The organism is Christiangramia sp. (assembly GCF_029937855.1).
Classification (GTDB): domain Bacteria; phylum Bacteroidota; class Bacteroidia; order Flavobacteriales; family Flavobacteriaceae; genus Christiangramia.
This window is the reverse complement of sequence record NZ_JAPYPC010000009.1, coordinates 57,672-98,432: the sequence shown is the minus strand read 5'-3', so window position 1 is coordinate 98,432 and position 40,761 is coordinate 57,672. Positions and strand designations below refer to the sequence as shown.

26 protein-coding genes (1 of these 26 cut by a window edge) are annotated in these 40,761 nt (G+C 37.0%); 8 read left to right on the top strand and 18 right to left on the bottom strand.

Annotated features, from left to right (window positions below):
• The 4 genes from Q1K34_RS07155 to Q1K34_RS07140 form a co-directional block, all read left to right on the top strand.
• Window positions 1-3,203 (top strand): HYR domain-containing protein (locus tag Q1K34_RS07155; RefSeq protein ID WP_300436448.1); only part of this gene is annotated, 3,203 nt, incomplete at its 5' end.
• A 13-nt stretch (window positions 3,204-3,216) separates the two neighbouring features.
• Window positions 3,217-4,113, top strand: coding sequence for a type IX secretion system membrane protein PorP/SprF (locus Q1K34_RS07150; protein WP_300436445.1), 897 nt, complete (start codon window positions 3,217-3,219; stop codon window positions 4,111-4,113).
• Between the two features lie 16 nt (window positions 4,114-4,129).
• A complete protein-coding gene (locus Q1K34_RS07145; RefSeq protein WP_300436443.1) occupies window positions 4,130-5,989 on the top strand; it encodes an OmpA family protein in 1,860 nt (619 codons plus the stop codon).
• A 374-nt stretch (window positions 5,990-6,363) separates the two neighbouring features.
• Window positions 6,364-7,833, top strand: coding sequence for a S41 family peptidase (locus Q1K34_RS07140; RefSeq protein WP_300436440.1), 1,470 nt, complete (start codon window positions 6,364-6,366; stop codon window positions 7,831-7,833).
• 444 nt (window positions 7,834-8,277) lie between these two features.
• On the opposite strand, the gene Q1K34_RS07135 is transcribed toward Q1K34_RS07140, so the two are convergent.
• The 5 genes from Q1K34_RS07135 to pyrR all read right to left on the bottom strand — a co-directional run bounded on the left by Q1K34_RS07135 (window position 8,278) and on the right by pyrR (window position 11,771).
• Complete coding sequence (locus Q1K34_RS07135) at window positions 8,278-8,784, bottom strand: CAP domain-containing protein (RefSeq protein ID WP_300436437.1); 507 nt, start codon at window positions 8,782-8,784, stop codon at window positions 8,278-8,280.
• 175 nt (window positions 8,785-8,959) lie between these two features.
• Window positions 8,960-9,868: a ribonuclease Z gene (locus Q1K34_RS07130; RefSeq protein ID WP_300436433.1), complete on the bottom strand. Its 909-nt coding sequence runs from the start codon at window positions 9,866-9,868 to the stop codon at window positions 8,960-8,962.
• A 35-nt stretch (window positions 9,869-9,903) separates the two neighbouring features.
• A complete protein-coding gene (locus tag Q1K34_RS07125) occupies window positions 9,904-10,236 on the bottom strand; it encodes a ribonuclease Z (RefSeq protein ID WP_300436429.1) in 333 nt (110 codons plus the stop codon).
• Window positions 10,237-10,291: 55 nt separating this feature from the next.
• The gene (locus Q1K34_RS07120; protein ID WP_300436426.1) at window positions 10,292-11,224 is read right to left on the bottom strand and encodes an aspartate carbamoyltransferase catalytic subunit; all 933 of its coding nucleotides are present in this window, start codon (window positions 11,222-11,224) and stop codon (window positions 10,292-10,294) included.
• Window positions 11,225-11,231: 7 nt separating this feature from the next.
• Window positions 11,232-11,771, bottom strand: coding sequence for a bifunctional pyr operon transcriptional regulator/uracil phosphoribosyltransferase PyrR (pyrR, locus tag Q1K34_RS07115; protein ID WP_300436423.1), 540 nt, complete (start codon window positions 11,769-11,771; stop codon window positions 11,232-11,234).
• 165 nt (window positions 11,772-11,936) lie between these two features.
• Between pyrR and Q1K34_RS07110 the strand changes: the two genes are divergently transcribed.
• On the top strand, window positions 11,937-12,530 hold the full coding sequence (locus tag Q1K34_RS07110) for a hypothetical protein (RefSeq protein WP_300436420.1): 594 nt from the start codon (window positions 11,937-11,939) through the stop codon (window positions 12,528-12,530).
• A 215-nt stretch (window positions 12,531-12,745) separates the two neighbouring features.
• Here Q1K34_RS07110 and Q1K34_RS07105 read toward each other — a convergent pair whose 3' ends face one another.
• Window positions 12,746-13,738, bottom strand: coding sequence for an alpha/beta fold hydrolase (locus tag Q1K34_RS07105; protein WP_300436417.1), 993 nt, complete (start codon window positions 13,736-13,738; stop codon window positions 12,746-12,748).
• A gap of 151 nt (window positions 13,739-13,889) precedes the next feature.
• Here Q1K34_RS07105 and Q1K34_RS07100 point away from each other — a divergent pair, with 151 nt between their 5' ends.
• Window positions 13,890-16,262 (top strand): glycogen debranching protein, encoded by a 2,373-nt coding sequence (locus Q1K34_RS07100; protein WP_300436414.1) that lies wholly within the window; start codon window positions 13,890-13,892, stop codon window positions 16,260-16,262.
• Between the two features lie 51 nt (window positions 16,263-16,313).
• On the opposite strand, the gene Q1K34_RS07095 is transcribed toward Q1K34_RS07100, so the two are convergent.
• The 3 genes from Q1K34_RS07095 to Q1K34_RS07085 all read right to left on the bottom strand — a co-directional run bounded on the left by Q1K34_RS07095 (window position 16,314) and on the right by Q1K34_RS07085 (window position 19,573).
• Window positions 16,314-17,117, bottom strand: a complete 804-nt coding sequence (locus tag Q1K34_RS07095; protein ID WP_300436412.1) for a ferritin-like domain-containing protein — start codon at window positions 17,115-17,117, stop codon at window positions 16,314-16,316.
• A 30-nt stretch (window positions 17,118-17,147) separates the two neighbouring features.
• Window positions 17,148-17,939, bottom strand: coding sequence for a ferritin-like domain-containing protein (locus Q1K34_RS07090; protein ID WP_300436409.1), 792 nt, complete (start codon window positions 17,937-17,939; stop codon window positions 17,148-17,150).
• 668 nt (window positions 17,940-18,607) lie between these two features.
• A complete protein-coding gene (locus Q1K34_RS07085; RefSeq protein ID WP_300436406.1) occupies window positions 18,608-19,573 on the bottom strand; it encodes an App1 family protein in 966 nt (321 codons plus the stop codon).
• Between the two features lie 71 nt (window positions 19,574-19,644).
• On the opposite strand from Q1K34_RS07085, the gene Q1K34_RS07080 reads away from it, so the two are divergent.
• On the top strand, window positions 19,645-20,520 hold the full coding sequence (locus Q1K34_RS07080; RefSeq protein ID WP_300436403.1) for a YegS/Rv2252/BmrU family lipid kinase: 876 nt from the start codon (window positions 19,645-19,647) through the stop codon (window positions 20,518-20,520).
• A 15-nt stretch (window positions 20,521-20,535) separates the two neighbouring features.
• Here the strand turns inward: Q1K34_RS07080 and Q1K34_RS07075 are convergent, their stop codons facing one another.
• The 9 genes from Q1K34_RS07075 to Q1K34_RS07035 all read right to left on the bottom strand — a co-directional run bounded on the left by Q1K34_RS07075 (window position 20,536) and on the right by Q1K34_RS07035 (window position 40,351).
• Window positions 20,536-21,456, bottom strand: a complete 921-nt coding sequence (locus Q1K34_RS07075) for a GyrI-like domain-containing protein (protein WP_300436400.1) — start codon at window positions 21,454-21,456, stop codon at window positions 20,536-20,538.
• Window positions 21,457-21,460: 4 nt separating this feature from the next.
• Window positions 21,461-22,807, bottom strand: coding sequence for a vanadium-dependent haloperoxidase (locus tag Q1K34_RS07070; RefSeq protein WP_300436397.1), 1,347 nt, complete (start codon window positions 22,805-22,807; stop codon window positions 21,461-21,463).
• A 1-nt stretch (window position 22,808) separates the two neighbouring features.
• Window positions 22,809-26,087 (bottom strand): VCBS repeat-containing protein, encoded by a 3,279-nt coding sequence (locus Q1K34_RS07065; RefSeq protein ID WP_367183308.1) that lies wholly within the window; start codon window positions 26,085-26,087, stop codon window positions 22,809-22,811.
• Entirely contained in the window at window positions 26,068-29,424 is a 3,357-nt protein-coding gene (locus Q1K34_RS07060; RefSeq protein WP_300436394.1) for a VCBS repeat-containing protein, read from the bottom strand. The genes Q1K34_RS07065 and Q1K34_RS07060 overlap by 20 nt, the downstream gene beginning before the upstream one ends.
• A gap of 4 nt (window positions 29,425-29,428) precedes the next feature.
• Window positions 29,429-32,689, bottom strand: a complete 3,261-nt coding sequence (locus tag Q1K34_RS07055; protein WP_300436392.1) for a VCBS repeat-containing protein — start codon at window positions 32,687-32,689, stop codon at window positions 29,429-29,431.
• A 155-nt stretch (window positions 32,690-32,844) separates the two neighbouring features.
• On the bottom strand, window positions 32,845-34,503 hold the full coding sequence (locus Q1K34_RS07050; RefSeq protein ID WP_300436389.1) for a RagB/SusD family nutrient uptake outer membrane protein: 1,659 nt from the start codon (window positions 34,501-34,503) through the stop codon (window positions 32,845-32,847).
• 16 nt (window positions 34,504-34,519) lie between these two features.
• Window positions 34,520-37,645: a SusC/RagA family TonB-linked outer membrane protein gene (locus tag Q1K34_RS07045; protein ID WP_300436386.1), complete on the bottom strand. Its 3,126-nt coding sequence runs from the start codon at window positions 37,643-37,645 to the stop codon at window positions 34,520-34,522.
• Window positions 37,646-37,991: 346 nt separating this feature from the next.
• Entirely contained in the window at window positions 37,992-38,636 is a 645-nt protein-coding gene (locus tag Q1K34_RS07040) for a gluconate 2-dehydrogenase subunit 3 family protein (protein ID WP_300436383.1), read from the bottom strand.
• 11 nt (window positions 38,637-38,647) lie between these two features.
• On the bottom strand, window positions 38,648-40,351 hold the full coding sequence (locus Q1K34_RS07035; protein WP_300436380.1) for a GMC family oxidoreductase: 1,704 nt from the start codon (window positions 40,349-40,351) through the stop codon (window positions 38,648-38,650).
• Between the two features lie 147 nt (window positions 40,352-40,498).
• Between Q1K34_RS07035 and Q1K34_RS07030 the strand changes: the two genes are divergently transcribed.
• A protein-coding gene (locus Q1K34_RS07030; protein ID WP_300436376.1) for a sugar phosphate isomerase/epimerase family protein crosses the window boundary here: on the top strand, window positions 40,499-40,761 show its start. It continues 736 nt past the right edge of the window; 263 of the gene's 999 nt are visible here — the first part of the coding sequence; the start codon lies at window positions 40,499-40,501; its stop codon lies off the right edge, out of view.

Here is a 40,761-nt window from a genome sequence, read left to right as displayed (position 1 = left end):
ATTCTTTCGATTATACCATCGAAGATGAAAATGGATTGACCGATACTGCTACAGTTACTGTAAATATTGCTTCAGAAAATGATGCACCAATAGCCGTGGATGATGTGGTAAACACTCCTGAAGATACCGAGGTTACTGTTTCCGTACTTGACAATGATTCAGATCCTGATGGGGATGAGCTATCGGTGATTTCTACTTCCAATGGCCCAGCCAACGGACAGGTTGTGATCAATAGCGATGGAACCATTACTTATACGCCGAACGAAAACTTTAACGGTACCGATTCTTTCGATTATACCATCGAAGATGAAAATGGATTGACCGATACTGCTACAGTTACTGTAAATATTGCTTCAGAAAATGATGCACCAATAGCCGTGGATGATGTGGTAAACACTCCTGAAGATACCGAGGTTACTGTTTCCGTACTTGACAATGATTCAGATCCTGATGGGGATGAGCTATCGGTGATTTCTACTTCCAATGGCCCAGCCAACGGACAGGTTGTGATCAATAGCGATGGAACCATTACTTATACGCCGAACGAAAACTTTAACGGTACCGATTCTTTCGATTATACCATCGAAGATGAAAATGGATTGACCGATACTGCTACAGTTACTGTAAATGTTACTTCAGAAAATGATGCGCCAATAGCTGTAGATGATGCAGCAACTACAGATCAGGATGTTCCTGTAAATATCGCTGTTCTAAACAATGACAGTGATATTGACGGTGATGAATTAATAGTTACTGAAACTATCGATCCTGAAAATGGAACTGTAGTAATAAATGAAAATGGAACGATTACTTACACTCCAAATGATAGTTTTACCGGTATAGATTCTTTTGAATATACTATTTCTGATGGAAATGGTGGAACCGATACGGCTACGGTAACTATCAATATTAATGATACCGAAGGTCCTGAAATAGTTTGTCCAGAAAATATAAATCTGGAAAATGATCCCGGAATTTGTGGTGCTGTGGTTGATTTTACCATTCCTGAATTTTCAGATAATTCAGGTTCTGCAACAATTGAACAAACCAGCGGTTTAGAACCCGGTGAGATTTTCCCTGTGGGAACAACCACGGTAAGCTTTACTGTAACCGATGACTCTGGAAACTCAAGCTCATGTAGTTTTGATGTAATTGTGACCGATTCCGAAACTCCGGTTATTGAAGAAATTAATGATATCACCCAAAATAGTAATGAAGGTATTTGTGGAGCTGTGGTTGATTTCGCCGAAGTTAACGCAACTGATAATTGCGGAATTGAAACTGTTGAAATCACCGAAGGACTGGCATCGGGATCTGAATTCCCGGTTGGAACTACTACAGTGACTTATACAGTAACCGATATAAATGGAAATGTTTCAACTGAAACTTTTACCGTAACAGTAATCGATAATGAAGCACCTGAAGTTACCTGTCCAACGAATATCACTGCGAGCACTGAAACTGGAGAGGCTTATGCTATTGTGAATTTTGAAAATGCAACTGCTACAGATAATTGTGAGGTAAGTGTTGAACAAACTGCCGGACCGGTTTCCGGTTCTCAGTTCCCAATAGGGACTACTACTGTAGAATTTACAGCTACAGATGCAGCTGGTAACTCTACAACTTGCAGCTTTACAATTACTGTTGAAGATAATGAGGATCCTAGCCTGGAATGCCCTTCAAATTATACTGGAGGAGTTGAAACAGGAGTATGTGGTGGCATTGTTGAATTTGAGACTCCTACTGGATTTGATAATTCCGGAGAGGTGAGCATAACCCAAACTGCAGGTCCCGCCAGTGGTGAACAATTCCCTGTAGGAACTACTACTGTTGAATTTACAGCTACAGATACAGCTGGTAACTCTACTACCTGTAGCTTTACGGTAACTATTACTGATGATGAAGCTCCACAAATAAGTGAGATGGATGATATCACCGTTAATACAGATACCGGTGTTTGTGGTGCTGTTGTAAACTTTGAAGATGCTACAGCTACAGATAATTGTGGAATTGAAAGTATGGTATTAACAGAAGGACTAGCTTCAGGATCTGAATTCCCGGTTGGAGAAACTACTGTAACCTATACTGCTACAGATACAGCAGGACAAACTGCAAGCACTAGCTTTACAGTAACTGTTGTAGACAATGAAGCGCCATCTATCACCTGTCCTGAAAGCTTTACGGTAAATGTGGAATTTGGAACCACATCAACTATAGTTACGTATGATGCGATCACTGCAACAGATAATTGCGGTGAAACAACCACCACAATGACTAGCGGTATTGCATCAGGTGAAGAATTTCCTCTAGGAGAAACAACTATTACCTATACAGTGACAGATAATAATGGAAATGAAGCAACTTGTAAATTCACAATCACTGTGGAGGAAGATCCTGCTCCTGCTCCTCCAGCTGGGCCATCTGTTTCAATAACACAACCCACCTGTGCTGAGCCAACAGGAACTATAACTGTTGAAACACAAACTGGGCTAACTTACAGTATTGATGGTGAAAACTTTATAGAAAGCGGTGTATTTACAGATCTGGCTCCAGGACTATATGATGTAGTTGCTCAGGATCAATTTGGACAAATTTCAGAATTTACAACTGTAGAGGTCAATGAACCGGTAGCTGAGGAAATAAACCTCGTAAATAACGGTGTGATAGATCTATGTATTGAAGACTCTACTTTTGATCTTTTCGAATTGTTCAGCGGAGATTTTGATGATACAGGTGTATGGATAGATACTAATAATACTGGTGCTATTGATAATGAATTTGTAGATCCTTCATTATTAGAAGTTGGTGAATATACTTTTGAATATCAGGTAAGTGGTATTTGTCCTTCCACTACTGAAGTAACATTATTGATAAATGATGACTGTATAGTATTAGATTGTAGTGTTGAAGATCTTAGAGACGGTATTTCAAAAGCAGTGACTCCAAACGGAGATAATATCAATGATTTCTTTGAGGTAGATCTGGATACAGAATGTGGCTTTACCTATGATCTGAAAATATTCAACAGATGGGGAGCCAAAGTATTTGATGCTAACAATTATCAGAATAACTGGGATGGTTACTCAGATAGCTCGTTTACAAGCTCGAATCAACTGCCTTCAGGAACTTATTTCTATGTTCTGGAAATCAGAAATAGTCAATTTGAACCAATACAAGGTTACATCTACTTAGGAACTAAATAAAAAAAGGGAAACCATGAAAAAAGTTTTTATAATCATATTGATTTTGTTTGTTGCTGCCCCAGGATTTTCGCAACAGCTCCCTCAGTTTACTCAATATATGTATAATACGATATCCATTAACCCTGCCTATGCAGGAAGTAGGGACGGATTTTCAATAACAGCTCTAAACCGTAACCAATGGGTAGGTGTAGATGGAGCGCCGGTAACACAGACTCTATCTATCAATTCGCCATTAAGAAATGATAAGATTGGTTTAGGATTATCAGTTATCAACGATAAGATTGGTGATGAGAATACCACTTTTGTTTATGGGGATTTCTCTTACCGGGTAGATCTTAGTGCAGAGGTAAGCTTAAGGTTAGGTCTTAAGGCGGGTGCCTATTATTACGGATTAGATGATCCTACCGGTGGTAACGATCCTTTCTTTTCAGATGAATTTAATAGATGGACACCAAATTTTGGAGCCGGCGCCTATCTTTCAGCTCAAAATTGGTATGTTGGTTTCTCAGCTCCTAAGCTTATTAATAAAGATAATAATCGTCTGGAAGAATTTAAAGCTTTGGAACAGGTACATTACTACCTTACTTCCGGTTACGTATTCGATTTAAATGAAAATTTTAAGCTAAGGCCTTCTGCCCTGGTAAAAGCTACCAGTGGCGCACCACTTTCAGTAGATATGACTGCAACAGCAATTTTCAACGAGAAATTTTATTTAGGAGCCAACTATCGTATCGATGACGCTATTGGAGCTTTTTTGGATATACAGTTATTCCCGGGCTTCCGTGCAGGATATGCGTATGAATATTCAATTTCTGATATTCAGCCTTATACTTCAGGATCACATGAATTCTTACTGATCTATGAATTCAGATTTAAGAACACCAGGTATAAATCACCCCGTTTCTTCTAACCTATAGTCTTTTATTATGAAAAATTTTTACTCTTTATTCCTGATACTTCTCTCCTGCTCTATTGGTGTGCAGGCACAGAGTGGTAAGCAAAAAAAGGCAGATAGACTTTATAAAGACTTTGCCTATTTGGAAGCAACCGATGTCTACAAAGAGCTTATCGAAAATGAATACAACATCACCTATAATTCGAAAAAATTAGGAGATGCTTATATGATGCTTCGTAGTCCTGAGAATGCGGTTTTTTATTATGGAGACATCATCGAAGACACTACTATTTCTCCTGAATATTATTATAAATATGCCCAGGCACTTCGCGGTGTAAAAAGATATGACGAATCCAGACAATGGCTTAAAAAATATCTTGAAAGCGGAAAGGAATCTACTGAAATTCAGAAGATGCTGAATAAAGACGAGTATAAAAGCAAAGCTACTTATAAACTGGAAAGTTCAGATTTTAATTCTGAAGTGAGTGATTTTGGAGTTTTTGTAAAAGACGATCAGATTTATTTCGTTTCGGCCAGGGCGAAGGATGTAAATGTAAAAGACAAAACCTATAGCTGGAATGGTGAACCTTTCCTGGATATGTATGTATTGGATAAAGCTTCTGGAAATGCCTCTCCTATTAGCGGAGACATAAATACAAAATTACATGATGGCCCTGCTGTGATTAGTCCTGATGGGCAAACCATGTTTTTCACCCGGAATAATTATTTAGACAATAAAGAAGGTAAAAGAGATAAAGAGAAAACAAACCACCTTAAGCTATATTCAGCTACAAATTCTGGAAAAGAATGGGTGAATATAAAGGAGCTTAGCTTTAATAGCAACGAATATTCCGTGGGACATCCTTCCCTATCCCCAGACGGTAAAACCCTTTATTTTACTTCAGACATGCCAAATGGTTTCGGCGGAACTGATATATATAAAGTAGCCATAGATGAAAATGGAAACTTCGGAACACCTGAAAATTTAGGTGATTCAGTAAATACAGAGTTTGATGAAACCTTTCCATTTATGGATACCGACGGGACTTTATACTTCTCCTCTAATGGCCATGCAGGCTTAGGTCTATTTGATATTTTTAAAATGACCGATGATGATGGAATTGAAAATCTAGGCGAACCTATCAACAGCAATTTGGATGATTTTGCATATTTCCAGGTAGCAGATTCTCGTGAAGGCTATATCTCTACCAATCGCGACGGTGGAAGTGACGATATTTATGTTTTCAACAAATTAAATCCGCTAATTCTTAAAGGTACGGTGAACGATGCCATAAATGGAAATCCCATTCCGGAAGCTACAGTGCGATTGATGGATGAAAATGGGGAGCAAATGGCTTTCCTTGAAACTGATAAAGATGGAAATTATGAAACCGAGATTCCCAGAGATAAGACAATTCCCGTAGAAGCTAAGGAAATAGAGTATCAAACCTTTGAGGGAGAAATAAGTTCGGAAGATTCAGATGATAAAGATGAAATGCGTTATGACATTCAACTAAATCCGGTTAAGGACGTAGAATATCTTGCTGAAATTGACAATATCTATTTTGACTTTGATAAATCGAATATAAGGCCAGATGCAGCTCAGGAACTTGCTAAACTGGTAGATCTTATGCAAAATGAATATCCAGAACTTGTTATAGAAATAAGCTCTCATACAGATCGCAGGGGAAGCAATGCCTATAACGAGAAGCTTGCAGAAAGAAGGGCAAAATCAACTTATGACTATCTAATTTCAGAAGGAATTTCAGAAGACAGACTGGAATATAAAAGTTTTGGAGAAACCAAACCGGCTATAAACTGTGATCGTTGTTCAGAAAAAGACCATCAATTAAATAGAAGATCAATGTTTAGCGTTGTTAAAATGAAATAAATAGCTAACTAACCTGAAGGAAAGAGGCATTTTGAATTATTGCTGACTCCCCCCTACCATTCCGTATACTACGGAAGTAGACAGCAAAATTCAGGTAGCCTCTTTCTATTTATTTTTAAAATTACTAAAATCGATCACGGGGTTCTTAATACCAATATGGATTATTAAAATAATGTAAATCGACCCCAACAAATCGATTGAAAAGAAAAAGGTTCAGCCTCTAGCCTGAACCTTTTTCGATTTATTTCCGTAAGTATTACCAGTATTCAAATCTATATTAGCTCCATAGGGTTTTAACATTTTTTGGCATAATTCCTGAACTATATAGAAAAAATTGTAAAAATCAGCGGTTAAATCTGCTTAAAATAATACTTATGAAACTGAGAAATTTATTAATACTCCATTGTCTTTTCTTCCTGGTTTTTACTTCCTGTACCAAGGATGAGGAGGTTATGGAAAATACTGAAAACAGAACGGAAAATGTTGTTAATCCTCCTGAAAATGAAGAATTAGAAGTTGAGAATTTCGTGTACAACGGGCTTAATGAAATTTACCTTTATAAAGCTGATGTCCCCGAATTGGCTGATAACTTTTTTTCTACCTCCAATGAAAAGCAGGAATTTTTAGCCGGGACTTCTTCCCCTGAAGCACTATTTGATGACCTTACCGCTCCTTTTGATCGTTTTAGTTTTATAACAGACGATTACAACAGCCTGGAAGAACGTTTTCAGGGAATGAGTGGTGCAACCGGGATTAAATTCGGGATAGGCCAGATTTCAGGAACAGGAAATGTTTTCGGCATTATTAGATATGTATTGCCAAATACTTCTGCTGCTGAAGCCGGTCTTAAAAGAGGAAATATCTTTACTGAAATTAATGGACAAAAGCTTACTTCTTCTAATTTCCAAAGGCTTATAGCGATGGAAACCATCACCATTAATGTTGGTTATGTAGAGGACAATCAAATTGTACTCACTAATAATGAGGTAACCTTAACCGATGATGCTTATACCGAAAACCCTATTTATATCTCCAAAACCTTTTATATTTCAGGAAAGAAAATTGGCTATATCATGTATAATAGCTTTATAGCAAACTTTGATGATGAACTAAATAACGCTTTCGGAGACTTTAAAGCAGAGGGAATTACAGACTTAATACTTGACCTTAGGTATAATGGCGGCGGTTCGGTAGAATCAGCTAAAGACCTTTCGAGTATGATCACAGGGCAATTCAATGAAAAAGTTTTTATAAAAGAAAGATGGAATGACAAATACCAGAATCATTTTGAAAATCAAAATCCTGAAGCTTTAATTAATAGATTTGATGATAAACTAAGAAATGGCACTGCTATTAACAGTTTAAACCTTTCAGAAGTTTATGTACTTACTTCAGGCTCCAGTGCTTCAGCAAGTGAACTTGTTATAAATGCCTTGAATCCTTATATAAATGTTATTCAGGTAGGTGATAGAACCGTAGGTAAATTTCAGGCATCAGTAACTTTATATGACAGTGAAGATTTTGGTAAGGCGGGTGCAAGCAGCAATCATACCTATGCAATGCAACCCCTGGTGTATAAATCCATTAATTCGGTTGGGGTATCAGATTATGTGGATGGCCTTGAACCCGATATTAGCTATGTAGAGAATTTAAATGATTTTGGAGTTCTGGGTGAATCAAATGAACCCTTGCTTGAAAAAGCTATCAATGATATTTTGGGACGTTCTCAAACCAATAAATCAGCTATTCAAAGATTAGATTTTAATCAGCTTGGAGAAAGTGGAATGAATAATATTGAATATCAGAGAATGTACATTAATGAGCTGCCGAAGCTTGATAAATAAATAGCTCTATACAAGACTGCTTAGAATGTCCGGAAATTGTCCTAGCGAAGATCCATAATAATAGGATCTCAAACCTAATTATCCTACTACGATACTTTCATCTATGGCTTTTTTAAGCAGTCTTTTCCTTGTCATTTTTAAAAGTATTATCATATTTCAAAATGAAATGGGTATACTTAAAGAAGTAGATACCTCCTTCCACACATCCGGAACTGCTTTTTCTGGCATACATTCCTATCTGTACGGGTTTCGGCCACTAAAGGCGAAATAAACCGGAAGAAGACCAAGACGCAGGGTAAACCTAATATTTGTGCATTTAAATTACTTAGTGTTAATCAACATTTAAAATACCGATTCCTTTTCGCAAAGCCTAAGCATAAAAAAAGGTTCAGCCTCTAGCCTGAACCTTTTTTACAATTTGGGGGGAAAACAAAACTTACTTTTTTATCTTTTTATAAAAATATTGGTGAAATAATTTTTTCCATCTGCATCCTGCCTTACTGAAATTCCAAAATGAGTATAATCTCCTTCAATATTTTCTTTGTGTCCTTTACTCTTCAACCAGGCATTTACAACTGCCTGTGAGGTCCTATACCCATAACCTACATTCTCTCCAACCTTATCGGCTCCAACCTCCTGTATTAAAAATGAGGAACGCTGGGAAAAATTATCATGGCTAACTACACCCTGGGATATCATATACTGGTTATGCTTTTCAGATTCTATGGAAAGGTTTACCATTGGCTTTAATTCAATTAAATTCAATGCCCTTCTATATAAGTTTATCTCTTCAAGGATTTCTACCTCAATAGAATTATAATTATATTCTAATCTTTCTGTTACTACCTGATCATAGGAAGAAACTTCTTCAGATAAATTATCTTTCGAACAAGATGTAAGAAAAAGTGTACATAATATGAATGTTAATCCTGGTAAAGTAATTTTTCTCATAGGTCAATATGTTAGATTCAGGGAAGATAAATCTACATATTTTACCGATTAAAGACACATCGTAATTAATAAAATATTAAAATTTGGCTTATTTTAACATTTTATGTAGGAATTTACGGCATTTTTACTCTGTTTCAGTCGTTTAAAAACTTAATTTGAATGATCTAAGAATTGGTTATTCAACGATTATTTCCTTTCCATCATCGGCTAAAATGATATTGGGAAATATTTCAGAAGCCTCTTCGCGGAACAATTCAATATTTTCATAGCGGGTAGAATAATGGCCAAGGATAAGTTTCTCTACTTCAGCAGCTTTGGCTATTGTGGCAGCTTGTTTTGCGGTGGTATGCTTTGTAGGAAACGCAAGCTCCAATTGATCTTCCAGGAAGGTGGATTCATGGTATAATGCCGTGGTATGCTTTATTAAGGGTACCAAATCCATATCAAAGACAGTATCACTACAAAAAGCATAGGAATTTGGTGCAGGTGGATCTGCGGTTACCAGGTGATTCGGAATAAGTTTTCCATCTTCAGAAACCACATCCTTCCCTTTTTTTAGACTTCTGAATAAAGTATAATCAATATTATATTCCTCGGCTTTATCTATAAGCAATTTTCTATCTCCTGCTTTTTCCTTAAAAAGAAATCCATTCGTGTAGACCCTATGCTTTAGTGGCAAGGTGCTAATAACCACTTTAGAATCTTCAAATAAAATTTCAGGTTCCCTGGAGGTTAATTCGTGGAAGATTAATGGGAAATTAGTCCAGGAATTGGCTAATTTCAGCTGTAAGCTTATAATTTCCTTAATGCCTTTTGGTCCGTAAATATGGAGTTCGTTTTCCCGGTTGAGCAATCTAAAGGTAGATACCAAACCCACCAGCCCATAAAAATGATCACCGTGTAGGTGCGATATAAAGATGTGCTTGATTTTTGAAAATTTGATCTTGTTGCGCCTTAACTGTACCTGAGTTCCCTCTCCACAATCAATCAAAAATAAATGATTTTTAATTTCGAGAACCTGTGATGTAGGGTTAGTAAAACTACGAGGGGTGGCTGCATAACAACCAAGAATGCTTATTTTCATTCAACTTTAATTTTCAATTCGGGGCCAAAGGATTTTTAAAATCCAAGATCTCTCTGGATCTCATCCATTTGTATCATATCTTCTGCCTCCTGAAGTGTAGGCACTATCACTAGCTCTTCCGGAAGTTCATCAATTCCCAGAGAATCATTTATTAGAATAAAACTTCTATTCTCAGCTCTGTGAACATTAGAAATTTCAAGAAATGCCAACAATTGATCTGCAGAAATATTTGGATGCTGAGTAAGATTTACCACCACATTTTCCTTCTGGATCTCGATATGCTGCTTTGTAAGCTTTGAAGAAAACTCGGTTAAAGAATCATTTTCATTTTCAACAAGCAGGAAATTTTCTTTTTTGGTGATTTTCATATAAGTTTTTTATTTCAAAGATAAAGTAAAACAAAAATCCAAATAAAAAGTGTCTCTATTGCTTGATTTTCGAAGCTAAAAGATAAATCACAGCCATCCTAACAGCGACTCCGTTTTGGACCTGGTCCAGGATAATAGCATGATCTGAATCTGCAACGTCACTGGTAATTTCTACTCCGCGGTTTATAGGGCCGGGATGCATCACCACAATTTCTTTATTTAAATTATCCAAAAGCTTTTTGTTCAGGCCAAACTGCTTTACATATTCACGAGTGCTGGGAAAATAGCTAATATCCATACGCTCATTCTGTACCCTTAGCATATTTGCCACGTCGCACCATTCCAAAGCAGCCTTCAAATCCATCTCCACTCCTACTCCAAGTGATTCAATATGTTTGGGCAATAAAGTTTTGGGGCCACATACTTTTACTTCAGCTCCCTGAAGTTTTAAAGCAAAAATATTGGATAGCGCGACCCTGCTATGCAAAATATCACCTACAATAACTACTTTTTTACCTTTTACATCCCCAAGTTTTTCCCTGATGGAATACGAATCCAATAAAGCCTGGGTTGGATGTTCATGTGCACCATCTCCGGCATTTATAATACTGGCCTTAACATGTTTGGAAAGAAATATACCTGCCCCGGGATTGGGATGTCTCATCACCACCATATCCACTTTCATAGACAGAATGTTATTTACGGTATCAATGAGGGTTTCGCCTTTCTTAACCGAAGAGGACGCTGCTGAAAAATTAATAACATCTGCACTTAATCTTTTCTCGGCAAGTTCAAAAGACAACCTCGTTCTGGTGCTGTTTTCAAAAAATAGATTGGCGATGGTAATATCCCTGAGTGAGGGTACTTTTTTAATAGGCCGGTTGATTACTTCTTTAAAATGATCGGCTGTTTTGAAAATTAGATCTATATCGTCGGGCTTCAGGTATTTAATTCCCAATAAGTGATCTACACTTAATTCGCTACTCATTTTTTATCTATTTTGAAATAAGATAAACCGCATCTTCCCCATCATTTTCTTTCCAGCTCACCTTTACTTTTTCCTCATTAATTGCATCTACCTGCCTGCCGTTATAATCTGGCTGAATGGGCAAATGCCTGCTAAACCTTCTGTCTATCAGGCTCAAAAGTTCAATCTCATCGGGTCTGCCAAATGATTGGATCGCCGTTAATGCTGCACGTATGCTTCGGCCTGTATAAAGCACATCATCAATAAAGACCACACACTTATCTTCTACTACAAAATCAATTTTGGTTTTATTGGCTTCGAGGGGTTTCTCTCCCCTTCTAAAATCGTCTCTATAAAAAGTGATATCCAGCTGACCGGTTTTGATATTTTCGAGACCGTATTCCTCCTTCAGAATTTTATGTATCCTATTGGCCACATGCACTCCCCTGGGCTGAATACCTACAAGAACCGTATTTTTAAAATCTGTATGTTTTTCTACTAATTGACAAGCCAAACGATGTAGAATAATATTGAGTTGGGTAGCGTCTAATAGTACTTTCCGGCTCATAAGTCTAATTGTAGATTGGCACAAAAGTAATGTTTTTTTTGGATTGAATTATATGTTTTAGGTGATCTTATAATTTCCTAAACACAATGTAACATTTGTATTTAGTAAATTTAAAAGGCTGAAAAGCTAATCCGAAAAAGTTGAAAAAGGAAAAAAATTTAAAGGATGTTCAAAAGCGAAGAAATAAGATGGTTTTTTGAAACTGAAAATTCTTCTATCAGCAAATGGTTTGAAGAAAACAGTTATACTTTCGAAAATACCAATCCCAGGAAGGACTATTATCTTCCATTACAAAAAGAAGATATCGGGATAAAATTGAGGGAAGGCAATGTTGAAATTAAAAACAGAATAAATAGATCTGAAAAAGAGAAATTCTGCAAAGCCGAGGGCTATTTCGAAAGTTATATCAAATGGAGTTTCTCTTCTACTGAAAAAGACTCTTTGTATGAAGAAATCGTTGAAGAAGAAAAATACAATTGGATTGGAGTATCTAAAGAAAGGCTGTCTTTTAAACTTAATAAAGATGCTGATAAAGGATTTGTAAAGATTAAATCTGACGAATTTATCTCTTCTGGCTGTCAAATAGAATATACCAGGGTCAAATTAAAGGACGACATCTGGTATACTTTTGGAATTGAATGCTTTGGGGATAAAGAGCTAAAATGCGGGCTTTCACTCATTGAGGAAATCATAGAAAATGCTGAACTTAAAGCTGAAAACTCTATGGGCTATGCAGAGTTTTTAAACCGATGTTTATAATAAAATAAAAAACTTCTCAAAACCGATGATAACCGAGGCAAGCTGAAGGGGTACTTCGCCGTACCAATAGTTATCGGTATTATTTCGACCTCCCCAGCCAAAACCGGGATATCTTATTTCCCCATACCCCGAACTACAAAAAAGCGGTTCCGATCTATACCAAAGGAGATATAAAACGGAAACCCTGAGACAGAGTCATCGGGGAATTTTTAAAGTTAAATTTCCACGCCTATGGATATAAGAAAATCTACAATTTCTTTTTCTACAATATTTGTATCCTGAGACTTGATACCACTCCCAATAAAATGCGTTTCCGGGGTTTCCAAAGACTTTAAAACTTTTTGAGAATCTGGAGTTGAAAATAATTTATATACTTCCTTATATATGTCTACTTCCACATGTTCGTCTTCTTCCATAAAATTCTTGTGGTAGTATAAAGTAAGTACCGGGGATTTTACTTTTTTAAAAGTACTGTGAAGCATGGTTGTTTCCACAAGTACCTGCAAATCTACCAAAGCTTTTGAAGGATATATCGTATCCCAATATTGAGTTGCTATTTCCTGTTCATGCTCAATTTTCTTATTTTTTCCGAAAGATATGAGACTGGCAATCTCATAACCCCAGGGAGTATTCAGCACAAAAGTTCCTGGCTGATCATCTTCAAGATTGGGAGATAAATTAATAATACAATAAACCTGGTCTGGATATTCAGCGGCAAGTTTAATTGCTAAAGTACCTCCCGTAGAGGTACTCATAATAATCACCTTATCTCCTATCCTCTTTCCAATAGCCAAAGCTTCTTTTGCAGATTTCCATGCATTTTCCGCTGAAAAATTGTTCAGGGAAGCAGGTGATTTAAGCCCGTGACCTGCCCATCTAGCCATAAAAATATTTGCATTAAGCGTATCAGCTATATTTTTATTTACCGGATATCCATCCCTGTAACTTCCTGCGAAACCATGTAGGTAAACAATACTATACGATGTTTTTTTCGGAATGGAATCCTGCCATAAAATCCTTGCCTGATTATCCTGCCGAACCGGCATGGAATCTTCTTTAATCCTAATATACTCCTGAAGATTTTCCAGGCGAGATGGCAATGCTGGTAATTTTTGAGAGTACTCGGGGGTTTCGGGAACCGGGCCAGAAATATAGGCTATGCCAAGAGCTATGAGAAGAAATAAAATAGCCCAGTATCTTTTTTTCATATCCAATGATAAGAATAATATCTAATTTTAAAACACTTACTCTTGAAATAACTCATGTTGAGTAAGCTTCAGTCTTAAATAAGCTTCTGGAATATTGAGCAGGAGACTCTAAATTTTACAGTAAATTTACTGCTAATCATAAAGTGATCCCATGAGAAATCTCCTTTATCTGTTCGTATTTTTAGTTTCTATCACTCTATATTCTCAGCAAATGCCAGTGATTTCTGAAATGCTAAAAGAATCTCCCGCTATCCCTGGCAAATCTAATTATTTAAACTCTCCCTTCGTAAATGCTGGAAACAGATTATATCTTGTGGGACATCAGGATGGTAGTTTTCCGGAATTGGGTTGGCATATCAAAGATGAAATGGGCGGAATATGGAATCATCCCATTAAGCTATTTGACGGATTTGAAGCAGTACTCTCTCATGCCGGTGATTCCTTAATCCTGAATAATGCAGGTACTTTTATAAATTATCCCGTAGCCAGTTCTCATCATTTTAGATGGGAAGCCCTGGGAATTGAAATAGAAAGATGGCAATTTGTTCCAGATGAAAAGGAAAGTATTGCTATACAATTTATAATTAAAAATAATTCTGAAACAGCCAGGGAACTGGATTTTACATTTAAAGCTTTTTCTGACTTAAGGCCAACCTGGCTGGGCGAAAGAACAAATATGACCGATGGAAAAGATAAAGCTCTTTATAACCGGAATGCCGACTACTGGTTTATTAGAGATAGCCTGAATTCCTGGAGTGCTGTGTACCGTGCAGATAGGGATTCAGATTTTCAACAAAGTCTATCTTCAAAATATAAAGGATTGGGAACGGGAACATTACTGGGTTACAATCTATCAATTCCTGCCGGAAGTTCAGAATTAATTACCTTTTATCTGGCAGGATCGTATAATTCTGTTTCTCAAACTTTAAAAAATTTTCGGGATATTCAGGAGAATCTCAGTAAAGAGATAATAGCAAAGAGAGATCGCTACAAGAATTTGGCGGAAAGATCCCGGCTCACTATTCCAGATAAAAACTTACAGGAAACTTTTGAATGGCTCAAATACAATTCGGCATGGCTGGTTCAGGAAGTGCCTAAAATTGGAAAAGGCATCACGGCAGGAATCCCGGATTATCCGTGGTGGTTTGGGGTAGATAGCGAATATGCCTTGAAAGGCTATATGGCAGTGGGACAAACCGAGCCGGTTTATAGCACTATTAATTTATTAGACAGTGTTTCTATGGCAGTAAACGGGAATGGCAGAATTATCCATGAAATGTCTACGAACGGAGCTGTTTTTAACAAGGGAAATATCAATGAAACTCCTCAATTTGCTTCATTGATCTGGGAAATCTATAAATGGAATGGTAATAGGGAATTTTTGGAAAAATACTTTCCAACGATCCAAAAAGGCTTAAACTGGCTCCTTTCAGAAAATGACGCCAATAAAAATCTGTTTCCAGACGGATTCGGAATGATGGAAATTCATGGCCTCAACAGTGAAATGATAGATGTGGCGGTTTATACCCAAAAAGCTTTTGAAGATGCTTCCCTTATCGCTACCGAACTTGGAAAAGTTGATACTGCGGAAACTTATAAGGAAATGGCTGCCAATTTAAAGAAGAAGATTAACCAAGAGTTCTGGTCAGATGAATTTGGCTCTTATGCAGATTTTATCGGAACCGATGAGCAGGCATTACGGCTAATAGATGATGCCATCATTAGGGCCGATACATTAGAAAAACCCTGGTCTGTAAAAGAGCTGAAGAATACAAAAAAATATATATTAAATAATCCATCAGATAAACCCAGGCCCTTTGTACTTCATCATAATTGGGTTGTTAACACTCCCATGGAAATGGGAATAGCAGATCCTGAAAAGGCTGAAATTGCGCTAAAGACAGCAGAAGAATTTACCAATCCTTTTGGTGTTTTTGTAACAGGAATAGATCGTGATGAAACTGCGGGCACCGATGAATCCTCCTTTAAAGGAAGTGAGATATTTTCTTATACGGGAGCGGTAATGACGCTACCCACCGGAGTTTTGGCAATTGCTGAAACCAATTATGGGAATCCAGATAAAGCTATAGATTATTTAAGGAGAATGACCAGGACTTTTAGTTATGCCTTACCGGGAAGCATGTATGAAGTTTCCCCAGATTATGGGATGATCACTCAAGCCTGGAATATTTATAGTTTTGCCATTCCCATTGTCCAGCAGTTCTTTGGGATCCAGCCAATGGCTTCGGAAAAAACCATTACCATACATCCTCAATTTCCATCCTCCTGGAAGGTAGCTTCGCTGGAAAATGTGAAGATTTCTGATAACTCTGTTTCCATTTTTTATTCGGAAGAAAATGGCAGGATATCAGTAAAAATTACCCAAACTCAACCAGAATGGAAGCTCCGGATAATCTTTCCCCTGACTGATTTTGAAATCGAAGGAGAACTTATTTCAGAAGAAACTGGTAAAAATTCAGTATTTATTATGACTGGAAAAGAGATTCATATTTCGACAAAGTAATGAATAAAAAAACCCCGGATAAAAATTCCGGGGCTTTTCAAAAACAATTGTTTATTCAATAAACAAACCTGCAATCGCATTAACTTCTGCCATTGTTAAAGGTTCGTCAAAAGCTTCTGTCACAGCCGCATCTCCACCAAAATTTTCAAAATCTCCTGAGAGATTTATACCAAGATGGGTTGTATTGGCTTCTCCGGCATAAATAGGATCAAAAGCATCACCTAAATTATGATTATCGAAAGTGATCCATCCTTTTGATCCCCTCATTCTTCTTACCTGGCTTGCATGCCTTGCCTCTACCGAATGTATCTGTAAAGCATACCGCAATAAAGTATCATTGTCTGCTAAAGCACCTGCCTGTCCTTTATAAGCACGCACTCCAGTATCTTCGAATCCCTGAGATAATGCTAAAAAAGTATCGTAATTGTCAAATGGATTGAAAGCCCCGCCAACTGTAAAATCAAAATTTGGTTTAGCGATTGCATCATCACCAAGAGCCGCAAGCAGGAAATCTACATGAGCCTGTTCGTGGTCCAGGATTAATCCAAAAACATCTTTGTCTCTTTCTGGTATTACTCCTGAATCTATTCCCATATCATAGAAATCTCGTTCCAGGTATTCTAAGGTTAATGCAAAATTAAGTACCTCGGTTGGCGAAGCCTGATAAGCAGCCGATGACATAGACATGGTAGCTGCGGAAGTTTCCTTACTGGTGGCGGCCATCGCAAATGGAATTGATACCAAAGCAAAATCTTTACCTGTTTTTTTTATTTTATTCAAAGTATTTCTTCTGGACATCCTGGAATTAAGTATCTCAGGATCAGAAATGTTTTCTAAAAATTTTATAATATTCATGATTTTTTCTTTTTAAAATTTATGTTTCAGTTATGCAGTTGGGAAATTATTGGTAATAAGTTTTGTTTCCAGAAACCCGGTTGCCTTAACGGCCTGCAGTACTTCCAATGGTGGAGTAGCCTTATCATAAGCCGGCCCTGTACCAAGAAGTTTTACCAGAATTTCATCTGAAGCAAAATTAGTGGTACCTGGCGCAATTAAGTTTCTAATAGCCGAAGCATGCCTTGCTTCCACAGAAACGATTTTCCCAGCTACCAATAAATAATCGAGATTTTCAAGTAATTCCCCGGCACCGTTATAAGCTGAAACACCGGTATCTTCCAGTATTTGGGAAACAGTTAATACATTAGCCCGATCACTAAAATCTACACTGCTAAAATCAAAAATAAGATCTGGTGCTACTTTCCCCGGAGGTGCAACTGTATTTAAAGCCTTTTTGAAAAATTCCCGATGTATTACTTCATGATAATACAAATCGGTAAAAATTTGTTCTTCATTATCTTCTACAGGTGTAAAAGATAATCCACTCTCAGTTACAACTTTAGCATAAAATGCTGCCTCTAACTGTTCAAGGATATAAGCATAGTTCAGAATCGCCAGGTCTCCTTTTCCAAGGTTAAAAACCTGTCCCTGTCCTTCTCCTTTTCCTTTAGCGTCGGCTACTTGCAAATCTTCATCTAAATTTTCATCGCTACAGGAATACATGAACAACCCGGTTCCTGCAACCAGGAGTCCCGATTTTTTAAGAAATTTTCTCCTTGAATTGTTCTTTTCGCCAGATCCGAGATCTGCAAATTCCACATTAATCATGTGTTTTTTCATAATTATATATTTAATGGTTAATAAAAATTCAAATCTTTATCAAAATATACGTAACATATAAGCTGCTGGTTTTCAGTTTATTAAAATTTTATACTAATAAAAGAACAATTAACAGTTAAAGGGGAGTTTAGTTGTCATATTCTCAATTTCAGCGATATTTTAAGAGAAGTAATGAAAGAGGATTCTTAGAGGAAATAAGAGGTTTTAGTAAAAACTAACTCCGGTTGTCAAATAAAAAACCTTTCCTAAAACTTTTTGATGGTCCGCAAAATATTGTAAACTGGTAAATTCTGTTATTTTCAAGTTGTTTCAGAATCTTATTTCCGTATAAATCAAAGTCAGATGGATACTCCGCAAGATTTTAAGAGAGAAAGCGGATATTCATTAAACCATTTACTTTTATTATCGGAATTTAAATTTTTTCTTCTTACCTGCTTCAGAAGATTTTTTTTAAATCGACAGATTCCTACGAGCTATACGTCGCGGTTTTCGCTATATCTCAATTTGCAGTCGTACCAGATTTTTCGCAGTTCCGGGTGAGGAGAAAGAAAAGATTAAGATGGATTTGAAAGCATTTTATTTCCAATAAGTATTGAATTGCCTAAAACAAGTTTTTCAGAAAGAAAATTTTTAATATAAATTTTGTAGAGGCAATTCCTGAAGCTTTTTTATATAAGCTTTTCCCTTTCAGAATGGTGAATTGCTTTTTCACTATCCCTGAAATAGCAGGTGCTAACATTCATGCTTTCTATATTAGCCATCACTTTCTGAACTTTTTTATTCTGTTTGTGGGAAGTTTGTCGCACATATACTGCTTTAATATTCCTGGGAAAAGTTTTGCAAATACGCTCATAGATATAAGGATCATGCTGGGAATCGTCACCGATGAGGACATATTCAAGTTTTGGATAAAAAGAAATAATATCTTTAATTTTAACAAATTTGTGATCATGGTTGCCCCTCCCCGATCTCACAAAATCCCGTAAGCCTGTTTTTATTTTTTTCAGTTTAATGACGGCTTTTGGTAGTTCATGCAAATCGGCAAATTCAGTAATAAAATCATATAAATTCCATTCACTGCTGGATACATAGAAAAACGAATTAGAAGACTCTTCACTATCCTGCCCTGCCTTGCTCAGCCTCTTATAATGATTAACCACATCATTAAATATCTTTCTTTTATTGAGATTTTTAGAAAGCATAACATAGAGTTTCTTAAAAAAACTATTGCTATGAGAAATTAAGAAAGTATCGTCTATATCTGAAATTATTCCCAGTTTCCCAGGATATGGTTTAAGAATCTCACCTAATTCCACCATTCCAAAATCAAACATTTTGCAACTCACCTCGTAGGTATGCCAGCCAGGTTCAATATTAGCTTTGTAGGGAATGGTAAATCTAAAATAGCCATCGTCCTGAGTTTTGGTGGTCACATCCAGATCTTTAAATTTTAGACGGATTTCAAAGTTCTTCAAAGGCTTTATTCGAAACTTATGCAGTATGGAATAGGCATGTTTGATCCCCCTCCTTTCAATGCTGTATTTATCTGGAGCCCAGGATTCGAATAAATGACCAAAAACGATAAGTTCTTCTTCGTTCAAATATCCGCGATACAGCTTAAGATCTAATTTCAAAATATTGGCGTTTTTTTTAAATTCCTTCTTTCCAAATTAATTAATTTTAGGCGTATCCTAAAGTGTATTAAATGAATTTTAAGGAAGTTTTATTGATTGTAAACCCTATTTCAGGTCAAACGAACAAGGAAAAGATCATTTCTTGTGTTCGGGATGAAGTGGTGGAAAATGGATTGAATTTCCACCTATTTTCTACAACTGGAGATAATGATATAATTAAAATTCAGAATAAAATCCAGGAGCGAAAAATTGAGCGAGTAATTGTTGCTGGGGGTGATGGCACCATAAATCTTGTGGCCGAAGCTATTAAAAAAACCGATATCATCATGGGAATTATCACAGCTGGTTCTGCCAATGGAATGGCTGAAAATCTTGATCTGCCGGAAATGGTCAATGACCAGATAAAAGTTGCCCTTGGAACCAATTATATGGATCTTGATATTCTATGCCTAAACGGTATTATTTGTTTACATCTTAGCGACTTAGGCATAAACGCAGAACTTATTAAGAATTACGAAAATTCTTCAGTAAGGGGTAAAATTGGTTATTTTCTCCAATCTATCCCCACGCTTATTCAAAGTGAATTTCCTTTTGAATTTATTATTGAAACGGAAGGGAATAAAATTGAAGCAAGCGCGGTTCTTTTGGGGATTGCGAATGCCAACAAATATGGAACAGGTGCAAATATCAATCCCCATGGAAAGCTTAATGATGGAATCTTTGAAATCCTTATTTTTAAAAATTTGGATCTCCTGGAAATTCTAAAAACACTTCGTAATGAAACCGATCTGGATTCCGAATTTGTAGAAATAATCACGGCAGAAAAAGCCAAAATCACCTGTAGAAAACCTGTAGCCTTTCAGATTGATGGTGAATATATAGGGAAAAAAACTGAAGTTGAAATCAAGATCCTGCCTGAAAAACTTCGCATTGCTATCCCCAATTAATAAAGATTAGAGTTTTTAATGCGTAACCGGCAAAAATATTTCGGCCTTCCAGGTGCTTGAAGGAGAACTTTCCAGATTGGGATTATTATAAAAAATCTCCAGTGGCAGTCCACTTGTTTTTAGCTCCCTTTGCCCGGCTATATACAAAAGATCATACCAGGCCAAATGAGATATCCTGTAGTTACCATTGAATATTGCTTTTAATGAGGTAGAAGACGGGATTTGCCTGAATTCTACTTCTCCATAGGGCCTTATATCCTGAGCCAGGTTTACTGGGAAACAAAAATCAAAATTGATCATATTTTCCTCCCTATCCCACTTTGTCAATTTCACGAAGGGGCTTCCCGTTAATTTAAGATCGCGCTTCAGAATATAATCTTCAAGGATATTTATGGTTTTTACCATTTCAATTGCCTTATCTTTTACAGGAATATTCGTGGAATGATGGCATATACAGTCTAATGCCGGAGAATGTACGATACTATCGGGGATTTGAATTCGATAAGCCCGTTGCTTTTCTTTTAATTCCTGATTGAATGTACTCAAACGCTGTTTTAAAGTATCTATATACTCACTTTCAGAAAAAGGATTTATAATATTCCAGCGATTGGCTAGCGAATTTTTATAAGATCTAAGGTTTAGAGTAATGTTGGTAACCGTATCATTCTTTCTTTCGAATTCCCAGTTCAGTTCTATTGGAGAATTATTGGAATGTACTTTCTGAGTAAGGCTTTCAAACGGCTGTTCCTCTGTTAAATAAATATTGTCTTGAGAGGAATCAGGATCAAACCTCTTCCAGTCTGAAATTTCCTGATATACAGCACCGGGCCCGTATTTGGCTTCCATCATAAACTGGTAGTCATATTTCTTGATAAAGAGATACCAGATCAATCCTGAAAACACGAGCAACAGGAAAAAGAAAAACGCTTTTTTCATAAAATTATTTGACAGCCAGCTCGGTACTGGTATTAGCCATTTGGAGTTTATCAACAACGAATTTACCAAGTGCCTGTCCCTGGTCAAGACCTACTTCAATAGCAGCACGATAGTGGATACCTCCATATAACCTGCTATTCGCTGCCTCATTAGAAGCATCCTTAAAAGATCTAAAGCTTCTTACGGGCAGGCCGTACTCTACTTCGGTATCGTCCTCGAAACTAAAATTATCTCCAAAAATATCGGTAAGTGCTATGGCTGCAGCACCAGAAATCACTGAGTGCCCACTGGTATATTCAGGGAATGGAGGCGTTTGCAAAACAGACGTCCAGGCTTCATCTATATATTTATTAATGAGGGTTTCTGGTCTCACCAAACTACTTCGATATTTCTCATCCCAACAACTTATAAATCCATCTGCAAGCGCTACTGAAGTCTTAGCGTAGGCATAAATAGATTTACTAAAATCGGCCTCAGATTTTTGGCAGGCTATTTTGGTGATTCCAATCCAGTGGCCTCCAGGAGTAATTTTCTTAGTGGCGAACATTAAATGCCCTCTAAGAATAGAAACATAGGGGTTACAGTCCCAAAATTTTGCAATGGCCATTTTTTCACTATCCTCTTCATTCCGGGCAATTTCTTCACGAATATTATAAACTTCCATCAACTCATTATGAAAACGGCTTCCCGGTTCCATTGAAAACTCCGGTGGTGGTATGGGTTTAAACTGATCGGCAGCATTTATAGCAAAGGGACGTATTTTGCTCCAATGTGGCTCTATACCGTCCATATAAGAGGGCGGAGTGGGCTGCCATCTGCTATCCTCATCTGTATGCACAGAGAATTTAGGCATAGTTCGGGTTTCAGCATAATTATCCTTAGCCATCCAATCTTTAATATGTTTTGCAACCTGTAAACCGTAGGCCTCAGAGATTTTAAATGTCTTTTCATCCCTTTCTTTCCAGATATTAAAAATACTATCTCTTTTAACAGTAAGCCTTTCTTCTGAAAAAACAAGATTTTTGCCAATCTCATAAAATGCAACAAGTGCCGCTACTTCGGGATTAGTTTGTTCAGACGTAGATTCAGGAGCAGGAGTAAGATCGGTTAACTGGCCAGCCAAACTATTATATTGGGGATCGAATTTAGCCATCACTTCATAGGCTGCAATATTGGAATAAGCATAGACACGGCTTGCCACGGGTGGAGAAAATATATCGTGCACCATAACCTTTGTGAGGTTATCATTTGCCTCATGAAAATCTTCTGCAGTCACTTCAATTCCTTCCGTTTTCTTTCCGCAGGAAATTACAACTACAGAGAATAAAAAAAGTAATATAAATTTCTTCATATTAAAAGTTCATTTTATACAGTTCAATTTCAGAATCATTTATCGTAATCATCAAATATGCCTGTTGTTGTATTTTTATAATTGAAAAATCTTTAACAGATTTTTGTGACAAATTTAAACCAATTTCATTGGAATTCAGAATTTTGTCAGGGCTAATTAATAACGCGCCTCCAAAAGCGTCAAACTTACCATGATATGGGGTAACTCCAAAATAATTACCTCCCAGTAACACTTCTTCTACACCATCTTTATTGAAATCATACTTGAGCATTGCCCTTATAGGTGCAAGCTGTAGCTGAAGATCAAATTCCCGAAAATTAAACTTTCCATTATTGTTTTCCAGGTATCCAGAAGCAAGGGTATGAACCTCCCTCTTCAAAGCGGTTGACAGTTCTTGCCTGCTAAAAATTTTCTCAACTGTTTTTCCTGCAAAATCTTTATAAGTAGGAAATTTTTTTCTTATTAAATGACTAAGTTGGGAAGAAAGCTCGTCTTTTCCATGAATACTATAATAATTCCCGTCTTTTTCGGTCGCTAATATGGTCTCAGGTAGGCCATTATTATCAAAATCTTTAAAATACATTAAAAGGGGGAATTCTCCCGAAGCTTTTAGTTTCGTGTTGAGGCCCCAATTGCCAAGCAGATAATCCATATCCCCATCTTTATCTATATCGTAAGCTAAAACTCGCTGCCAAAGACCATTTAATTTTTCTGAAATAAAATTATCGGTCACCTCTGTAAAAGCTCCATTTTTGTTCTCCAGGAATGTGGGTGACATCCATTCTCCCACTACAATAAGATCCAGATCACCATCATTATCAAAATCTTCCCACAGCGCATCATTGACCATTCCTAAGCTATCAAAAACAGTAGACCTGGTGTCGAGAACGAATTTTCCATTTTCATTTCTAAGCAGATTTGATTTTGGGATTTCTCCATATTTATAATTTACAGCATTAGAGCCAATAAATACATCCAGATCTCCGTCGTTATCATAATCTGCAGATTTTATCACGGAGGAGTTACCATACATATTCGGAAAGAGGCTATCTTTTTCAAAAGAGTCTTGATCCCTACTATAGAACCTATCCAATAACCACCTATTATTTCCTACCGATTCCCCACCTCCGGAAATGATTAAAATATCCTTATTATTATCATTATTAAAATCGGCTATCTCTATATCTATATCCTCCGCAAGGGAATCTTTTGCAATATGTTCAGGCTTTTTCCTGGTGAATCCATCCTGACCCTGAAAATAAATCACTGAAGGTTTGTACCTGGAAGCACCAAAAACAACATCCTCCAGACCGTCCTTATTCAAATCTGCTACTTCCACTGCCGGACCCAGATCTGAAATTTTATGAGGGATCAACTTTTGGAGATCAAAATCCAAATATGGATTTTCCTTATGGGTATAATCAAGGCCGAAATCAGTTTCCGCTTTAGAAAACCATTTTTTAGAATTTTTATAGAACAGTTTTTTGAGATTTGCCTTTTTATCACTCGATTCTGGCTTTAAACTCAGGCTCGAATTAGGTTTAACTGAAGTCAAAGTCTGAACAGTCTGGTTTGGCCAGATAATACTAAGGGAATCTATTTTGGCATTTTTGGGAATTCCGAAGTGAATTAATGGTTCTGAGGAAGATTGGTAAGCCTTGGTGGCGTATAACTGGCGGAATTGTTTTCCTCCATCGGTATAAAGTATCGCCTTGCTCCCAATTCCGAAAGTATTTCCTGCACCGGCCGAGAGCTTAACTTTAAGATGATTTCCGGTCGCTGCATTATTTATATAAATGCTTGCAGGTTTATTGATGTTATTAGTAACTATATCTATATCCCCATCGTTATCCAGATCACCATAAGCAACCCCTGTAGAAATGATAGAATCATTTTCAATCCATACTTCAGACATATCTTCAAAAGTACCGTTGGATTTTCCTTTGAAAACATAATTTGTCACTGCCCCTGAAGGCATTTTATCAAGCGCCTCGTTGTCTACCAGCGTAGTTTGATCCAGTTTGTGCTGAATTTGTTCATTCGAAGTATACTTTATATAATCAAGGTCATTCGGGCGTTTAGGAATACCATTGCTAATAAAAAGATCCTGATTCCCATCCTGATCCAAATCTGTAAACAGAGCGCCCCAACTCCAATCTGTTGCGGCAACACCGCTCATAAGGGCAATTTCAGCAAAATACTCCCCTTCCATATTTAGCTGGAGCATGTTTCGGGTATATTGAGGATGATAGCCAAGGCGATCTATTTTCAAATTATGAACGTTAACATCATCCTCCCCTGCCGAAGATTTCAGAATTTTTTCATTCTCTGGCAACATATCCAGAGTGATAAGATCTATAAACCCGTCGTTGTTAATGTCTGCAGCATCATTACCCATTGAAAACCTGGAAACATGACCAAATTTGGATTTGAGGCTTTCAGTAAAAGTCCCATCTCCGTTATTCAGATAATAATAATCATCTTCATGAAAATCGTTTCCTACATAAATATCTGTAAAACCATCATTATTAAAATCGGTAGTACTTATCCCCAGTCCGTAACTATTTGCTCCACCATAGATACCGGCTTCTTCACTTATATCGGTAAAAGTGCCATTATCGTTCCGCATTAATTTATCCCCACTTTCGTAAACCCTGTTATTCCTTATTTCAGCAGGCCCAAAAGAGTTATTGGTATGCACTGCATGATTTAAAAGGTACATGTCCAGGTCTCCGTCATTATCCATATCGAAAAAAGCTGCCTGGGAGGAATAATTTTCCAGATCAAGCCCATATTCCCTGGCTTTTTCAGAAAATGTTAGATCGCCATTATTAATAAAAAGTTCGTTGTAACCAATAAAACCGTTAATTCCCACCACTGCGGAAACATAGATATCTAAAAGACCATCTCCATTCACATCGGCCATAGTAACTCCGGTATTCCAGGTACTATTGCCCTGAACTCCGGCTTTTTCGGTAATATCTTCAAATTTTAGATTTCCTTTATTGAGATAAAGTTTGTTTTTAACCTGGTTTCCTGTAAAATAAATATCTGGCAAACCATCGTTATTGATATCGCCTATACTTACCCCTCCGCCATTATAAAAATAAAGATAGTCCAGGATGTTCTGATCGCGGTTATCAGTAAGCTTATTCGTAAAATCTATTCCGGAGACCTTTGCCTCCGGATTTGAAAAAAACTTTTCTTCTTTCTTTGAACAACCAACAACAGCAATTATCAAAAAAAGGAAACTAAATATTCTATAAATTTGTGATTTCAAAAATCTTTGGTTTTTCATCATTAATCGCAGCTATAATAAAAGTTTTACCATTTTTATCGGTAAATCGCTGTAGGTATTTAACTTCCCCTTTTATATTGAAGCCGCTTTTAGTGTAATCCTGCCATTCAAAATTCATATTACCATCGCCAAGCAGCACATTTCCCAGGCTGGCATCCAGTCTTGAAAACTGAGGTTTGAATTCGTAATTATTACCTGCCATTATAAGATCCAGATTGCCATCATTATTCACATCTGTACATGAAATGCCGCAAACACAGGAAAACTGAACGCGGCCGGGAAGTTCCTTGATCTTAAAATTACCGTTTCCTTCATTAATTGCGATCACAGTTTCTGAAATTACAGCATCTTTCACTACTGCGTTTTCTATTTTATTTTTTGGCATCAATTCTTTTATCGATTTCCGGGCATATTCAGATGCTTTCAGGTTTTCCTTTTTCAGAAAAACCAGTTGAGAGATCATTTCCTTTTTCATGTGTAAAGGGTAGTCCTTACCTTCGTTATGTTGAGTCACAATTTGTTCTATGGTTCCGTTGTTATCAAAATCGTTTACCCAAAGTTTCATTGGCTTATCCATAGAAGTCTTATAAGGAATATTGGAACCTTTATTTCCTAAAATAAGATCCTGGTCGCCGTCATTATCAAGATCGGCTGTTTCTATGGTATTCCACCATCCGGTATATTCATTTAGATTGGTTTTATAATTGGAAAGTCTTCTTCCGGAATTCTTAAAAATCTTCGGCGCTCCCCAATCTGAAACTGTAATAAGGTCCATTTTTTCATCCCCATCGATATCCTGCCAGATGGCATCGGTTATCATTCCTGCGTATTTCACATCGTAGGCAATCCTTTCAGAAGCGTTTGAAAATTTGCCATTTCCCTCATTTTCCAAAAATAAATGCGGAGGATCTATCCCATAATTTACGGGCACACTGCGGGAACCAACAAATACATCTATATCCCCATCGCCATCAAAATCATGGGGTGCAATAACAGAAATATTCTGGTTAACCGAGGGAATGATCTCTGTAGAGGGTGTAAATCTTCCCTTACCGTCATTTAAATATAGACGTGGTCTGTAATTCTGGTTCTCTCCTACCTCATTACCTCCAGAACCAATCATAAGATCCTGATCTCCATCTCCATCGGCATCAAAAAATGCTGCTGCAGTGTCCTCAAAAAGAAAATCGGCATCCAGAGCTGGCTGTTTAGACTTTTGCAAGTTTCCGTTACCTCTATTGATATAAATAATTCCGGGCTGCTCTTTTGCCCCGCCAATAAAAACATCTTCATTCCCATCTCCGTTAATATCGGCTACGGCAAGCGAAGGCCCTTCTTGTGAAAGTTTTTGATAGATCATGCCTTCATAATCAAAATCGGTATAAGAATTCTCCGTATGGGATTCGAAGTTTTCCGCAGGTATTTCAGTTAGTAACTGTTTCTGTTGCTTTACCGGCTTCGGAATATATTTTACCAATGCTTCATCCTGATTCAGTACCAGGTTAGTATTTGGTTTAATATCCTGAAGCAATTGCGTGGAATTATCTGGCCAGATAATCCTTAACGAATCTATGTTTTCCACTTTTCCCAGGCCAATATTCATCGTATAATCCATAGATGACTGAAAGCCCCTGGAAGGATTCTGTTCCTGCATCAGCATCCCCTTTTCGTGATATAACCTAATAACACTACCAATTCCAAAGCGGTTCTTTTGATTACCTTTTAGCTGAATCCTTAGATGATTTCTATCTTTCAATTTATCTGAATTATTGCGATAAATAAAAGATTCCATATTTACATTATTTACCACCAGATCCAGATCACCATCATTATCAAGATCGCCATAGGCACAACCGTTGGACAAACTTGGGATTCCCAGTCCCCACTCTTTTGCAGAATTCTTAAATTTCAAATTACCGGTATTCTGAAAGGCATAATTGGGAAGTGGAGTTATAGGCATTTTATTTATAATGGAATCTATAGCCTCCTTTTTCCCGGTTAATGCCATTTTCTGGATAATTTCATTGGCGAAAAATTCCACAAAATCTATATTGGTAAGATCGTGGTTAATCCCATTGGTAACATAAATATCACGATTCCCGTCATTATCCATATCGAAAATAAGGCCAGCCCAACTCCAGTCGGTAGCCTCTACCCCACTAAAATTGGCAATTTCAGAAAAGGAATTATTGCCGTTGTTCAGCTGAAGCGTATTATGTATATATTGCTGAAAGAAATCCTTGCTTTGCTTCAGTTTAAAAACATTATAGCCCTCGAATTCCATCACAGATTTTACGCGCTCTTCAGAATCGGGTAGCATATCGGTAATAAAAATATCACTATAACCATCATTATTGATATCTGCCATATCCACGCCCATTGCTGAAAGGCATAGGTGCGATGTCCACTTCTCTATTTCCTCGGTAAAAGTTCCATCCTGATTATTGATATAGAGATAATCCCGTTCATAAAAATCATTGGAAACATAGATATCGGGGTAAAGATCATTATTGAAATCGCTTACCATCACGCCTAAACCAAAACCTATCAAACTTCCGTAGATATTCGCTTCTTCACTAACATCTACAAATTTACCATCGTCGTTTCGAAGCAACATATCTCCTACACCCCGAAAAATTTTAGGAACCCCTTCCCAATCCTGGGCTCTTACTTCCCGCTGTTCGGCATATCCAAGACTGGTTACTGGAATATTACTATTATTAAGAATATAGGCATCAAGATCCCCATCTTTGTCATAATCGAAAAAAGAAGCATGGGTACTGAAACCGGTTTCGGCGAGATTAAATTCTTTGGCTTTTTCAGTAAAAGTCAGATCCCCATTGTTGATATAAAGGTCATTATCGTGGTTGTTACCTTCCATGTTCCCGGCATTGCTAACGTAAATATCTAACAGGCCATCGCCATTGATATCTACCATATTCACTCCGGTTGACCAGGGCTTATTCCCTTCAACACCCGCGGAAGCTGAAATATCCTCAAATTGAAAATTGCCTTTATTCAGATAAAGCTTATTGGGCTTCATGTTAGCGGTAAGGTAAATATCTGGTAAACCATCATTATTGATATCGCCAATGGCAACTCCCCCTCCATTATAAAAATTACGGTATTTAAAAATGTTTAATTCTGGACTGTTCTTTACTTCATTTAAAAAATCTATTCCAGTCTCCTCAGATGGAAGTAAAGTGTAGAGCGTATTTTTATTAACTTCTGCTTTATCTTCTTTTTTATCCTTATTACAGGAGATAAGTAGTGGAAAAAAGACAAAGCTGAGAAAGGTTAAATATGTATAGAATTTCATGTTTTTAATTATTGCTTTTCAAAATAACTGGGGTTCCATTATTCAGGCTTATAACAAGATGTAATTCACCATTTATGCAGATTTCATCAATATCCCGGGCAGCCCCGGAAACGCCAGGTATTTCTCCTTTATAAACTTCAAAAAAATCATTTTTATCGTTAATAAGAACAGTACCATGGCTGGCATCTAATCTACCCAATTGAGTGCTAATTTCATAGTTGTTTCCTGCTAAAAATAGATCAGGATATCCGTCATTATTGTAATCATGCTTATTAATGGCAAAAATTGAAGAGACCTGTGCTTCGAAGGGTAAAATATGCTTTTTAAAAGTATTATTCCCTTTATTTTCAAAATAGCAACTGGCCAGTTCAAAAACCTGCTTTATTTCAGCATTTTCAAGCTTTTCTTCGGGTAATATTTCAGAAAAATCTGCAGCTGCGTACTCTTTATAAGTCTGAAATTTCTTTTTCAAAAAAGGCATTTGTTTATCAAGTTCATCCTTAGACGAAAAAGCGGTCTCCTTATTACCGTAAAAATAACTCACCACAGGATTTATAGATTTATTTCCATCAAAATCCCCGAGATAAAGCTTTATTGGTTTTTCTTCAGAGGCTTTTAATCTGGAGTTAAGCCCCCAGTTACCCGCCACTATATCAATATCACCATCTCCATCAAAATCATCTGCGGTTACGCTATTCCACCATCCATTTGTATTCTCAAGTTCAGCATTGAGTTTGGTAAATTTTTTACCGTTATTGAGGAAAATGCTGATTGGCATCCAATGGCCCACCACAATAGCATCCTGAAAATTATCATTATTGATATCGATCCAGATAATATCCTGAACATTTCCTGCCTTTTTAAATGCCTCGGAATACTGACTTGTTATTTCTTTGAAATTGCCTTTCCCATCATTTAAAAACAAATACTGTACTGGAGTTTTACCATATTCTCCAGGAACTATATTTGCGCTAAAGCAAACATCGGGAGCGCCATCAGCATTCAGATCTACCGAAGTCACTTTGGAAGCATTTAAGGCAAGATCTTTAAACTGTTGATCATCTAATTCAAATTTCCCATTTTTGTTTATATACAATCGCGGTTGCAAAGCTTTTCCTTTTGTAAATTCATTACCTCCACTTACCACTATTAAATCCTGATCTTTATCGCCGTCTACATCAAAAAATATTTGATCTATATCTTCTGAAATAGCAGCATCCTTAAAAATATTATTTTCCCTTTTTTCCAAACTACCATCAGGGTTTTGCAACCACATATTTAAAGCCTGCGTTTTCCCCCCACCTATAATTAAATCTTCAAGATCATCGCCGTTAATATCGCCAACAGCAATTCGCGGACTCAAATTTCCATAACCGAAGGGAATTAGAGGTTCACGGTTAAACTCAAGGGTAGATTGCTCCACATGCCTGTAGTCTATCAAAGAATCCTTTTTAGTGAAGAGAGGGATTATTTGTGAATCATTATAAACCAGAGAGTCGGCATCCTTTATATTGAAAGCGATTATTGTATTGGCATTAATATTATATTTTGTTTCCGTTAAAAACCCCGGCCAAATTACTTTAACTGAATCTACCACTGAATGATCGGATAAACCAAAATGAACACCTGGAGACAAAGAAGAAAGATAACCTTTGCTTAAATAATGCTCCTGCTGTTGCATCTTGCCATTGGAATACACCAAAACTTTTGCACCTATTCCCAATGTATTAGAATTATTTCCTTTAAGATTAACCTTCAAATAATTATTTCTGTTTAATCTTTCTGCGTTATTCTTAAATATACCTGCATTTTTATCAGTATTGTTCACAACTAAGTCCAAATCCCCATCATTATCCAGATCTGCATACACAAAACCATGGCTATAAGTAGGTGCTGCTTCAAGCCATTTTTCAGTAGTGTTTTCAAAGGTATTATCACCGCGGTTCCTGAAAATATAATTAGATAATTTTTTAGCAGGCAATTCCTTTATAAGATCATCATAATTTTCAAATTCTCCCCGGCTTAATTGTTTCTGAATTTTTTCATTGGAGATAAAACGTATAAAGTCCATATCGTTAGTTGCCCCCTTGATCCCATTGGTAATAAAAAGATCTTTATTGGTATCATTGTCAAAATCTGCAAACAGTGCACCCCAGGACCATTCTGTGGCTGCTATCCCACTTAGATATGCGGTTTCCGAAAAATTCAGTTTTCCAGTATTTAGATGTAACGTATTTTGCATGTATTGTGGAGAAAAACCATTCTTCAGGTAATTAGAATAGGTTTGATATGGAAATTCCAGACCTGAAGTTTTATAGGTTTCCAAATCTTCAGGAAGCATGTCTAGAGATATTATTTCTGCAAGGCCATCATTATTAATATCTGCAATGTCGTTTCCCATTGAGAAATGAGAAGTATGACCCATTTTTTCAGGCTCAGTGGTAATCAAATCCTGAAATTTGCCATTTTTCTGATTGATATATAAATAATCATTCTCAAAGAAATCGTTACCAACATAAATATCGGGGTATAGATCGTTATTAAGGTCGCCAACGGCAACTCCCAATCCATAACCAATCACTCCCTGAAATATTCCCGATTCTGAACAAACATCTTTATAAAATCCATTATCATTTCTAAATAAACGGTCTCCCGATTTTGGATCAAAACTTTGCCTTTTACTGCCTCTGCCGTAGTTTCTATTTGGGTGCACTGAATGATTCAGTAAAAACATATCCAGATCACCATCCAGATCGTAATCTAAAAATACAGATTGAGTGGAAAAACCTGAAAAATCAAGACCGTACCTGGCTGCCTGTTCTTTAAATACAGGTATGCCATTTTCATCTGCGCCCTGATTAACATACAGAAGATTATGACCCTTAAGCTTCTGAAATCCACTTACCTTACAAACATAAAGATCAAGTAAACCATCTCCATTCACATCTACATTACTCACTCCAGTGGTCCATCCATCAGCATTGTTTATTCCGGATGTTGTAGTAATATCTTTAAAGATAAAGTTACCGGTATTAAGAAAAAGCCTATCCTCTTTTTCGTTCGAGGTGAAATATAAATCTTTAAGTCCGTCATGGTTATAATCCCCTGCCGCGACACCGGCTCCATTGTAATAATAGAGATAATTAAAAATATTAAGTTGAGAATCCTGATTAAGTTCGTTGGAAAACTTAAGATTAGAATGGGATACTTTAACCTCTTCGAAAAGAAGGTCCTGTTTTTTGCAAGCCTGCAAGAACATAAGCATAATGAAAGAAAATAAAAGAAATATTCTACTTCTAAGCATAAAATCCTTCAACTATAATTCGCAGCAATCTATTATAAAATATTGTTAAATGTAAAACATTTTATAAAAAATAAGAGGGCGAATTCGCCCTCTTATTCCACTAAGTTTAAAGTTTATTAATAACCCGGGTTTTGGGTTAAATTAGGGTTCAATATTAACTGGTTCGCTGGAATTGGAAACAGATTTTTGTTTTCATCTCCAACTGCAGAAGGAGATTTAAGAGCCCAATCCCTTGTATATTCTCCAAAGCGTATCATGTCATTTCTCCTCCAGAATTCCATGTATAGTTCTCTTCCTCTTTCTTCCAGAAGATCACTTTCGGAAACACTTCCTAAAGGCATGGCTTTTCTAATAGATCTCAATTCATTAACCATAGCAGTAGGATCACCCCCACTTCTCATCATTGCTTCAGCTTTCATCAAATAAGCATCTGAAAATCTAAAAAAGATTTCATGTTCTGTGAAAGCACCGTAACGAGGATTATATTTTATAGTTCTAATCCCGGTGGTTTCGCTGTTGTTGATTAAACTAACCTGTCCATCTAAATTTGTAAACTGTCTTTTAAAAGTCAGTGGATTACCTCCCCTATCGTTTAATGGAGTACCATCATAATCATACTGCTGATTGATTAAAAATCCAAAACCAACACTAGATCCATCTGCAAAACCATCATCATTATTGTCAATAGCTCCGTCAAAAGATCCGGCAGGAAGACCAGAAGGTGGAACATATCCACGTCTTTCTTCCTGACCATCTAGAGGTTCTCCTTCAGCCGTCCCACGGTTGAACTCAGAGTCACCTTCGAACATATCGTAAAATTCAGCAAGAGTTGAAAACCCATTCCATCCACCACCTGTTTGATCTGGTGCCATATTGTAATGTAAACCGTTCCATATCCTGTTCCCTACTGAAGTTGGAATAAACCAGATTGTCTCTTTATCCAATTGCTTTCTAAATATATCAAAATATCCTTCCTCAAGTTCATAACCTGCACCAGAAATTTCATCTACGAGGTTAATAACCTGATTCATATCAGCATTGTTAGGTTCGGTTCCAAGATAGATATGTTTATTTAATAATACTTTTGCTAATAGATACCTAGCAGCTGCTTTACCTGGGCGGGCGTTTGCAGAACTTGCATCACCAACACCAGTACCCGGGCCAACCTCAGGTAATCCGGCAATTGCAGCGTTTAAATCTGAAACAATTTGATCTACCGCTTCCTGTCCTCTAAGCACAGTTGGATCCTCAAATATGGGCGCCTGGGGATCACGGACAGGAACCTGACCAAAATTATCTAGAATAACCCACATTCCAAGAGCTCTTAAGAACTGAGCATTCGCCTCTTGCTCCGGAGTACTGTTAGTTAATTCCGAAAGCACTTGTGCACCCTGGAAATGAAGTGTATTCCATTGGTTCCAAACATTTAAAATAAAGGTATGGTCAGCTCGCCAATCGTGTTGGTGTAATTGTCTCCATATACCATTGTCTCCCCAGTCTGATCCTCTGGTTGGCACCAGAGCTTCATCTGTTGTAACCTCACTAAGGGCATATAAATTAGCCTGATCACCTATATAACCCCGAAGGCTGTTGTATGCGTTATCCAAAAAGGATTCTGGATCACTTACTCCCTGAAATCCCGCTTCACTGGCATCTACGATAATTGAATCTGTACCTTCAATTTCCAGATCACTACATGAGGCCAAAGTACCGCCAATCAGAATAAATCCGAGAAGCAATCTCAACATATTTTTAGTTTTCCTAATATTTTTCATTTTCAATTTTCTTTAATTAAAAGCTAGCATTAAGTCCTAACGAAACTGTTCTTGGTCTAGGATAAGACGCATAATCTATTCCTGCTGTAGGAATAGCCGAAGCATTCAAAGATCCTGTATTTGTTGAAATTTCTGGATCCAATCCGCTATAATCTGTAATTATAAAAAGATTTTGACCTATCACACTAAGTCGCAAAGATTTTACAAATCCGTCTCTGTCTAAAGGTAGATTATAACCCAAAGATGCAGAGGTAAGCCTTACAAAATCTCCTTTTTCAAGGAACCTGGTAGAAACAGCTACCGACGAAGCAGGATTTTCATTAGTTGTTAAGACATCTTCCGTTACATTTTTACCAATAAGTAATGCACTTTTAGTGAAAAAAGCATTATTAGTTGCGTTATAAACGTAGAAATCGAATTGTCCATTAAAATAAGCTGCAAAATCAAAATCTTTATAGCGTGCATTCATTGAAAGACCACCATTCCAATCTGGAACTGCATCTTTTCCTACAAAGGATTTATCTGCATCGGGATCTCCCACTCCATTACCATCAATATCAAGATAAGTTGGATTTCCATCCTGATCAAAACCGGTAAATTCTGCCATATAGAAGGAAAACAATGGATGTCCTGCCGATAGCTGCTGAGAAAATGCTCCCGTTAATCCATTACCTCGAATAGCCCCAGTAGGGATTACAAAAGGAGTATCCTGCACCTCATTATCATTATACGCAATATTGAAACTTGCAGAAAAACCAAAATCCTGAGTATTAACAAAATTGTAATCAAGAGAAAATTCAAAACCCTGATTTACTACTTTACCATCTAATAAATTACTGAACACTACTTCCCCGTTACTTGGAGCAGCGGTTTGCCTTGGCAATAATAGATCGTTGGTAGTTTTTCTATAAAGGTTAAAAGTACCGGTAAGACGATCGGCATTAAAACCAAAATCAATACCAAGGTTTAGATCGGTGGTTTCTTCCCATTTAAGGTCTGGATTTGGATCACCATCAATAAAGGTTCCGGGTGCGGGAAGAACATTAAGATCATTACTTATTCCTCCACCGGCAGCACGTTCACGTTGGACAAATCGTCCGTAACCCAAACCTTCCTGGCTACCTACGACACCTGCTCCTACTCTTAATTTTAATAATGAGATATTATCCCCTATAAAATCTTCTTCATGAATTTTCCAAGCAATTGCTCCTGAAGGGAAGTAACCGTAACGATTATTTTCACCGAATGTAGAAGAACCATCTGCTCTAAAAGTACCGGTAAAAAGATATTTTTCTGCTAGTGTATAATTAGCCCTAACGAAATAGGATTGGAGTTCATCAAAGTTGTCAAAACTATAGTTCACTACATAAGCCGGTAAAGGCCTGTCAAAGTTCGCAGGTAATTCTGAACTCGTAAATTCAGGCAGTATAGTGTTCAAATAAGTACCGTCTGCACCATAACCAAATACTGCAAAATCATCAATAACATTAGTTACATTTCCATATGCCTGAATCAATTGATCTGCCATTAAACCAAGATCGGTATTATCAAATCCAGCACCTTCAGAACCAAAACCATCCCTTTGAAATTTCTGATAAGAATAACCACCAACTACATCAAGTACAGAGTTATCAAACTCTTTAATATAATTAAGGGTTGCTTCGAACAGTGTATTTCGCTGATCAAAAGTATCATATCTACCTCTTCCAATTCCCGAAACACCATTAAGTCCAATCACGTCTGAGCTAAAAACAGAGGTAGTTTCAGTATCCTGATCATCATATCCAAAAGTCAATTTACCAGCTAATTCATTAGTAATATCATATTCTGCTGATATATTGGCTAAAAGTCTATTCGATTCTGCAATACCTTGAAAATTGTTTAATAAACTTACAGGGTTCAATACATTCCCTCCAGGATTGAAGGTAGGATCTATTGGAGCCGTAGGGTTTTGAGTTATCGAAGCACCGATTAAATCTCCTGTAGAACCAGCAGCCCCAGATATAGGAGCTCTCTCTTCATCTACTCCAGATAAGGACACCTGAGCACTTAGGGTCAATCTATCGTCAAATAGACGTTGCTGAGCATTAATACGTCCAGACAAACGTTCTAAAGATGTATTTTCAACAATTCCTTTTTGATCAGTATAACCAAACGATGCTCTTACACTCCCTGTATTATAGCTTTTAGAGTAACTTAAATCTGTTGTATTAGATACAGCTGTACGAGTGTAGAAATCCTGGAAGTCAGAATCTGATCCAAAATCTAATTCACCCGGGTCATTTCCTACACTTTCAACAGCATTAAGGAAAGTCTCTGCATCTAAAAGATCATATTCATTTGCAGGAGAAGCGATACTAAGGGTAGTATTTAGTTCAAAAACTCCTTTTCTTCCTCTTCCGCCTTTGGTTTGAATAATAATAACTCCATTCGCACCTCTGGAACCATAAATGGCGGTTGCTGAAGCATCTTTTAAAATAGAGATACTTTCTATATCGTTTGGGTTAAGGAAATTTAGAGGATTCTTTCCTCCTGAACCTCCAATACCAGCTACGTTTGTTTCAGGTGCAGATCCACTAGTCAGAGGCACACCATCAACCACAAACAACGGATTGTTCCCTGATCGAATCGAGTTCGAACCACGAATTCTAACGTTTACTCCGGCTCCCGGTTCTCCAGATGTTTCTGAAATCTGAACACCAGCTGTTTTTCCCTGAATTAATTGTTCCGGAGAAGAGATTATCCCTCTGTTAAATTCTTCGGAAGTAACGGAAGAAACAGAACCTGTCGCATCTTTGACAGTAGTTGTACCATAACCAATAAGCACAACTTCTTCAAGCTCAGATGCATCAGCTGATAAATTGACATCGATGGTTGTTCTACCATTTACTCCAATTTCTTGGGATTGATAACCTATAAAGCTAAAAATTAGAACACCATCTGGAGGAACATTGTTGATTGTATAATTTCCGTCAAAATCGGTCGTTGTTCCGTTCGTGGTTCCTTTAACAGCTACGGTTGCACCCGGAAGAGGCCCTTCCTCGTCAGTCACTGTTCCGGAGACTGTTTCCTGAGCATTCACCATGCTAACAAACAGAAAGGCTAGTGCAAACAAGAGACTCCTGAAAGTAATTTGTTTCATAAATATTTAGTTTTAGTTGGAATCATCTGGGCTTCTGCCCAAACCGTGATAAAATTATGTAAATAAATGTTAATAAAGCAATTTAACCTTTAAAATTAGCGAAAACGTTTTCGTGGTTTTTAAATTCTATTTTTCATTTAATTCTTAAGTAGAAGCTTAAGAATTTTCAAATTTTTAAAATAATACTTTAATATTATCATATTATTTCTTCTTTTATTCTTCAAGAAAATAAATGCAGAAAATTAAAAAGTTTTAATAAAGTTGAAAATATCTATAAATTTTCTAATAATTCACAAAAAGCTAAAAAGCTCCAATAAAGAAATTGAAGCTTATTTATTTATTTTAATTACAAAGCCATTGCTTTGCCATTACCTAAATCGGTAACAGGTCCACAAGGAATATATTCCCCAGGAATTGGGTCATACCATAATACATTTTCCCCTATTTGCTCACTATTTTTCCAGGCCCAAATTCCCATTTCCCGAACTGTGGTTAAATAAGCGTAGGATCCAGCATCCGGATCTATTTTCATTTCCGACTCCTGATTTTGAGCATCTTGGGTTTCCGTATTCCTTTTAATATACTCTTCTCTTTCTGCAGGTGTGGCTTTTAAATATTTCTTGATTAAATTTTCAAAATCTTCCGCCTTTCCTTCGTTCTGCTCTTTATCATATTCCGCTTCAAAAGCTCTCGAAAAAGCTCCGGCAGATGCTTCAAATTTTCTTTGGCTGTTTTCATCTGCGACCTGATCCATATAAGAGTCTATAAATTGGGCGATATTAAGGTCTGATGCACCTGGGGTATCTGTAGCGGGTAAAATCACATCCAATATGTTCTTTAATGCGAAGCCATGAGAGGCAGATAAAAATGTTGGTTGCCAATCATAATCTGGCTCATTCTTACAGCTTTGAAGTAAACTAAGGGTGGATGGGCCAACTATAAATATTCCAGCACCTAATCCTAAATTTTTTAAGACTTGTCTCCTGTTCATAATTCTATATATTAAGCATTAGACTTTTTAAAATTCTTTGAAGCATGATCTGCGGCCCTGGCTGTCATAGCCATATAAGTTAAAGATGGATTTTGGCAACCTGCAGAGGTCATAAAAGCCCCATCAGTAACATATACATTCGGGACTCCATGAACCTGATTATTTCCATTTAACACAGAAGTTTTTGGATCGCGTCCCATTCTGGCCATTCCCATTTCGTGGATTCCCAGCCCTGGTGCTCCAATATCATCATACCCATTCACCTCATCAAATCCGGCTTTTTCAAGCATTTCAACTGCCTGGGAAACCATATCTTCACGCATTTTCAATTCATTCTCCTTAAATTCTGCATCAAAGGTCACCGTAGGGAGATCCCATTCGTCCAGTTTATTATAATCCAGCGTCATCTTATTTTCATGATAAGGAAGCGTTTCTCCAAATCCCATTAGTCCCATGGTCCATCCTCCTGGCTCCACGATCGCTTTTTTCAGGTCTTCACCATAAGCTGCTTCCGCAATGCTATCAGACCAATTGCCTCTACTGGCTCCACCCTGATAGCCATATCCTCTAATAAATCCAAGATCTTTATCACTTCCGTTCAGGTTTCTGAATCGTGGCAAATAAATACCATTAGGTTTTCTACCTTTATAATAAGAATCTTTAAATCCGTCATATTTACCTGAAGCACCCGCCTTAAAGTGATGGTCCATTACGTTATGTCCAAGTTCTCCGGAATCATTGCCCATCCCATCAGGAAAACGATCAGATTTAGATTGCATTAAAATACTGGTTGAAGCTACTGCAGAAGCACAAAGGAAAATAACATTTGCCTTGAACTCCATAGTTTCTTTGGTATTCGTATCTATAACCTTAACTCCCGATGCCTTTTTTGTTTCAGGATCATAAATCACCTGGCTAACTACTGAATTGGGCCTTAGGGTCATATTTCCGGTTCTTTCAGCAGCGGGCAAAGTGGAAGCATTACTACTAAAATATCCTCCATAAGGACATCCACGTATACATCTATTTCTAAACTGACATTTAGATCTTCCTTCAAACTTCTTATCACCAGTAATATGGGCCACTCTTCCAGAAGTCATTACTCGACCATCAAAATTCTCTGCGATACTTTCTCTAAAATAATCTTCAACACAATTTAAATCCATCGGTGGTAAAAATTGTCCATCTGGTAATTGGCTTAAACCTAATTTCTCACCACAGACTCCTATATATGATTCCACATGATCATACCACGGAGCAATATCTTTATATCTTATTGGCCAATCTACACCATGACCGTCCTTTTTATTTGCTTCAAAATCCATATCGCTTAAGCGATAGCTATGCCTTCCCCACATAATAGACCGGCCACCTACATGGTATCCACGCATCCAGTCAAATCTTTTAGTTTCGTTATAAGGGTGTTTTATATCATCTACGAACCAGTGTTTACTGGGTTCAGCCACGGTATATCCCGTTCTTGCCTGTTTAAACTGCCTTTTTTTCTCTTCTCGGGGAACCTGTCCTTTGAATTTATAATCCCACGGATCATCATTCATGGTAGGATAATCCTTAACATGTTCTACCATTCTTCCCCTTTCTAATACCAGTGTTTTAAAACCTTTTTCACAAAGCTCTTTAGCAGCCCAACCACCGCTGATACCTGTACCTACAACTATAGCGTCGTAATTGTCATTCTCGTAATAATTACTCACAATACATTATTTTATTGATGAAATTTTAGTTTGAAGTATTCCAAATATATAAATTTAACCGGATAATTTTGCGTGTTTAAAAAAAAGCCTACTTTTATTTTTCATTTTTCTTAACTAAATCACAGTTTAAAAATTAATTCCAACCCAATGAACCTAAAATTCCTTAAGAGCTTATCAAGCTTAGCTTTAGCCATTCTTTTTATTTTCCTGGTTTCATGTAAAGAAACGAAAGAAAATAAATCTGAAATAGTCCAGCAGGAGAATGCTGAAATATCTCAAGATTCATTGTTCTTTAAATTATCCCTGGCACAATGGTCACTTAATAAACCTATTTTTTCGGATGAACTCGATCCTATGGATTTTGCAGAAAGAGCTAATGATCTGGGTTTTGAAGGATTAGAATATGTAAC

Coding starts and splice junctions, on each gene's coding strand:
- Q1K34_RS07125 (WP_300436429.1), bottom strand. CDS start 10,236: ATGAAAATCACCAAAAAAGAAAATTTCCTGCTTGTTGAAAATGAAAAT.
- Q1K34_RS07140 (WP_300436440.1), top strand. CDS start 6,364: ATGAAACTGAGAAATTTATTAATACTCCATTGTCTTTTCTTCCTGGTT.
- Q1K34_RS07075 (WP_300436400.1), bottom strand. CDS start 21,456: ATGAAAAAAGCGTTTTTCTTTTTCCTGTTGCTCGTGTTTTCAGGATTG.
- Q1K34_RS07050 (WP_300436389.1), bottom strand. CDS start 34,503: ATGAAAAATATTAGGAAAACTAAAAATATGTTGAGATTGCTTCTCGGA.
- Q1K34_RS07060 (WP_300436394.1), bottom strand. CDS start 29,424: ATGAAATTCTATACATATTTAACCTTTCTCAGCTTTGTCTTTTTTCCA.
- Q1K34_RS07130 (WP_300436433.1), bottom strand. CDS start 9,868: ATGAAAATAAGCATTCTTGGTTGTTATGCAGCCACCCCTCGTAGTTTT.
- Q1K34_RS07105 (WP_300436417.1), bottom strand. CDS start 13,738: ATGAAAAAAAGATACTGGGCTATTTTATTTCTTCTCATAGCTCTTGGC.
- Q1K34_RS07045 (WP_300436386.1), bottom strand. CDS start 37,645: ATGAAACAAATTACTTTCAGGAGTCTCTTGTTTGCACTAGCCTTTCTG.
- Q1K34_RS07110 (WP_300436420.1), top strand. CDS start 11,937: ATGTTCAAAAGCGAAGAAATAAGATGGTTTTTTGAAACTGAAAATTCT.
- Q1K34_RS07135 (WP_300436437.1), bottom strand. CDS start 8,784: ATGAGAAAAATTACTTTACCAGGATTAACATTCATATTATGTACACTT.
- Q1K34_RS07055 (WP_300436392.1), bottom strand. CDS start 32,689: ATGCTTATGTTCTTGCAGGCTTGCAAAAAACAGGACCTTCTTTTCGAA.
- Q1K34_RS07070 (WP_300436397.1), bottom strand. CDS start 22,807: ATGAAGAAATTTATATTACTTTTTTTATTCTCTGTAGTTGTAATTTCC.
- Q1K34_RS07080 (WP_300436403.1), top strand. CDS start 19,645: ATGAATTTTAAGGAAGTTTTATTGATTGTAAACCCTATTTCAGGTCAA.
- Q1K34_RS07100 (WP_300436414.1), top strand. CDS start 13,890: ATGAGAAATCTCCTTTATCTGTTCGTATTTTTAGTTTCTATCACTCTA.
- Q1K34_RS07090 (WP_300436409.1), bottom strand. CDS start 17,939: ATGAAAAAACACATGATTAATGTGGAATTTGCAGATCTCGGATCTGGC.
- pyrR (WP_300436423.1), bottom strand. CDS start 11,771: ATGAGCCGGAAAGTACTATTAGACGCTACCCAACTCAATATTATTCTA.
- Q1K34_RS07150 (WP_300436445.1), top strand. CDS start 3,217: ATGAAAAAAGTTTTTATAATCATATTGATTTTGTTTGTTGCTGCCCCA.
- Q1K34_RS07145 (WP_300436443.1), top strand. CDS start 4,130: ATGAAAAATTTTTACTCTTTATTCCTGATACTTCTCTCCTGCTCTATT.
- Q1K34_RS07120 (WP_300436426.1), bottom strand. CDS start 11,224: ATGAGTAGCGAATTAAGTGTAGATCACTTATTGGGAATTAAATACCTG.
- Q1K34_RS07095 (WP_300436412.1), bottom strand. CDS start 17,117: ATGAATATTATAAAATTTTTAGAAAACATTTCTGATCCTGAGATACTT.
- Q1K34_RS07040 (WP_300436383.1), bottom strand. CDS start 38,636: ATGAACAGGAGACAAGTCTTAAAAAATTTAGGATTAGGTGCTGGAATA.